The organism is Streptomyces sp. NPDC031365 (genome assembly GCF_055569765.1).
This window is the reverse complement of sequence record NZ_JBVIIM010000040.1, coordinates 1-55096: the sequence shown is the minus strand read 5'-3', so window position 1 is coordinate 55096 and position 55096 is coordinate 1. Positions and strand designations below refer to the sequence as shown.

Genomic DNA, 55096 nt, shown 5'->3' with positions numbered 1-55096 from the left:
TCCTCGTGGACTGGCCCGCCTACCTCGCGCCGTGGATCAACGACCTCGTCCCGGGCAGCGGGCAGGCCGCGATGTACGCGGTCGGGGCGATCGAGATCGTGGCCGGCGTCGTCGTGGGCATCGCGCCGCGCTTCGGGGGCTGGCTGGTCGCCGGCTGGCTCGCGGGCATCATCGTCAGTCTGCTCACGCTGTCCGGCTACTACGACGTCGCACTGCGTGACGTCGGGCTGCTGCTGGGCGCCGTGGCGCTCGCGCGGCTGGCCGAGCGTTACCACCGGCAGGGAACCGGGTCCTGACGGCCGGTCAGTACAGCACGTTCAGCGCTCCGGGCAGGACCCTGACCGTGACGGGGAGAACGGCATCGACTTCCCCGTCGGTGCCGTAGGGAATGTTCCGGCCGGCCTCGATGCGGATCTCGCTGCCGCGCAGGATCCGCACCTGGGGCCGGCGGACGTGTGTGCCGGCCCTGAGTTCGTTCATCAGGGCGAAGAACAGCCGCCGGGGCGCCTGCTCGATCATGACGATGTCCAGCAGTCCGTCGTCCACGCGGGCGTCGGGGGCGATGATGCGGCCTGATCCGTAGAAGCCGGAGTTGGCGGCCACCACCGTGTACCCGGTGTGCGTGTGCTCCTCGCCGTCGACGGTGACCCGGTAGCGGGTGGGCCGCCAGGTCGCGACGGCCCGCAGGCCGCCCGCGTAGTAGGAGGCCGAACCCCGCAGCAGCCGGGACCGGTTGGCGTGGCGGTTGGCGAGCGCGTCCACACCGGCGTACACGCTGCCGAGGGCGACGGTGCGGTCGTGGACGGCCGAGCTGACTTCCATGGTGTCGACCTGCCGCGGTTCTCCGTGGAGCAGTATGCGCGCCAGGGCCTCCGGGTCCCGGGGCAGTGCGAGGGCGCGGGCGAAGTCGTTGCCGCGGCCGGCCGGGACGAGGCCGAGGATCGCGCCGGTTCCGCTGAGGGCGCCGCCGACACCGCCCGCGATGCCGTCACCGCCGACGGCGAGGACGACCCGCCCCTCGTCCCCGGCGGCGCGGCCAAGTTCCCGCGCGTGGGCCAGGCTGCGGCTGTACTCGGTCCGCAGGTCGGCTCCCTCCTCGCGCAGGTGCCGGGCCAGGGCGAGCAGCGCGGCCGCTCCGGTGGCCGCTCCCGCGGTGGGGTTGACGACGGCGGTGAACTGGCGCATCGGGGTGCCTCCGGGCGGGCCGACGGAAAAGGGGGACGGGCTGGTGACCTGAGGGGGCGGTGCGGGTCAGTCGGCGGGCAGGAGGACGCCGGGGTTGAGCAGTCCGGCGGGATCCAGCGTCCGCTTCACCGCGCGCAGCGCGTCGACGCCCAGGGCGCCGGCCTCGCGGACGTACCAGTCGCGGTGGTCGGTGCCGACTCCGTGGTGGTGGCTGATCGTGCCGCCGGCGGCCAGGACCGCCTCATTGGCGGCGTGCTTGGCGCGCTTCCAGTGCTCCACCGGGTCCTCACCCTGGGCCGAGACCACGGTAAAGTAGAGCGATGCGCCGTTCTCGTAGACGTGGGAGATGTGGCACATCACCAGCGGCGGGGTGCCGGCCCCGGTGAGGGTGGCGGTGAGCGCGTCACGGACGGCGGCGTACAGCGCGGGGACGCGGGACCAGAACGTCGCCGTCTCCAGCGTCTCCGCGAACGCCCCGGCGTCCAGGAGCGCGTCGCGCAGATACGGGGCGGAGTAACGGCCGTGGGCCCAGCGCCGGCCGGGTTCCTCGCCCAAGGGGGTGCCGCCGCACGCGCGCAGGACGGCCGCGGCACGCTCCCTGCGGTGCTCCGTGTCCTCGTCGGTGCCCTCGTACCCGGCGACGGCCGTGCAGCCCGTGGCCTGCCGGGTGCCGGAGCCGATCGCCGCCGGGTTGGCCAGCCCGACCAGGGTCTCGGTCTCGTCGGACAGGCGCAGCACGGTGGGGCGCGGTCCGTCCTGGGCGAGCCGGCGCAGCGCGGTGGTCCCCTCCTCGAAGGTGGGGAAGTGCCAGCCCTCGTAAACGCGGACCTGGGGGACGGGGCGGATGCGGACGGTCACGGAGGTGATGACGCCGAACGCGCCCTCCGATCCGAGGACGAGCTGACGCAGGTCGGGTCCGGCGGCCGAGCGGGGGGCGCGGCCGGTGTCGAGGGTGCCCTCGGGGGTGGCGAGGGTGAGGGACAGCACCATCTCGTCGAACCGGCCGTACCCGGCGGACGCCTGACCGCTGGAGCGGGTGGCGGCGAAGCCGCCGATGGTGGCCCACTCGTAGGACTGGGGGAAGTGGCCGAGGGTGTAGCCGTGTTCGGCGAGCAGCGCCTCGGCCCGAGGGGCGCGCAGGCCGGGCTGCAGGGTGGCGGTGCGGGAGACCGGGTCGAGATCGAGCAGACCGTCCATGCGCCGCAGGTCCAGGGCGACGAAGACGCCGTGCGGTTCGGGCGCGAGGCCGCCGACGACGGAGGTGCCGCCGCCGAACGGCACCAGCGGCAGACCGTGTTCGGCGCACACCCGCAGGACGGCGAGCACCTCTTCGTGCCCGGAGGGCAGGAGCACGGCCGCGGGGACGGCGGCGACGTCGCCCTCCCGGATGCGCAGCAGGTCGGGGGTGGACTTGCCGCGCGTGTGCCGGACACGGGTCTCCGCATCGGTGCGTACATGGACCTCGTCGCCCAGGGCGGCGGCCAGGGCACGGTGGGCGGCGGGCGGCAGCGGGCTCGCGGGGACGGCCAGGTCCTCGAGGGTTACGGGCGCGGCCTCGCGGGGCTTGACCCCGAGCAGATCGCGCAACAGCCCGATCACCGTGTCGGGCAGCGGCGTCGCCTCGGCCGGGTCGCCCCAACCGCTCCATAGCATGTCCATGGCTTTCGTCCTCACGGGTCGGAAATGAGCGATGCCGTCGACCAACGGCCTCACGTGGCGTTACACTGTGACACATGACGCCTATTCGTCACAACGCATCCGGCGGTCCGGACAACGACGCGGTACTCGACGCGGTGCGGGACTGCGTCCTGGCCGTCGGGGTCCGCCGCACCACGCTCACGGACGTGGCCCGCCGCGCCGGGGTCTCCCGGATGACGCTCTACCGGCGGTGGCCCGATGTGCGCTCGCTCGTAGGTGACCTGATGACCCGGGAGTGGATCGCGGTGGCCACCGGCGCCATCCCCGAGCACGCACCGGGGGTGCCCGCACGCGACGCGATCACCGAGGGGCTGGTGACGGCGGTGCGCGCCTTCGGCGTCCACCCGCTCTTCCGGAAGATCCTCGACGTGGATCCCGAACTGTTGCTGCCCTATGTGCTGGACCGCCGAGGTGCGAGTCAGGAGGCCCTGCTGGACATGCTGGTCGGCTCCCTGCGTGAGGGACACGCCGACGGCTCGGTGCGCGCCGCCCATCCGGAGCGGCAGGCCCGGTCGGTGCTGCTGATCGTGCAGTCCTTCACCCTGTCCCTGCGGACCATGACCGACGAGGACGACCCCGAGCTCGCCTCCGAGGCGTTCCTCGGCGAACTGCGCGGCATTCTGGAGAGGACCCTCACGCCATGACTCCCAGCAGCGGCCCGGCCTCCGCCTCGTCCCTGTCCGCCGCCCGGCGCGCCCGTGAACTGACCGGCTCGGTCGGCGGTCCCGTCGTCGACGTGCTGGTCGTCGGTCTCGGCGCCACCGGAGCGGGTGCCGCACTGGACGCCGCGGCCCGCGGGCTGAGCGTGGTCGCCGTCGACGCCCACGACCTGGCCTTCGGCACCTCCCGCTTCAGCAGCAAGCTCATTCACGGAGGGCTGCGCTATCTCGCCTCCGGACGGCTCGACGTCGCCCACGAGAGCGCGGTCGAACGCGGGGTGCTGATGGAGCGCACCGCCCCCCACCTCGTACAGGCCCAGCCATTCCTGCTGCCCCTCACGCCTCTGGTCTCGCGCGGTCAGGCCGCCCTGGCACGGACCGGGTTCCGGGCCGGCGACACGCTGCGCCTGGCCGCCCGCACGGCCCGGGCCACCCTGCCCCCGCCGCGCCGGCTCAGCACGGTGGAGACCCGCCACCTCGCCCCCGCCCTGCGGCACGACGGACTGCGCGGCGGACTGCTGTCCTGGGACGGCCGGCTCACCGACGACGCCCGGCTGGTGACCGCTCTCGCCCGGACGGCCGCCGCGCGCGGAGCGCGAATCCTCACCCGGGTCCGGGCCCTGGAACTGACCTCCACGGGAGCCAGGGTGCGTGACGAACTCAGCGGCGGGGAGGGTGAGATCCGCGCCCGCGCGGTGATCAACGCGTCCGGTGTCTGGGCGGGCGGCCTCGTCGACGGCGTGCGGATACGGCCCTCCCGCGGCACCCATCTCGTCCTGCGCCCCGACAGCCTGGGACCCCTGTCCGCGGGCCTCCACATCCCGATCCCCGGGGAGAGCAACCGCTTCGTGCTCGTTCTGCCCCAGGACGACGGCCGGGTCTACGTCGGCCTCACCGACGAACCCGTGGACGGTGACATTCCCGACGTCGCCCAGCCGCCGGAGGCAGACATCGGGTTCCTCCTCGATGTCCTCTGCTCCGTCCTGCACACCCCGGTCCGCCGCGTCGACGTGGTCGGCGCCTTCGCCGGACTGCGCCCTCTGCTGGACACCGCGTCACAGCAGTCGGGCACGGCGCCCAGGACCGCCGACCTCTCCCGCCGGCACGCGGTCCTCACCTCCTCGGAGGGTGTCGTCACCGTCGTGGGCGGCAAGCTCACCACCTACCGGCGGATGGCCGAGGACGCCGTCGACGCCGCCGTCCGCCTCCGCGGGCTGAGGGCAGGCCCGTCCCCCACCGCGTCCCTGCCCCTCGTGGGGGCAGCGCCGCCGCACGTCCTCACCGATCTGCCCGCGCCCCGCCGCCTCGTCCGGCTCTACGGCACCGAGGCCCCGGCCGTCCACGCGCTTGCGGCGGACGAACACCTGCTGGGCGAACCGGTGTTGCCCGGGTATCCGGTCACCGGCGCCGAACTGCTGTGGGCGTTGCGCCACGAGGGAGCGCTCGACGAGGAGGACCTCCTCGACCGCCGCACCCGCATCGGGCTCGTCCCCACCGACCGGGCGACGGCGCTCGGTGCGGTACGCGCACTCCTGGACGGCACCTTGTCACAGGGCGGTTCAGCGCTTCCTCATCGTCCCTGAACACCGACCTCATGGAGCGAGTAGCCCCATTCGGTCCCCCGGTCCAGGAACCGGACGCGGAGGTGGCGGGCCGTCACCGGCGTGAACACGGCCGTGTCCAGGCCGCCGTCACCGGAGTCGGTGGACCAGACCGTGTGCCAGTCCGTACCGTCGGTGGAGAGCTCGATGCGGTACGAAGTGCCGTACGCGCCTTCCCAGTCCAGGGTGACGCGGCCGACCCGATGGAGGGCGCCGAGGTCGAGGCGCAGCCACTGGTCGTCGCTCCAGTCGCTGGCCCAGCGGGTGCCCCGGTCGCCGTCCACGGCCCGGGCGGGTGCGTAGCTGGTGAACGGGTTCCACTCGGCGGAGGAGGCCGTGGCCTGTGCGCCCCGGGCCAGGTTCTCCGCCGGGCGGTGCCGCTCGGAGGCTCCCCAGGTGCCGAGGTAGGACTCGGCGCCCCGGAAGAGGTCGTCCACCACGTCCTGCCCGCCGACGCGCCGGATGTCCTCGATCCAGTCCGGGACGAGGCCGTAGTGCGCGGCTCCGTCGGTGTTCAGGTCCCAGGTGCGCTGCCCCGTGGTCTGCCGGTCGAGGACCGAGCCGCCGTCGACGCTGCGGAAGGGGTAGGTGACCGGGTCGGGGACGTCCGCGCCGCGCGGCGCGGGCCAGCCGCCGACACCGTTCATGTCCGTGCCGTAGCCGTAGCCCACACCGTACGTGTCACGCAGCCGCTCGGTGCGCTTCGCCTCGGCGATGAATCCTTCGGAGCCGTTCATGTACTGGGCGGCGAACCCGCCGAGACCGTAGAGCCGTTCGGTCCAGTTCAGGTCCATCCAGCTGTGCGAGGAGAGGACGCCGGGGTACGACTCGGCCTCGAGGATGTCGAGAGCCCTGCCCGTGGCCTTGACACTCATGTGGTCGATCTCGAGCATCATGTGGCGTTTCATCATCCCTCGCACGGCGTACTCGCCGAGTTCGGTGAGACCGCGGACATTGCACCGGGCATCCTCGGCATAGGCCGGAACCTCCGCGCCCTGCGGCAGTCGCCGCTCTGCGCCCGGCGCGGAGGTCAGACCGATGGGGTTGTCCTGCTGGGGCCCGGTGCACTTCTCGGTCCGCCAGAAGGTACCCGTGGACAGGAACTGTCCGACGTTGATGGCGGTGCCGAGCGCGCCCGAGTCGAAGCGGACCCCGCACAGCGCGTTGTCGAACTTGTGACACAGGAACATGCTGCGCACACCCAGCGCGTACAGCTCGTCGAGTCCGGCGTCGATGTCGGCCCTGTCGCACTGCGCGACGTCCAGGACCTGCTTGCACCCGAAGGGTTCGGAGGTCTCGACACCGAGGACGACCGCGAGTTTTCCCTGTGCGACGACATCACGCGCCTGCGCGCTGTCGGTGACGATCCGGAACCAGCCCTTGCCCGGTCCGCCGTACATCCCGTCGATGTGGGCCTGCATGTCGTACGTCAGTTTTGCCTGGAGCCGGATCGACGTCATCTCGTCGCAGCCGCGGTCCTTGAAAAAGTACACGGAGCAGATCACGCCGTTGGTGACGAGGTCGTTCACCAGCACCCGCTGGCCGCCGCGCCACGCCCGTTCGATCCAGGCGTAGTAGTTCTGCTGGTGGGTCAGCGAGTTGTGCGCGGGCCAGTCCTTGAAGGTCGGCCAGCCGACCGGATCGTGCCTGCCGTCACCGCCGTTGGTGATGAAGTCGAAGACGGCGAGCGAGCCGTCGGGGTAGTGCTCGGGGCAGTCCCTGAGCGCGTCGGCCACACCCTTCTCCGAGAACGCCCTGCCGCAGATGAGCCGGCCACCGAACGCCTCGTTGGACATGATGTGGTTGTGCGCGTCGACGAACCCGCGTACCTCGCCGGCGGCGTTGGTGCCCTTGAACGGTTCACCGGTGACATTGATCCCGGAGTCGGGCGCGGGCCGGGCGGTCGGATCCCACCAGCCGCGGTCGGCCGCGGAGCTGGGCGTGGGGCCGAGGACGGCGGCCAGCACGAGGAGGAGCAGCGGTACGACCCCGAGGTGCCGTGTACGGTACGCAGTCACTACGCACGTCCCTCCGTCGCGGAGTTGGCCGGAATTGTCATGACCGGAGCAAAAGCGTTCGGGGTGAGGATCGCCACCGGCCCGTAGGCCGTCAAGGGTGCGCGCGTGACCGGTCGGTTTCCGTGCCCGGCACGGGTGGCCGCGAGCCGTAGCATCACCCATACCTCCGGACCTCTTCGCCGGCATCCCGGTGAGTGACGACGACTACGCCGGAGCCCTCACGTGGTACGAACGCCTGCTCGGCTTTCCCCCGACGTATGTGACGAGTGACTCCGAGGCCGTGTGGGAGCTCGCGGAACACCGGTCGATCGCCGTGGAGCACCGACCCGAACACGCGGGTCACGCCCTGCACACCGTGGTCGTCGACGACTTCGACGACCGGGTCGCCCGGATCACCGCGCGAGAAGTCGAACCCGTACAGCGGGAGACGTACGCGAACGGCGTCCGCAACGCGGTGTGCCGGGATCCGGACAGGAACGAGCTCGGCTTCGGCGGCGCACCCGCCTGAGCCGCACGGCCGGGAAGGGCACACGGGCCACCGTGCCCTGCGCCGTGAGCCGCGCGTCCACCCAGTCGGCGTGGTCGGAGTCGACTCCGTCGCCGCCGTCCGTGACCCGCAGGGTCAGCCGCCGTGAGAGTTGACGAGCAGCTTCTCCCGCGCGGTGTCCCTGAGGATGTCGTCGTATCAGCGGAAGCGCTCCTGCGAGTCGGAGTCCATGAAGTACCGGGGCTACCGCTCACCACCGGCCTCGTAGTGAAGGGAGATGGAGCGCAGGACGTCGGCGGACGACACGTCCGTGCGTCCCTCGTCATGGATCTCGGCGAGCTGGACGAAGGCGAAGGTGAGCGCGGAGGTGATCTGCACGATGGCGGGGCCCAGCTTCTCGGTGACGATGTCCGCCACCTCGCGCGCGCTCGCGTCGGCCGGCAGTCGCATGTGCGGCAGCATCTCCTCCAGGAGGGTGGCGACCGCCCCGCTCCTGACCACGTCGGCTTCCGGGTTCTCGCGCAGCCGTCGCCGCATTTCCAGGGCTTCGGTGAGGATGCCGACGCTCCGCTGCATGATCTCCCGCTGTTCCATGGGCACAGCCTAGACACCTCCCGTGACGTGCCGGGCGGGAACGGCCGCCGTGGGATCCCCCGGCGGAGCCCCGGTGGGCCCGCGACTGGCCCGGCCCTCACCCTGCCGACTATCATCCTTTCCATATGCGAATGCGTGTTTCGTCCCCGAGGGCCGCCACTGCGCGTCGGTGTCCTCGCCCGAGTGAGTGATCCATGTCCGGTACCGGCTCCACGGACGACGGCGACGAGCTTCTGGTCAGGCTTGAGATGCTGACGGCTCAGGCACGTGCGCAGGCGGAGGTGCAGCGCTCCCGGGTGGAACTGGCCATCGCCCTGCAACGCGGCATGCTGCCACGCGGGCTTCCGGTTGCCGAGGGAGTGCGGCTGGCGGTGCGGTACGCGCCCGCGTACCAGGGTCTCAACGTCGGCGGCGACTGGTACGACGCGTTCACCATGTCCGACGGCCGGATCGGTCTGTCCATCGGCGACGTCCAGGGGCACAACATCGAAGCTGCCGCCTTCATGGGACAGGTCCGGGTCGGGTTGCGGGCACTCGCCTCCGTCGACAGCGATCCGGGTGAGCTCCTCGCCCGGACCAACGAACTGCTGCTGTCGCTGCACTCCGACCTGTTCGCCACCTGCACGTTCATGCGGCTCGACCCGGAGACCCGGCTGCTGGAGAGCGCCCGTGCCGGGCATCTGCCGTGCGTGTGGGCCACCGCGGACGGCCGGTCCGGGGTGACCGCCGACGAGGGTGGCCCTCCGCTGGGAGTCCTGGGCGGGGTGGTCTACCCCGTCACCCGGTACCGGCTCGACACCGGCGGGGTGTTCGTGATGCTCACCGACGGAGTGGTGGAAGGACCGTCCATGCCGCTCGACGAGGGCCTCGACCAAGTGGTGCGGCTCGCGGGCGTGGCGGCGGTCGCGGGCATGAACGCGGACGCGCTCGCCGCCGCCGTGATCAGGGGCGCGGAGCGGGTGGGCCACGACGACGACGCGGCCGTCCTGGTGATCAGGCACGACAAACTGGACGCTCATCCATAGAGCCGACAGGACCCGGTGTCTCACCTCGCCGATACGGCGGCCCCGGTGTCTGATGGCTTGTGTGGTGGCTCGCAAGGATCTTCCTACACCGGCCGTCTTCGTCCTCCAGACGCTGGCAGTCGCCGCCTGCTACTACGCCGGCGGACGCCTGGGGCTGCTGCGCGAACTCACCGTCGCCGGCGCGGTGGTCTCGCCCGTCTGGCCGCCGACCGGCGTGGCCGTCGCCTGCCTGCTGGTCTTCGGGCTGCGCTGCTGGGTGGGCATCGCGCTGGGCGCCCTCTTCATCCTGATGCACCTCACCTCACTGCGACTGGCCTCGGTGGGCGTCATCGCGGGCAACACCGCCGCGCCGGTGTGCGGGTACCTCCTGCTGCGCAGGGTCGGCTTCCGCTCCGATCTCGGCCGATTACGGGACTGTCTCGCCCTGGTGTTCCTGGGTGCCTTCCCTGCCATGTTGATCAGCTCGTCCATCGGCGTCGGACTACTGGACGCCACGGGCGATCTGCCGGGGAAAAACTTCTGGGGGATGTGGCTGGCCTGGTGGGTGGGCGACGCCATGGGCGTGCTGCTCGTCACCCCGGTGCTGCTCATGCTCTTCCGCCTGCGCCTTCCGACGCACTGGGCGAGGTGGAAGGAGGCGGTGGGGCTGGTGGTGGTCGCGGGCTGTCTCGTGCCGCTGGCGACGCGCAGTCCGGCCAGCCTGCTGTTCAGCATCTACCCGCTGCTGATCTGGGCGGCTCTGCGGTTCCAGCTCCCCGGCAGCATGCTGTGCGCCCTGTTTGCCTCCGTCATGGCCACCATCTCGGCGACGGAGGGTATCGGGCCTTTCCGGCACATGACCGAAGTGCAGGCCATGATCAATCTGCACGCCTTCAACGGGGCAGTTGCCCTGACCTCCCTGCTGTTGTCCGCGGTCATCACCGAGCAGCACAACATGAGGCGTTCCGTGGAGCGGGCATGCCAGGAACTGGTGGAGGTGCTGGAGCACCTGACGGCGGGGGAATCCACGGCGGAGCTGCCCCCGCGGAACGCGGGTGGGCGGTCGCGGAACGCGGACTGACGTCGTTCGCCCCCGCCCCCGCCGTCCGTCCCGTCGTGGCCCGGGCAGGCGGGGGTGGTGCCTTGTCCGGTCCGGGTTCCCGGCATCGCGGGCCGTGTGCGGGTTTGGCCGCGCAGGAGAAGGCATGGAGGAGCCCGTGTGAAGGGAGGTGGCATCACGCCCGGACCTCCACCGCCGGCGTCACTTGTCCAGGGACGCGGCGTCTCCCATCACCACCACCGGGTGCCGGTCGGGATCGAGGGCGAGCAGGAGTTCCCTCATATGAGACTTGCCGAGGCTGACGCAGCCCTGGGTCGGCCCTTGGTGATCGACGTGCAGCCAGATGCCGCCGCCCCTGTCGGCACCGCGCGGACGGGTCAGGTCCAGCGGGGTGGTGCCCGGTTCGCGGTTGTAGTCGATGGCGACGACGTAGTCGAAGGACCCCTCCAGCGACTCGCCCTCGAAGCCCGTGCCGCCGACGCTGAATCCGTCCGACCGGTCGTAGGGCATGTCGGTGCCGGGATCGGGCAGCAGTCCTCCGGCATCGGTCAGGGTGAACACGCCGATCGGTGACCGGAGGTCGCCCGCCCAGTGGTCGTCGGTCCAGCCTTTGAGGGCGTTGCGTGCGGGCCACGTCGGTCCCGCCTCCCAGCCGGTCCCGGTGTGTTCGTACAGCACGGCCTCCGAGCGGTTGGCGTCCTTGCCCCGGCCGGTGACCACGAGGACCTGGCGGGCGTTCCCGGGGATCCAGGCCAGCGTCCGGGGGCCGAGGCCGGGCACCTCGGCGGGCGGTCGGGTCTCCGCACCGGCCCCGGCCCGGCCCTGGGCGGTGTTCGCGGTGCCCGGGGGCCCGCCCGCCGGCACGGTGGCCGCCGGAGCGTCCGTCGTCGTACCGGCACGCGCCCCGCATCCGGTCGGAGCCGCCAGCAGGAGGAGGACGACGGCCGTCAACAAGACACGGCCGCGCGCTCGGACGGGGACTGCGGCCCGGCGTCCGCCCCGGAACGGCGCTCGGTGACGCGGACGGTGCGGGCAGTCGATCGATGAAGCCATGCCCTCAGCCTGACTTCGGCTTGCCGGATTCGCCTCAGCTCCCCGCGCGAGTCCGGGGAAGTCCCCCATCTGCGCTGCCCCGGTGCGGGATCACCTGGCGCCGGACAACACCCGTACGGGTGACGGCCCCGCACCCCGGGTGGAGTACGGACCCGTCGGACGGAGTACCGCGCGGGTGCGGCGCTACCGGTTGATCACGAACTGCGAGCCCGGTTCGATCACCACGTCCCCTTCGGCCGAACCGGTGATGGTGACGTCCGTCAGTGTGGCGCTGCCGCGGGCGCCGCCCATGGCGGGGATGCCGGAACGTTGTTGGACCTGTCGATGGTGACTCCGCTGATCCGGACGTCCGGTGTCGTGCCGCCGCCCGTCTTGTTCCCCGGGCCCGGGCCGTCCCGCATGCCACCCGGGAACGTCAACCGGGACCCCTCAGCAGAAACGGTCAACCGCGCCCGCCCGTACCATGGCTGGCCATCAGGAGAACCAACGGGAAGAAAGGGGCACTCTCGTGTCCGAGAACTCGACCGCCGCCACCGACCTCACGTCGCAGTACACCGCTCAGGTCGCCTCCGACCTGGAGCGCAACGTCAAGGAGCAGGAACGGGTCACCGCGGAGATCGCCTCGCTGCAGGAGCAGCTGACGGTGCTTCAGCACGACCACACGATTCTGGTGAACATGCAGCAGGCACTGGGACTCGTCGCGGCGCCCGCCGAGCCCGCGGGCGCGCCCGGAACCAAGGAGACTGCCGGGGCCGAGGGGGCGCCGGGCGGCGCAACCGTCCCCGCTCCGCGCAGGAGGACCGGCGCCGAGCCGGGGGCACGGAAGCCGAAGCGTGCGAAGAAGGCGGCCGCGCGCACCACGCCCGGCAAGGCCCCCCGCAAGCCGTCCTCGGCGAAGGCGGAGCGGCCGGAGTCGCGGGGGGCCAAGGCACAGGGGGCCGGGACGGGCGGGCCCAAGCTGGTCGAACTCGTCCGGCTGCATCTGAGCGAGCAGAGTGAGCCGCGTTCGGCGGCGGAGGTGGCCGGTGCGCTCGGGCAGGCACATCCCGGGCGCACCATCAGGACCACGGTGGTGCGCAGCACCCTGGAGGGCCTCGTCGCCCGCAACCAGGCCCAGCGCACCAAGCAGGGCTCGTCGGTCTTCTACACCACGCCCGACACCACCGGACAGGCCCCGAAGGATGACGAGGAGCGGTCCTGACGTCGCCTCACCCGCTCACCGCTCCGTGTGACGCACCTCCACCGGCCCGAACGCGATCCGGGTGCGGGCCGTCCCGCCGGCCCAGACGACCTCGATCACCCCGTCGTCCACCAGCACGTCTTCGACGGCTGCCGACAGGGGGACGGGGCCGGGGTCCTCGGTGAGCGACGCCAGGGCGACATGCACGGAAGTGCCTTCGCAGCGGCCGGTGAGACGCGGGACCCCGGCCCATGGGGTCCAGGCCGTTCCCTGAGGGGCGGGGACAAGGTCCGGCAACGGGCCGTCCCAGCCGTGCAGTCCGTACAGGGCGGAGGTCAGGGACTCCTCGGGGCCGGTCGCCCAGCCGGTGAGGGTGAGCCGGGAACCCGTCGGCGCCCCCACCACCCGGTGCGCCCGCAGTTCGTAACGGCCGCGTGCCACGGCGATGCTCTCCACGCGCAGGCCCGGCACCATCGGTGGGCCCCCGGTGAAGACGGGCCGGTGCCAGGAGGCCGCCCAGCCCCAGCCGTCACCGTGCCCGGCGCCCAGGGGGTGGATGCGGCGGCGCACACTGTTCCGCCCGCCGGTCCGGACGGAGAGATGATTGTCGGCGGGGTTCCCGGGTGCCGTGGGTCCGGTGCGGGTGGAGTAGGCCTGGCGTCCGTAGTGCGGGTCGTCCTCGGCCGCCGACTCCCCCTCGTGCGGCCGCACATGGTCGCTGCCGTGGTTGTGGAGCCGTACGATCCCGTCGGCCCGGGTCGCCTGGAGAAGCAGTCCGGGCGCGGGCAGCGCCAGCACCCGGTCGGACTCCTCCACGGGCGCGGCCTCCTCTCGCGCCGTCCAGAAGGCGGAGCCGACGGGGGCCAGCAGGGCGACGAACGCCTTCGACGCCCAGTACGGCGACGCCGGACCCGAGTAGCTCTGCAGACCGGCCTCGTGCGGGCCGTACCAGCCGAGGCCCAGCAGGCCGTCGGCCGTCAGCGCTCCCCGATCCAGGAAGTGGCGCAGGCTGCCACTGGCGATGCGGCGTGAGGCGCCCGGTGTCAGCGGCGTGTGACCGGTCACCGCGCCCAGCGAGACGGCTGCCGAGGCGGCGAAGCGGTAGGTCAGCGAGCGGCCGAAGTGCAAGGGCGCCCCATCCGCGCCGAACATCAGGGCAAAGCTCTCCAGGTGGGTGCGCAGGCGGGCACCGTAGTGCGCCAGCGCCGGGCCGTCGCCCGCGAGATGGGCGTCGAGGACCGGATACAGGTGCAGGGCCCAGCCGTTGTAGTGGTCGTAGGCGCGCCCGTCCCCGTCGGCGTACCAGCCGTCGCCCCGGTACCAGCTCTCCAGTAGCCGCAGCCCGCGCTCCCGTGCGGCCGCCGTCTCGGCGTCACCGCGGCCGACGGACTCCAGGAACCCGGCGACCGTGTACGGGAAGAGGTACCAGTTGTTGGGCGCCGGGGTGTGGCGCAGCGCGCCCCGCAGCCACTCCTCCGCGCGGTCCCGCACTCCGGGTCCGAGCCGCTTCCACAGCCAGGGCGCGGTCAGCCGTAGACCGAGCGCGATCGACGCCGACTCGACCATCGGCTGGCCCTGGACGTCGAAGTCCAGGATCAGTGGCCAGGATTCGGTGTCGTCGCGGCCCGGGGTGCGGGTGCCTGCGGCGAGACCGCTCGCGTACCGCTCCAGCATTCCGAGGGGGTCCTGCCCGTTCGCGCCCGCGATTCGGAACGCGGCGGCGAGAAAGGTCCTTGCGTAGCCTTCGAGCCCGTCGGAACGCACGCCTGAACGGGAAGGGCGCCCCGGCAGGTCCAGCAGGGCGCAGCCGGGGGTGCTCCAGCGCCAGGCCGCGGTGAGGAGTCCGTCCGCCACGGCTTCCCAGTGGGCGCGGGTGTATCCGGTGCGAGGGCTCACTGTGCCGTCGGCGACGGGCAGTTCGAACGGGATGCTCATGCCAGGAAGGCCAGCCTTTCGCGTCGTACGGGGTGGAGGAAGCCCTCACCGGAGGCCCAGCGCGCGATCTCGGAGAGGGCCAGATCGGCCAGGCGGCGCCACTCGTTGCCCTGGGAGCCGGCGAGATGGGGGGTGATGAGCACTCCGTCGCACTCCCACAAGGGGTGTTCCGGCGGCAGGACCTCGGGGTCGGTCACATCGAGCACGGCACGGATCCGGCCGGCCAGTGCGGCCTCCGTGAGCGCGTCCTGGTCGACGACCGCGCCCCGTGCCGTGTTGATCAGTACGGCGTCGGGACGCATCGACTCGATCAGCTCGCGGCCGACCAGTTGCCGGGTCTCGGGCAGCAGCGGGGTGTGCACGCTCACGGTGTCACTGCGCCGGAACAGCTCGGCCAGACCGACGCGCTCCACGCCGAGTTCCCCGGCCTCGTGGTCGTCGACGTACGGGTCGTGCAGCAGCACCCCGATGTCGTGCGGGCGCAGCAGGTCGATGACCCGGCGGCCGATGAGGGACGCCGACAGGATGCCGACGGTGCGGTGGTGGTTGCCGACCGTGCGGGGGGTGCGCAACCAGTCCCGCTCGGTGCGCGCGACGCGGTGGTCGCGCGCGGTCTCCAGCACCCGCTTGCCGGTGAGCAGGATCATGGCGAGGGTGTACTCCGCGACCGGAACGGCGTTGGCCGCCGCGGCGGAGGACACCTCGATGCCGCGTTTCCAGCAGGCGTCGGTGGCATGTCCGCGTACGCTGCCCGCGGTGTGCACGACGGCCCGCAGCCGGGGAGCCGCCCTCAGCACGTCCGAGTCCAGGGGCGGGCAGCCCCAGCCGGTGACCAGCAGGTCGACGTCGGCGAGCACGGCACGCGCCCGGGACGTGGTCAGGTCGTCCAGCACCGGGAGCGGTGCGAGATCGCACAGTGCGGCGAGGGCCTCGAGGGAGTCGGTGCCGAGCACCGCCGATGCGGCGTCCGGGGACATGGCCAGTGCGGCACGGGGGCGGGAGCGGGGGCCGGGCGTGGACTCGGTCATGTGGTGGGGGAACTCCTTGCGCGGGCGGGGTGCCTCCCGCGACTCCCGCACCCCCCGGGATGCGGCCGACTCGGGGCCCGGGTGAGGGGACGCGGGCGTTTCGGACGCGGCCGACGCCGCTGCTTCCGACGCGGCTGCTTCGGACACCGAAATCGTCAGCGCCCAAGTGGTAGACGGTCAATGGACCATTCAGAGGAAAACGAAACGCTCACACGCTCACTCCGGTCACCCCGCCCTCTTCTCGCCGGTCCACGCCCGGGCCGATCCGCACAGGCTCAGCGAGGGCAGCAGTGCGCCCTTCGGCGGCACGTGGGGCCCTGCCGGGGCGGTGCGCGGACGGCGAGCGACGCCGTCGGCGGCCCCGGTCCTGGCATGTGCGGCCGGTCGCGGAGGCGGACGGGGATCCCGGGGGTGAGCCGCGTGCCACGGCGACGGAACCCGCCGGGCGGTCCCCGACCTCGCAGATCATGTACGGGAGGCCCTGGTCCGTGCCGAAGGACGGTGGCCGCCGCGCGACCGTTGTCCGGGGGCCGAGGAGCGGGAGTCGCTCCACCCGCCCCGCCCGGCTCCCCCGCGGCGGCGGAGTGGTTCAGTAGCCGCGCACGTCGGGCCAGTGACGCTGTACGCCGGCCCGGTCGAGCAGCGTGGCGAACTCCTCGAACCGCTTGTCCTCCGCCTGTACTTCGTGCGGCTGGACGTTCTCGGTGAGGCAGTGCGCGGCGAGCGCGCCGGCGGCCTCACCGATGTTCCACTCCACCGGGTGCAGCCGGTAACAGCCGTTGGTGATGTGGGTGGTGCCGATGTTCTTGCCGGCCGGCAGCAGATTGCGCGTCCGGCGGGGCAGCAGCGCGCCGAGCGGGATCTCGAAGGGGACCGAGCCGATGTCGACATAGGTGTCGCCGCCGGTGGAGGGGTGCAGGTCGATGCGGTAGGCACCCACTCCGACGGAGTCCCGGTGGCGGGTGCCGCCGTAGGGTCCGGTCAGGTCGATGGCCACGTCGTGCTCGGTGACGGTGGTGACCGCCTTGATGCGCCGGGACTCACGGACGTAGGCCGCCTTGGCGAGCCCGTCGGCGGTGCCGGTCACGTCGGGGCGCGGCCGCAGGCCGGGGAAGCCGGTGCCGCCGTCGGTGCGCGGCGCCTCGGTCTGCAGCCAGTACAGCACCGAGAGGGACAACTGCCGGGCTTCGCGCAGGGCTTCGCTCTCCTGGCCGATGCGGGGCTTCAGCCAGTAGTCGTTGAGGGGCCAGTTGACGAGGGTGATGTCGGAGTCGAAGGCGCCGTCGGTGTGCAGTCCCCGGGCGAGGATGCGGCGGAAGCCCCACAGTTCCTTGTCGCCGGCGTCGGCGCTCTGGTCGGCGCTGACGGCGAGCGGGTCGAGGTCGGGATTGGGGACGAAGGTGCGCGGCACCGGCTCGAGGGTGCGCGGGTCGGGGGCCGTGAAGCCGAGGAGCGGACCGGGCCAGAAGTCAGGGCGGTAGGCGCGCCAGAAGTCGTAGTCGCCGGGACGGTCGATGGTGTGGTCCTCGCCCTCGTGGTGGGAGAGCGCGAAGCAGACGGTGATGCCCTGCTGGTTGTCCGGCTGGGCGTGGTCGGGGGCGTGGGGCTCGTCGAACTCGGACCGGGCTTCGGCTCCGTTCGCGTGCTCGACACCGGCGAGGTGCAGCAGTTCGCCGGTCTCGGTGGCGTCCAGGACGTAGCGGCCGGTGAGGGCGCGGCGAGTGCCGTCGCGCAGGTTTTCCACCGTCACCGCGCGGACGACATCGTTGTCGGTCTCGGCTGCCACCGGCCGGTGTTCGGTGAGGACGGTGAGGCGCCCCGCCGCCCGGTGCGGGGCGAGCATGGCCTCGAGTACCGCCAGGGCGACCCGCGGTTCGTGGCAGAGCTTGCTCACCCGGCCCGCGCCCGGGTTCAGTTCGGTCAGCGCCAGCGCCTCGGTGCGCAGCGGATACCACTGGCGGTAGTGGCGCCGGATGCCCTCACGCAGGTGTCGGTAGCTCGCGGTGGTGCCGAACTGTTCGACCCACGGATGCTCGTCGGGCGGTACGGCCTGGCTGGTGAGCTGGCCGCCGATCCAGTCCGTCTCCTCCGTCAGGACGACGGTGCGTCCGGCCCGGCAGGCGGCGAGCGCGGCGGCGACACCGCCGAGACCGCCGCCCACGATGAGGATGTCGGGTTCCGGTATCACGCTTCTCCTTGCTGCGCGTCGGTGCGTTCCGGCCCGCCGGCGCAGGGGCCGGCCGGGCAGTTCAGGTGTCGGTCCGCCGTGCGGGCGGCGGGCCCGCCGTGCGGCCCGGCCGGAAGACGCAGCTGACGAGCTTCGCCTCGGCGGGTTCGCCCGAGATGAGGGCGGTCAGCAGCCGGACCGCCTCGGCGCCCAGTTCGGGGCGCGGGATGTCGAAGCCCAGGGGGAGCGGCTCCCCCGCCAGGTCCGCGGGCGGACTGCCGAGCAGGGCGAGCGACACCTCGTCGGGGCAGCTCACCCCGGACGTGTCCACGGCGGCGCGCAGGGCGCGCCAGGCGGCACCGGTGTCGGTCTCCTCGGCGACGAAGGCGGTGACGCCCTCGCCGGTCCAGGCCCGTACCCGCTCGGCGGTGATGTCCCGGCCCGGGTCGGCGGACCGGCACACCAGGCCGGACCCGTCGGGCAGTCCCGCCACCCGCAGCCCTTCGTGGAAGCCGCGCTCGCGGTCGGCGGAGGCGGGGGCGTCGTCGTCCTCACGGACCAGCAGCACCCGCCGGTGGCCGAGCCGCGCCAACGCGGCGACGACATCCCGGCCGGCGCTGACGTAGTCGGCACCCACCCAGGCCAGGCCATCGGGTTCCTCCCGGCGGCCCAGGTGGACGACGGGAAAGCCGTCCCCGACCAGGCGGCGCAGTTCCTCCGTGGGGGCGTTGCGGCCCAGGAAGAGACAGCCGTCGGCCAGCCGCACACGGTTCAGTGCGGCGGAGTCTCCGGCGCCCGCTCCTCGGTTACTCGATCCGGTGAACAGCACCAGGTCGCAGCCCTGCGCGGCGGCTTCCCGCTCGACGCCCACCAGAAAGGGGTAGTACGAGTGCCGGACGTCCGTCGGGAAGGTCGCGGTGAAGCTGAACACGCCGAGGAGGTTGTTGCGGACCGCCGCCAGCCGGCTGGCCGCCGGGTCGGGCACGTAGCCGAGGCTCCGCGCCGCGTCCAGCACCTTGCGGCGGGTCTCCTGCGAGATGGCCCGTCCCGTGGCGTCGTCCCGGCCGGACAGGACGAGGGACACCGTCGCCTGGGAGACCCCGGCGAGTTGCGCCACCTCGGCCTGCCTGGGCCGTGACCGGCGTCCCGGCGGGGCCGGGGCCCTCCCCGGTCTGGCACGCCCCGCGGCCGTGTCCTTGGCCACCACGGCTCCCCCTCCATCCGTTAATGCGCATTAGGTAATGCGCATTAACGAGTAATGTGAGGGAACGGGCGCCACGGGTCAAGACGTCTGGCCGAACGGATGCCGCGTCAGTTCGACGGGCTGACGCCGTTCAGTCCAGGGCGGACACCTCGACAGCCAGGTCGTTGTCGACGGTGTAGTAGGGGCGTACGGCGGACCTGCCCACCGTGACCTGCGGATACACGAACACCGCCTTGCGGTCCGCCAGGTCGTCGAGAAGACGGCCGACCTTGATCAGCGGTGCGCCCGCGGCGGGGCGGAGGAAGACGCCCCAGACCCGGGCGCCGCCGTCCTCGGCCACGAGTTCGCCGTAGGGGACGGTGAAGGAGAGGCCGCCGCCCTCGGCCGGCTGCACCGGGAAGCCGCGCAGTGTGTCCTTGTCGCCCCGCAACCGCAGCAGCGCCTCGGCCCCTTCGGCGAGTCCGGCGCCGTGCAGGCGGGCGTGCACGGTCATCGTCCCGTCCGCGATGTCGATACGGCACGCCTCCGGGTGGGCCGTGCGCAGCCAGGCCCGTACCGCGAGGGACCCGTCCGCGGTGGTGTACGGCACCATGACGGTCACCGGCGACGGCCGGTCGCGCAGGCCGCCGCCGACCAGCGCCCGGACGTCCCGCAGACCGGAACGCAGCCGCCGGCGTTCCACGTCGGGGCCGTGCAGCACGAACGCGTCCCAGCGGCCCTCCTCGAGCGGGGGCACCGGTTCCAGCACGGCGCTGAACTCGCCGTCGCGGCCCGTGGGTTCGAGGTCGAGCGCCCGGTCCGGCTGCTCGGGGCGGCCCTTCCTGGGGCGCGGCACCAGCAGCAGCCGGGGGTGTGTGGCCGACGGCAGTCTCAGCCGGAAGGTGATCCTGCCGTCGGCGTCGGCGGAGCAGTCGGCGGAGCAGTCGGTGCTCGGTTCCGTGGCGCGTCCGTCGCTCATCGGCTTCCCTTCCGTACGGTGCGCAGCACGCCGGAGGCGGCGGCGCGGGCGAGGTCACGGGCGGCATGGCCCCCGGTGCGCAGGGTGTGGGGCAGCCCGCCGGGCGCAGCGGCGCCGGGTCCGGCGCCGCGCCTGGCCTCGATCGCCCCCTGGAAGAGCCGTTCGGCCTGCGCGACCACCGGGCCGGGGCCGAACCGGTGTGCGCTTTTCACGGCCGCCCCGCCCATGCGGCGGCGCCGCTCGTCGTCGCGGACCAGGTCGAGAAGGGCGGCGCCGAAGGCCGCGCCGTCCCCGGCCGGCACCAGACGGCCGTCCTCACCGTCCCTGATGATCTCTCCCGGCCCGTAGGGGCAGTCGGTGCTCACCACCGGCAGCCCGCACCGCATCGCCTCGACGATGGTCATGCCGAACGGCTCGTAGTCGGAGGCGGAGGCGCCGATGGACCCTTTGACCCACTCGGCCTCCATGGGGGTCGCTGCGCCCATGAGGAAGACGTTGTTCCACAGTCCGAGCGCCTCGATCCGGCTACGCAGCCGGTCCTTCTCCTCGCCCCTGCCGTAGATGCGCAGCTGCCAGTCGGGATGCTCGGCGACGACGCGGGCGAACGCGTCGATCATCAGGTCGTACCGCTTGACCGGGACCAGCCGGCCGGCCGCGACCACGATCCTGCCGGTACCGTCGGCGGCGGACAGCGTGGGGTCGGGGACGCTGTTCGGGAGTGCTTCCACCCGGACGCCGGGCAACCGCATCTTGCGCCGGTAGGACGCCGCGTCCGCCTCCGTGACGGTGGTGAGCACGTCGAGCCGGCGGTAGGCGCCGCGCATCGCGGTGCGCAGCCCGGCATGATGGTTGTCGAGGGTGAGGTGTTCCTGGCCGACGCGTATGACGCGGTCCGGGGCCTGGAGGGCGAGGTGCACATTGAGCCCCGGCCGGGTCCCGATGACGATGTCGGCGTCGACGGCCTCCAGGTACGCGCCGATCCGCCGGTCCGTCAGTTCGCTGTACTGGCCATACCGGTACTCGGCCGCGGGGAACACTCTGGCCGGCCTGGCGTGCAAGGGGTGGTCCTGCTCGTGCCGCAGATCCACCAGCGCCCGCAGCCGCACCCGCGGATGCGGAGTGAGGCTGGGGCGCTCCCGGTTCCGTAACACCGAGACGACCTCCACGTCGTGCCGCTCGGCCAGCGCGCCGGCCAGGTTGTACGTGGTGGCGACCGTCCCTCCGATCGCATAGGCGTTGTGGAGCAGGAAAGAGATCTTCATGGCGGACTAGACCGCACGAAGCGTGCAGAAGTTGTCCGCTGTTATCACTCTGTGGCCGCGATGGTCACATGTTGTCAACTGCCGGGTTCCGGCTTCGGATCCGCATGCCGGGGCGACGGCGGTGCACGGTGAGGTAGGTCAGGCCCTCGGGGCCGGCGGCGAGGCTTCGGGTGGAGCCGTGCGGGAGCCAGGTCAGGGTGCCGGTGGGCAGGGACCGCGGGCCGTCGGGGGCCGTGAGGGTGCCGTTGCCCGCGAGGACGAGCAGGAGGACGTCGAGTTCGGGCTCGCGGTGGGTGTCGACCCGGTGCCCCGGTGGAAGACGCACGACGTTGGCGTCGAGTTGCCGGCCTGACTCCGCGAGCCGCCACAGGGCGCCGGCGGACGTGTCGTCGACGGCGGCGGCCAGCGCGGCCGTGTCGCACAGGATCCGCGGGAGGGGTGCCCCGGCGCCCGGTGTGCCACTGCCTTCTGACGTCATGAGGTGTCACCGTCCCCCGTGCGTGAACGCGCGGCTGTCCGCGGTCGCTCTCCGAAGGGGAACCTAACATGCGGTTTTGGGCAGCCCGGTGAGCCAGTCCGTCAGGATGCGGTTGGTCTCGTCGGGGCGTTCCTGCTGGAGCCAGTGGCCGCAGCCTTCGAGGATGTGGGAGGACACCAGGCCGGGGAGCGTGACGGGGAAGGCGCTGATCGCGTCGGCCATCCAGGTGGTGGAGGCGTCGAGTCCGCCGCCGATGAACAGGGACGGCTGGGTGACGGGGGCGCCGTCGTGGTCGGCGAGCTCCTCCCAGTCGCGGTCCATGGCGCGGTAGCGGGCCAGCGCTCCGCTCATCCCGGTCCGCTCGAACTCTCCCGCGAACACGTCCAGGTCCGCCTCGCTCAGCCAGGCCGGGAGCGGCCCGGCGGGAAACCGGTCGCGGAGTGTTCCGCCCGGGCTGACGAAGTGGGGCAGGGGTGCGCCGGGTGCGGGCAGGGTGTCCGCGGACAGCGCCGCGTAGAACCCGGCGAGCCAGCCGCGTACGTCGGGCTCGATCTCGGCCTCGGCCCGGCCAGGTTCCTGGAAGTACGAGACGTAGAACTCCTCGTCGCCGCCCATGGAGGCGAAGACCGTGCTCGGCCTCGGGCCGCCGCGCGGGGTGTACGGGACGCTGAGCATGGCCACCGCGCGGAAGACCTCCGGCCGGATGAGTGCGGCGTTCGCGGCGATGGCCGCCCCCCAGTCGTGGCCCACGACGACGGCGGTGCGCTCACCCAGGGCGGACACCACCGCGGCGGTGTCCGCCACGAGTTCGCGCATGCGGTAGGCGTCCGTGGCGGCCGGCCGGGAGGAACGGCCGTAACCGCGCACGTCGACGGCCGCCGCGCGGTAGCCGGCCGCGGCCAGCACGGGGAGCTGGTGGCGCCAGGAGTACCAGGACTCCGGAAAGCCGTGGACGAGCAGAACGAGAGGACCGCTGCCCTGTTCCACGACGTGGGTACGGCCGGCGGGCGAGGGGACGAGGCGGTGCGTGAGACCGTTCGCCGAGTGCGGTGACATGGGTGCTCCAGACGTTGTCCGGGATCTCCGGCCCTTCGGTCCGCGTCGCCGGAGATCGTCCGTCGAGCATGGAGGGAGCGGCACGGACGGGACCAGCGTTGTTGCCGGTCCGGCAAAAGCAGGCGCCCGACCAGCTCACCCGCCGTGCGTGCCGGCCCCGTCCGTGGCCCAGCCGAGCGGGAACGGCTCCGGTTCGCCGGCCGGCGGTTCTCCGCCTGCCTCGTTGAAGGCGGTGAGCGCCCCGACCAGGGCCGCCCGCTGCCGCGGGGCCAGCCGTTCGACGATCGCGCCGATCTCGGCCCGGCGGCGGGCGGTGACGTCCTCGACCGTCCGCCGCCCCTCGTCGGTGAGCCGCAGCAGTGTCTCCCTGCGGTTGGCGGGATTGGTCTGCCGGTCGGCGAGCCCGGCCGCTATCAGCCGGTCGACCATGCGCATCGCGGTGGACGGGGCGACGTGCAGGAGATCGGCGAGGGCGACCAGTTTGGTCGCGCCCCGCGTGGAGAGCACCACCAGCATCCGGAACTGCGGCAGCGTCACCCGGTCCTCGACCGCGGCGAGCGACCGCGCGGAGACCGCCACCAGCAGCCGCGAGGCGGTCAGCACCGCGCGGGTGACGGCCTCGACGTCGTCCATGGCCCCGTCGGGCGTCTCATGCTCCCCCATCCTTCCTTTGTACCTCCCCGGACGGACCGCTCATTCGTCCGAGGGGCGCGGGCCCCTCCTCCCGGTGTCGGTGGTAGCGGAGCAGGAGCATCGCCGCGTCGTCGCCGGGCGGTCCGCCGGCATGCTGTACCAGATCCTCGCGCAGGGCCTCCAGGGCGCGGTGCGCGTCGGGTTCCTTGAGCAGGTGCGTGCGCTCGCCCAGCGGATAGAAGCGCCCGTCCCGGTCACGAGCCTCGGTCACGCCGTCGGTGTAGAGCAGCAGCTGCTCGCCCGGGGCGAACGCCACCCGGTAGGGCTCCGGCCCGTCGGCCCCGAGCGCGGACAGGCCCAGCGGCAGAGCGAACTCCGGCGGTTCGGGGAAGTCGATGCTGCCGTCGCGGCGCAGGAGCATCGGGGTCGGATGGCCGTAGTTGAGGAGGACGACCTCCTCGCCGGCGCCGATCTCCGCGAGGACCGCGGTGACGAACCGCTCGCCCTCCAGCTCACGGCCCACGCTGCGTTCCACCCGCTCGCCCACCCCGAGCAGGTCGGGCTCGTCGTAGGCGGCCTCCCGGAAGGCGCCGAGCACCACGGCCGCCGTCTCCACCGCGGCCAGGCCCTTGCCCTGCACATCGCCGAGGATGACGCGGACTCCGTGCGGCGAGGCCACCACCTCGTAGAGGTCCCCGCCGATGCGTGCCTCCGCGACGGCGGAGGTGTAGGACACGGCCGCCTGCACGGGACCGGCGGTCAGCGGCACCGGCCGCAGCAGCACCCGCTGGGCGACCTCGGCGATCGACCGCACACTGGCCAGTTCCGCCTCCCGGCGCGAACGCGTCACCGCGGCCGCGATACCGACGCCGGTGACGCCGGCGACCGACGCCATGGCGGTGTAGCCGCGGCGCTCCGCGAACAGCCCGTTGTACACGCCCAGGCCGACGCAGAGCAGCAGGGCGAGTGCGCCGATCACCGCGGTACGGCGCCAGCCGCCCACCAGTCCGGCGAAGGCGGGCCCGAGCGACACCAGTGGCAGCAGTCCGATGCCCGGGCCCGCCACGACGTCGACGACGGCGATCACCGCCATCACCGCGAGCGGTGTCCAGGACAGCGCCCACGGGTCCGGTGACGGTTTCTCGTCGGTCATGACCTGCTCCAGCGGTGTCGAGAGCACTCGGGAGCCGCCCGTTTCCACCGCAGACGCCCCTCCCCCACCTTTAGACTATGCAAAGGTCATCAGGGCGTCGTGGCCTCCGCTGCGGACCTTTATCCAATCGAGTCCCGTCGGGGCCGACGGCACGGTCAGCCACCGCGCGGGCAAGCGCGACGCCCCGGACGGGATGCCCGGGGCGCCGGTCCGCGGCAGCCGCTTCCCCGTGTGCCGCGGCGTCTTGCCACCTCATCAGAGTGGCATGTGCGCCCCCTGGGGCGGGGGGACTTGAGGGTGGCGTCAACCGCGCGTAAGGACTTCCGGGCCGGTTTCGGCCGGATCGGCACGATCGGCCGGATCGGGGGGGGTGACGAGTGGCCCAACCCCCTGTCCTTCCGTTTTTGCGCTGTGCGATGATCCTGGCGGGACCCCGGTGCGTCGGCCGAGAGGCCGTCGCGGGCTCCCGCACACGAGAGGAATGAACGCACGTGACCGCGCAGAGCCCGGACGCCGGCGGACCGCCGGACGAGCACGACGGTACGCCGTCCGTGCCCGAGGACGTCTGGCAGCGGTTCCTCACCGACACCGAGCACGCCATCCGGGCCACCGCCCCCAAGGAGCCCTCCGCACACCAGCGGACGGCGCGGCCGCAGCCCCGCCCGCGCGCCGGAGCGCCGGGAGCGGACGCCGGTGCCGCCTCGTCGGTCGGTGATCTGTGGCGTCCTGACGACCCGTGGGAGGGCCCGTCCTGGCGGGACCTGGACCGCCGCGCCAGACTGCGCCGTGTCGGACGCGTGGTGGGCACGGCCGCCGCGATCGCCCTGGCGCTGGGCGCGTGGTCCCAGCTGTCCACCGGAGCGGGCACGCCGGTCGAGGGACCGGGCGGCGACAGCGTGCTGCAGCAGTCGGAGGTGGCGCCGGCGGACCTGCCCACGGCGGCGACGTCCGAATCGCCCGGGTTCACGTCCCCGTCCCCCTCCAGCCCCGCCGTCCAGGCCGGTTGAGGCGCCCCGGGCCCCCGCTGACGGGTGACCGGGACGCGGCCGTACGAGGCCCGGATCAGCCGCTCAGTGCGGCGAGGACCACGGCCTTGGCCTCCTCCTGTACCCGGCTGAGATGGCCGGGTCCCTGGAACGACTCCGCGTAGATCTTGTACACGTCCTCGGTGCCGGAAGGACGGGCGGCGAACCAGGCACTGTCCGTGGTCACCTTGATGCCCCCGATGGACGCGCCGTTGCCCGGGGCCTCGGTGAGCACCGCGGTGACCGGCTCCCCGGCGAGGGCGCCGGCGGTGACCTGGGCCGGGGAGAGCCTCGCCAGCCGGGCCTTCTCCTCGCGGGTGGCCGGGGCGTCGATCCGCTCGTAGGCGGGCTCGCCGAAACGGGCGGTGAGCGCGGCATAGTGCGCGGAGGGCGTCTTCCCGGTGACCGCCGTGATCTCGGAGGCGAGCAGCGCCAGGATGATGCCGTCCTTGTCGGTGGTCCACACCGAGCCGTCCCGGCGCAGGAACGAGGCCCCGGCCGACTCCTCGCCGCCGAAACCGAGGGTGCCGCCGGCCAGCCCGTCCACGAACCACTTGAACCCGACGGGCACCTCGACCAGTTCGCGCTTCAGATCGGCGGCGACCCGGTCGATCATCGCGGAGGACACCAGCGTCTTGCCGACCCCGGCCGTCGACGGCCACTGCTCACGGTGCGCGTAGAGGTAGCCGATCGCCGTGGCGAGGTAGTGGTTGGGGTTCATCAGCCCGGCATCCGGGGTGACGATGCCGTGCCGGTCGGCGTCCGCGTCGTTGCCGGTGGCGATGTCGAAGCGGTCGCGCCGGCCGATGAGGGACGCCATGGCGTGCGGCGACGAGCAGTCCATGCGGATCCTGCCGTCCCAGTCCAGGGTCATGAACCGCCAGGTGGGGTCGGTGAGCGGGTTGACCACCGTGAGGTCGAGGCCGTGCTGGTCGGCGATCCGTCCCCAGTAGGCGACGGACGCCCCGCCCAGCGGATCGGCGCCGATGCGTACGCCGGCCGCGCGGATCGCGTCCAGGTCCAGCACGTTCGGCAGATCCGCGACATAGGTGCCGAGGAAGTCGTACCGGCCGGTTCCGGGTGCCGTCAGGGCACGGGCGTACGGGATGCGGCGGACGTCCTTGAGACCGTCGCGGATGATCTCGTTGGCCCGGTCCTGGATCCAGCCGGTGGCGTCCGAACCGGCCGGGCCGCCGCTGGGCGGGTTGTACTTGAACCCGCCGTCGGCGGGCGGGTTGTGGGACGGGGTGACGACGACGCCGTCCGCGAGGCCCGTGGTGCGGCCCCGGTTGTGGGCGAGGATGGCGTGCGAGACCGCCGGGGTCGGGGTGTAGCCGTCGGCGCTGTCGAGGAGCACCGTGACCCCGCCCGCGGCGAACACCTCCAGGGCGGTGACGCGCGCGGGCTCGGAGAGCGCGTGGGTGTCGGCGCCGAGGAAGAGCGGTCCGTCGGTGCCCTGTCCGGAACGGTACTCGACGATGGCCTGGCTAGTCGCGGCGATGTGGTCCTCGTTGCACGCGGCCGTCAGTGACGAACCGCGGTGTCCCGACGTCCCGAACGCGACGCGCTGTCCCGGATCCTCGAGATCGGGGTGCAGTGCGTAGTACGCCGTGACCAGCCGAGCGACGTCGACGAGATCCTCGGGGCCGGCCGGGCCGCCCGCTCGCTCGTGCTGCATGTGCCCACTCCTCCGCATGGGTTGATTCTCCGCTTGCGGAGACATCTTTCCGCTTCGGGGCCGCACCGCGCGAGTGGGCCGGGCCCTGCCGGGCTCAGCCCCGCCGTCCCGGGGTGGAACCCGGCGCCCCGGGGCGGATCCGCCGTCCTCGGACCGGTTCCGCCCGCGAGGTCAGATCCGTCCGCCGGTCATCCGGGTGAAGGGGCCGTGGGTGTGGCGTTCCGCGCGGCGGCCCACCGCGTAGGAGGCGGCGGTCAGTGCGGTCAGGCCGGCCGCCGCACCGGCGGCGACGAGCCTGCGGTTGGCGATGACCGTCCAGGCCGTCTTGGCGCCGGCGGCGACCTGTCCCGAGGTGGCGACGACCGCGCGGCGGCCCACCTCGACGCCCTTGGCCGCCGTCTGTGCGGCGCCGCTCGCCGCCTGGGCCGCGCGCTCGGCACCCGACGCGGTCGCTGACGCCGCCTCACTCGCCTTGCCGGCGGCCTTGTTCGCCGCCTGTCCGGCGGGAGCGGTCGCCTTGTCCGTGGCGTCCTGGGTCTTGGACGCCACGGAGCGGGCGGTCGTGGTCTTCCGGTTCGCGTTCCTGCTCTGTTCACTCATGGAGACCGACTTGCCGCTGTCCCCCGCGGCAAACACCCCCCGGCGCCCCGCGCCGGACGGCAGGTGCCGGGATCCGTTCCAGCACCCCGTCGGCGAACACTCGTACAGCGGCAGCGTTTCGAGGTGGACGCAGCCGAAGTGGTGGTCGCAGGTGGTGAACTGACAGGGCCCCGGGCGCACATCCCTCAGGTGGCCGCCGTCCGGGTTCGCGCTGTCGCCCGGCGCGGCATGCCGGTGACGCGCGCCTTCGGGGAGAAGCCCGGTGTGCTCACCGGAGCGGATGCGGGGGGAGAACGCCGAACCGCGGCGGGTGCCGCTCGAAGACTACGGCCACGACCGCCACGCGGCCGACTCCGGTGCGCGGCCCCCGCACCGGGACGCACAGGCCCCGGCTGCTCGAGCCCGCCGACGACGAACCCGCCGTCCTGATCGAGGTCCTCGCCCCCTCACCCGAACCGGACGGCGCCCACCGCACCCACCGGTTCCGCGTGCCACCGGGGATCCGGACGGCCCGGGAAGGCGTGGCGTGGACGTTCGGGCCCGGGAACCGAGGTGAACGAGCCGCTGAGGGAGGCGTGAGTCCGTGGGGCCTTCCGCAGGGCTGACTCCGCCCGCAGGGGGTAGCCGGAGTACGGCAGGCATCAGTGCGGACATCCACGGAAAGGAGCACCCATGCCGAGCATGATGGAGCGCATCAAGCAGTTCACGAGGAGTCCTCAGGGGCGGCGTACGACCGAGCACGCGCGGCGGGCGGCGGCCGACCCCCGGCGCCGGGCCCAGGCCCAGCGTCTGCTGGGCAAGTTCCGCGGTGGTGGTCACCGCTGAGTCTTCCCACTCCCCCGCGCACGGCCCGGCCCATGACCGGGCCGTGCGACCGTGACCAGGAAGGACCACCATGACCGGATCGTCGGTCCGCGCAGTGGGCTGGGCGCGCTCACTGCCGCTGGACAGCGAGGTGAAGGCGGCCCGGGACTGGGCACACGGGCATCTCGGCGCGCTGGGCTGGACCACCTCCGCCCCCGAGACGGTGGATGCCGTGCTGCTGACCGTGTCGGAGCTGGTCACCAACGCCCACCGGCACGCCCGGAGCACCGCTCAGCTGATCATGACCTGGGACCAGCGGTGCCTGCACATCTCGGTGCACGACACCTCGGCCTTGCTGCCGGCGCCCCGGGGGCCGAGCACCGAACGGGTCGGCGGACGCGGCAGGTTCCTCGTCGACGCCCTGGCCGACGCGTGGGAGACACATCCCTGTCCCCACGGCAAGACCATCACCGCCTGCTTCCGCGGGCCCGGGCCGCAGGAAGCACGACCGCACTGAGACACCCCCGCGCGGGCGGGCCGGCCGCCCGGCCGTACGATCGGCCGGTCCGATCCCGCAAGGAGCCCCGCCCGGTGACCGCCGTTCTCCCGCCGCCCCGTACCACTCCCACTCTTGCGCACCCCCGCCGTCTGACCCGTGAGGAGGGCGGTGAGCGGCTGCACGCACTGCTCTGGGTCACAGGTCCCGGGCATCGGGTGATCAGCAGCGCGGTGCTCGGCGGGGGCTTGGGCGAGCGGGCCTGGGTCCTGAACGCTCAGGTCTCCCACGGCTACCGGCGCACCGACCCCGACCGGCACCTCGCCGGCCTCGCCGGCGACGCGGTCGCGGAGGGTCCGGGGGTGGGGCTGATGACGGCGGCCGACGTCTCGGCGTATGCCCACGGACACGACGACGGCGCGGACGCCTTCGTCACGGCCGGCATCGACGTGCGCGGCTGGGCCGCCGCGGCCGCCGGGGATACGAACGGGCCGCACGCGCCGGGCACGATCAACATCGTCGCCGCCGTACCGGTCCCACTGAGCGACGCCGCCCTGGTCAACGCGGTGGCCACGGTCACGGAGGCGAAGGTGCAGGCCCTCGTCGAGTCCGGGCACGACTGTTCCGGGACCCCGACCGACGCGGTGTGCGTGATCTCCCGGACCCCGGGCCCCGGTGAGGAGGAGCACGCCTTCGCCGGGCCCCGCTCCCTGTGGGGAGCGCGGCTGGCCCGCGCCGTCCACCGCGCCGTGCGGGCGGCCGCGCCGCCGGCCTGAAGGGCGCGGCCACCGGCACGACCCGCGTGGAGTCCGGCGAGAGGGCGGGCGGCGACGCGGGCGCGTGAGGTGCGGGACCGGCGCCCCGGGGTACCCGGTCGCCCGGCGGGCACGTCGCCGCCCGGGCAGGGTGCCGCCAGGTCAGGTTGCCTTCGCGGACACGGATGAGGGACGGTGGCTGTGACCGCAGTTCCCTGGCAGAGAGGTGGTGGGGTGCGCACGACGCGTACCCGCGCCTGTGATTCCATCCTCCGGCCCACCCGCCCACCCGCACGACGCGGACGCCCGTGTCGGTCCGACGTGGAGGGACGCCCCGTACCCGGTACTGGTCCTCGACGCGCACGGAACGGTCGCGGACCTGAACGCGCCCGCCCGGATGGTGCTGACGGACCGCCGAGACGGCGGTGCCGCACGGGACGTGGTGCCCTCCTGGCTGGCGGACGCGCACCGGAACCTCACCGACCGGAGGGACCGTCCGAAGGGCCCGCCGGCCGCCGGGGAGATCGGTGACCGGTTCTACGAGGCGCGTCCCACCCCGCTCGCGGACGGGGGCGTGGTGTGGTGGCTGGTGGACGGAACCGACCGCCGCCGGGCGGAAACGTCCCTGCGAGACGCCTGCGCACAGGCACAGACCCACGCCATGGTCTTCAGCGCCCTGCTGTCGTCGCTGAATGTGCCGCGCTGTGTGGAGGTGACGGTGCAGATGGCGGCGGAGCACCTGGCCGATGCCGCGCTGCTCGTCCTGCCGCCCGTCGGGCGTCGCCACACCGTGGCCCGTGCCCTGCGCGGCGAGTCCGTGGTGCAGGCCTCTCGTCAGCTCGATCCTCGCAGCGTCCCGGGGCTGGCCGAGGCACTCCAGGGGTTCCCGCCGGTGCCGGCGCGCTGGATCGACCCCGGTGCACTTCCCGAGTGGGTCGTGCCGACCGGCTTCGGCGGGCCGGTCGGTTCCGCCATCGTCACGCCGCTTCCCGGCCACGGGGTGTCCGCCGGTGCGCTGATCCTGCTCCGCTCCAGCACCGCGCAGACGTTCTCCCCGGACGAGGAGGCGTTCGCCCGGCTCTTCGCCGCACGCGCGGGTGCCGCGCTGTCGGCCGCGCGCCTCTACGGCGAGCAGAGTGCGATCATCACCACGCTCATGCGGGAACTGCTGCCGCCGACGCTGGAGAACCTGCACGGGGTGGACTACGCGGGACGCTACCGGGCCGCCAGCGACCACGAGCGGATCGGTGGTGACTTCTACGAGGTCCACCCCGGGCCCGGTGGCTCGCGGGAGACGTTCGTCGTGCTGGGTGACGTGGCCGGCAAGGGGCTCGACGCGGCGGTCCTCACCGGGAAGATCCGCAACACCCTGCACGCGCTGCTGCCACTGGCGTCCGACCACGAGCGGGTCCTCACCCTGCTCAACGGAGCTTTGCTCGCCTCGCACCACACCCGGTTCGCCACCATGGTGCTGGCCGGTGTGAAGCGCGAGGACGACGGGCGGGTGCGACTGCGGCTGACCAGCGCCGGACACATGCCGCCGCTCATCGTCCGCACCGACGGCCGCGTCGAAGAGGCGGACACCCACGGCACCCTAGTCGGAGCGCTTTCCTCCGTCACGGTGCACACGGCGGAGGAGGTACTCGCGCCCGGGGAGACCTGCCTGCTCTACACCGACGGCATCACCGAGGCCCGCGGAGGGCCGCTGGGTGACGAACTGTTCGGTGAACACCGTCTGCGCCAGGCGCTGGTGGAGTGCGCCGGTATGCCGGGGGAAGCGATCGTGGAGCGGGTGCAGATGCTGGCCGCACAGTGGCTGGGCAGCGGCGGCCACGACGACATGGCCGCCCTCGCCATCAGCGCGCCGCGCACAACCCGGCCGGTGGGGGCGGACAGCACCGGGAACGGTCATCCGAGGAGGACGGTGTGAGCGGGACGCCTCCGGCCGCGGTTCTGCGCGACAGGCTCTGGCAGGCGGTGCTCGAGGGGAGCGAGTACGACGCCGTAGACGTGGTGCGCGCCGGTCTCGACGCGGGGTGGGAGGAGGAGGCCCTGCTGCTCGACGTGGTCGCGGCGGTGCAGGCGAAGATCGGTACCGAATGGGCCGCCGACCGCATCAGCGTCGCCCAGGAGCACGCGGCCACGGCCATCAACGAGCGAGTGATCGCCGTTCTCGCCCACCGTCCGCCGACGGGCGGGCCCGTCCCCGCGCACCGTGGCCGGGTGACGGTCAGCTGTGTAGACGGCGAGTGGCACGCCTTCCCGGCCCGGCTCGTCACCGAGGTCCTGCGGCTGCGGGGCTGGCAGGTGGACTACCTGGGCGCCCAGACGCCCACCCCCCACCTCGTCGCCCATCAGCACCACACCAACTCCGACGCGGTGCTGCTCTCCGGGTCGATCCCCACCCATCTGCCGGCGGCGCATGCGGCCATCACCGCCTGCCAGGCCGTCGGGGTGCCCGTGCTCGCCGGTGGCAGGGCCTTCGGGGAGGACGGACGGTTCGCCCGGGCCCTGGGCGCCGACGGGTGGGCGCCCGACGCCCGCGGCGCGGCCACCGCGCTGGAGGCCGGTCTGCCGCGCCCCACCGCGGTCCGGCAGGCGGTCGACGACCTGCCTCACCTGGCGGACCAGGAGTACACGATGGTGGTCCAGTACCGCAGCCGCCTGGTCGGACAGGTGCTGGCGGACCTGGAGCGCCGTTTCCCGGCGATGCACGGATACAGCGACGCGCAGCGGGATCGGACCGCGGAGGACCTGGTCCACATCCTCGACTTCCTGGCCACCGCCCTGTACGTGGACGACCCCGGAGTGTTCACCGACTTCCTGGAATGGACCTCCGAGGTCCTCGCGGCACGGGGCGTTCCGGTGGAATCCCTGGTGACGGGACTGGACAGCCTCGCGGAGCGACTGCACGACTTCCCCCGGAGTCTGCGCTTCGTCCGCGAGGGCGTGGCCGCTCTGGGCCGGCCCGCCGGCTCCGTCGTGCGCGGCTCCGTCGTATGAACGCACCGCACCCGTACGGCCTGGGCCCCGCGGCGGGCCGGGTTCCGCGTCGCTGACCGCGCGTCAGCGGTGAGCTCGACGACGACGGCGGTCCGGAGCCGACCGCCGGTGGTTTGCGCTTCCCGGCCGGGGCCGGCGCTGCCGGGTGCCGTGCGGCCGGATCTCCGCTACCCGATGGGTATCGATCCGCCGGGCCCGGCCGACCGCTCGTGATCCACCGTCACAGCGGCGCCGCCGACACGTGCCCGCACCTGGGCTCCCGCCCTCCCGTCCTCGGGCGGCTCCTTCGGCGGACCGGCGTCCTCGAACACCTCACCGCGGCGGGCTCGGCGGGAGCGGCGTCCGAGCAGTCCGGGTCCGGTGGCCGGCCCGGCCGCCGGACCCGGACCGGTCCGCCGTCAGCCCGTCAGCCCGTTCGGCTGCCGTCCGAGTCCGGCCAGGCCCCGCAGCAGGGCGCCGCGCCCCCGGTCGGGCACCGTCCACAGGGTCTGTCCGCGTACTCCCCAGCGCCGCAGCAGGGCGTTGGCGGCGAGGAAGCCGCTCGTGGCGGCGCGTTCCATGAGGGCGACGGGCAGGCCGGTGCGCACCAGGTCGCCGGCCACCACCAGTGCCGGGTCCGGGGTGCGCACCGTCGGCCGGTCGGCGTATCCCCCGACGGGGAACAGGGGGCAGTCGGACCGCCACAGGTGGCGGGCGTCGACGATCGCGGCGCCGGCCGTCTCCGGGTAGACGCGGTGCAGCTGGCCGATCAGCCGCTTCTGCTCGGTCTCGCGGGACGCCCCGGGACGCCGGGCGTAGGCGTGGAGTTCGACCACGGAGCCTTGGGTGCGGGACGCCCAGCGGGCCGCCTCGTCCTCGTAGCGGTCCAGGACACTGATGTTGTCCATGCCCTCGTAACCGCTCGTGCCCAGGAACGCCGGCCGGTCGGGCGCGACGGGCCGGTCCAGCCACAGGCGGCTGACGAGGAACGGCGGAGCGTTGCGCAGGCGTGCGATCCGTTCCCGCCACGGGCCGTCGCCCAGCCGGTCGCAGCGGGCGACCAGGGACCGCAGGCCCGCGGCGTCCAGGGCGAGGACGACGGTGTCGTGACGGCTCTCCGTTCCCGTGGTGGCGACCTCGTAGCCGCCGTCCCCGATGGGTGTGATGTGCTCGACGGCCGTGGCGGTGCGGATCTCGGCGCCCTGCCGGCGCAGGTATCCGGCCAGTGGTTCCCACAGGGCGGTGGGAAAGGGCCCGTCGGGCACGTCGAACAGCAGCCCCTCGGAGGAACCGAGGAAGTAGATGTGGAACATCAGGATCATCTCGGCCGCCGACAACTGCCGGGGATCGGCGAAGAAGCTGCGGGAGAACACCTCGAAGGCCAGATGGCGGGCGGTGTGCGGGAAGCGGACCGCGTCGAGGAATTCGTGGGCGCTGATGCCGTCGAAACGTTCGTACACCTCCGGCACGCGGACGTCGAGCAGCGCGAGGGCGGTGCGCGGTTTCATGCGGCGCAGGTCGCCCGGGCGGAAGGACGGGCTGAGGGCGGCGAAGCCGAGCGCGCTCCACGGCGGCGTGCGCGGGACGTGGCGGAAGCTGTCCCGCGGTCCGTCGCTGTGGCGCAGCGGATAGTCCGGCAGTCCGGTGAGCCGCTCCAGTCCGGGGTCGGTGCGACGCAGCAGACCGCGCAGGTTGTAGTACTGACGGAAGAAGGCGTGGAAGCCGCGGCTCATGGTCGCCGGGGTACCGTCGGCCAGATCGGCCGGCCAGCCGCCGACCCGTCCGCCCAGGAAGGATGCGCGCTCGTAGAGTGTCACGGCCACGCCGCGCTCGGCCAGCGCCGTCGCCGCGGCGAGTCCGGCGATGCCGCCGCCGACCACGGCGGTCGTCGGGCGGGTGCCCTGGATCCGGCGGGCCCCGGGCGGCGGTGCGAGCACACGGGCGCGGCGGTCCCGGCCGTGCCGGGCGGCGTGCGGGCGGCGCAAGGGGGTCATGCCTGCTCCCCGCCTTCCGTGCGGGGCCGTCGTCCGACGAAGGTGTGGGTGATGCCCGTCTGCCACCCCGGCAGGGGCAATGCGCGCACCGCCTCGAAACCGGTCGCGCGCAGCCGGTCGGCGAAACGGCCCGCGGTGTCGAACTCCACGACGCTGCGCCGGAGATGGCGGTACAGCTCACCGTCGCCGAGTGCGGCGGCGGCCGGCTGGACGATGCCGCGGCACACCAGGGTCCATACCGCGCGGTCCGAGCGCCGTCCGGTGAGGGTGTACTCGTGCACACCGAGTCTGCCGCCCGGGGCGAGCAGGTCGCGCACGGCGGTGAGTACGGCGTCGGGATCGGAGACGTTGCGGAAGAGGTAGGCGGCGAACACCGCGTCGAACGGCCCTTCCACCCCGGCCGAGGCGAGTCCTTCCGCCGGTGCCCGCACGAAGGTCACCCCGTCCGGCCAGGTTTTGGCGGCGGCCCGTTCGAGCATCCCGGTGGAGGCGTCCACGCCGGTGATGCGGGCGCCCGGCAGCACGGTGGCGAGTGCGGCGGTCGACGCGCCGGTACCGCAGCCGAGGTCCAGGACCCGCAGTCCCTCGCCCCGCCGTGGCAGTCCCAGGCGGCGTGCCGAGCGGCGCAGGTGGGCGTGGTAGCCGGGATTGGCGGCCACCAGGGCGTCGTAGCCACGGGCGGCGTGGTCGAACGCGGCGGCTAGGTTCTCGTCGCGCAGCAGGGTCATACGGTCTCCCGGTACAGAAGGGGCGGGTGCGGACGGCCCGGTCAGGGTCCGTCGTACGGGCGGCGGGGCAGGGTGGGCAGTTCCAGCGCCGAGCGGAGCATGGGGCCGACGGGGGCGTGCAGGCCGACGGCGAGGTCCTCGTGGAGCCGGGTACGGCCGTCGAGGAAGCGCAGCAGACGCGGCATGGGGACGCGGGCGAAGAGGCGGGCGAACAGGTCGGGGCCGTCCGCCCTGCCGCTGGCCAGGGCCCGCAGCAGCACGGCGTCCATGGCCCGGGAGCGGGCGGAGTGGGCGGGGGGCGGCACCGGGGTGCGGCCCCGGCACAGGGCGGCGGCGACGGCGCTCGTCTGGCGCTGGATCCCGGCGAAGGTGTAACCGGTCGAGGGACGGGTGGCGCCGCCCGCGGCACCGATGCGGAAGACGGATGCGCCGGACCGGCGGGCCATCGGGGCGTCCGTCATCGGGATGACGCCCGTCTCGGTGGACAGGACCCGCAGCTCCCCCAGTCGGAGTACGTCCTCGGTGTAGTGCCGTACCGCTGACTCGTAGCCGTCGGCGGTGAGGGGGCGCGGCGAGAACTCGGTGTACTCCACCAGCGCCTCATGGCGGCCGACCGGCAGCACGTAGCCGAAGGACAGGCCGTCCGCGGGCTGGGGGGTGCGGAAGTCCATCAGGTCGGCGGTCGGGGGGTCGAAGAGCGGGCGGGCGGTGCGGACGAACCAGCCGTGGAAGTGCTGCAGCAGCGTGGTGCGGGCGGCCGGCAGGCTGCCCGGGGGGCGTGAGTCGAACACCCAGCGGGTCCGCAGGATCTGTGCCCTGCCGCCGGTGTCCCGTACGTGGACCAGTGCTCCCCCGGGCACGTCCTCCACGGTCTCGACGGTCGCCTCCAGTCGGCGCGTGGCCTGGTCGGCGGCCAGGTCCCGGGCGACCAGGTGCTCGAAGTCGTCGGACCGGATCATCTTGTAGGACAGCGGTGCGATGTCCGCCTCGATCGCCGGACCCGAACGGGGACGCACCCGCAGGTGCCGCCAGGTCGCCGTGACGGCGGCGTCGAAGCGGCCGGCGCCCGCTTCCCAGAAGCACCACGTGCGGCGCGGGGGCCGCAGCGGGCCGGGCGGGGCGTCCACCAGGACGACCGACGGTGCCCGGGCTCCGGGCGGGGTCCGGGACAGACGGTGGGCCAGGGACAGCCCGGCGGCGCCCGCCCCGACGATCGCCACCTCGGCGTCCAGCACGACGGCACGCTCCTCCCGTTGTCGGTACTCGCACCTCGCCAGCATTCCTGCCTGCGTGCCCGATCAGATCAAAGTCACTCGGACGAGTGACTCACTGCTACTGGTGAGACAGGGCGCGGATGGGGAACGCATGTGGCGGCAGTTCGTCGGACCGTTCCGGCTCGTCCGCATCGGCGTGCGGTGCGTGACCGGAGGAGTGTGGGTGACGGGACGATCGGCGTCCGGAACGAGAGGAACTTGGATGGGCCGCACGCAGGCGGAAGTTCACGGCACGGCGGGGCCACGGCTCGTCGGGCACCGGGAGACCGTGTCGGCGCCCGCCGCGCCCGACAGTGCCGTGCCCGGTGTGCCGTACGACGCGCACCACGCCCTGCTCCCGCCGGGAGTCGCGGACGCCTCCGCCGTGGACCGGGACGTGTCCGGCGCGGTCGGACGCGTACTCGACCACGTGCTGGCCGACCGGGTGGCCCGCGCCCGCGACGTGGACCCGCGGTTCGGGGACGACGTGGCCCGGCGTGTCGCGCACTTCACCCGTGCGGGTGGCAAGCGCACCCGCTCACGTTTCGTGTGGTGGGCACTGCGCGCCTGTGGTGGCGGTGGCACCGTCCCGGTCACGGCGGCCCTGCGGATCGGTGCGGCACTGGAGTTGCTGCAGACCTGCGCGCTGGTCCACGACGACGTGATGGACGGTTCCGCGCTGCGTCGTGCGCGGCCCGCGCTCCATGTCGACATCGCCGCCCAGTACGCGGACGCGGCGCCGGGCGGGCGGGCCGAACACCTCGGCGGCGGGGCCGCGATCCTCACCGGTGATCTGGCGCTCGCCTGGGCGGACGACCTGGTGGCCGAGACACCGCTGGAACAGGGCGGCACGCGGACGGTGCGCCGGCTGTGGAGCGACATGCGCACGGAGATGGTGGCCGGCCAGTACCTGGAACTGCACGGCCAGGCGACCGGTTCGCGGTCGCTGCCGCACGCGCTGCGCGTCGCCCGGCTCAAGAGCGCCCTGTACTCGGTCGAACGGCCGATCGCCCTCGGGGCCGCGCTCGCGGGCGCGGACGACGCCACCACGGCCGCCCTGTGCGCGGCCGGGCGTTGTGTGGGCACCGCGTTCCAGCTCCGCGACGATCTCAACGACGTGTTCGGCGACCCCCGGGACACCGGCAAACCGGCCGGTGGGGACATCAGGGAGGCGAAGCCGACCTGTCTGGTCGCCCTCGCCCACACGCGGGCCGGGGCAGCCGGCGACCACCGCGCCCTGGAGGTGCTGGAGCGGTCCCTCGGCGACGGCGCGCTCACCGGGGAGGGTCTGGAGGGGGTGCGGGAGGTCCTGACGAGCACGGGGGCGCGGAGCACGGTCGAAGCGATGATCGCCCGGCTGGTGGATCAGGGACTGCGTCACGTCGACAGCGCTCTCCTCGATCCGCACGGCGGGGAGCGGCTGCGGCAGTTGCTGGCCTCCGCGGCGGGTGTGGAACCGCCCAGGGACGCACACTCCTGCGGCAGCCGGCCCGGGACCACCCGGGCCGCCGGTGGCGGCAAGGGGGCCGGCCGGTGATGCGCGCCGTGACGGGCCGTACGGATCATGTCGTCGTCGTGGGAGCCGGACTGGCCGGGCTGTCGGCGGCCCTCCACCTGCTGGGCGCCGGCCGGCGCGTCACCGTCGTCGAGCGGGACGCATCGCCCGGCGGACGCGCCGGGCGCCTGGACCTCGACGGCTACCGGATCGACACCGGTCCCACCGTGCTGACCATGCCCGACCTGGCCGACGAGCCGTTCGCCGCCGTCGGCGACAGTCTGCGCGAACGCGTGGAACTGGTTGCGCTGCACCCGGCGTACCGGGCCCGCTTCGCCGACGGGAGCTGTCTCGACGTGCACACGGGGGCCGAGGCGATGGCAGCCGAGGTCGAGCGTTTCGCCGGCGGCGGTGAGGCCGCGGGCTATCTGCGGCTGCGTCATTGGCTGGAACGGCTGCACCGGGCGCAGATGCGGCGCTTCATCGACGCCAACTTCGACTCCCCGCTGGGCCTGCTGAACGCCGATCTCGCCCGGCTGGCGGCGCTGGGCGGTTTCGGGCGGCTGGACGCGCGCATCGGGAGGTTCCTGAAGGACGAGCGGCTGCGCCGGGTCTTCACCTTCCAGGCCCTGTACGCAGGCGTCCCGCCCGCCAGGGCCCTGGCCGCGTACGCCGTCATCGCCTACATGGACACCGTCGCCGGCGTGTACTTTCCGCGCGGCGGGATGCACGCGCTGCCGCGCGCCATGGCGGACGCCGCCGCCGGCGCGGGCGCCGATCTGCGGTTCGGCCACGAGGTGAGCCGGCTGGAGCGCTCCGGCGGCCGGATCACCGCCGTCGTCACGGAGCAGGGCCGGATTCCCTGCGACGCGGTCGTCCTGACCCCCGACCTCCCCGTCGCCTACCGGCTGCTGGGCCGTACACCACGGCGCCCGGTGCGGCTGCGGCACTCCCCCTCCGCGGTCGTGCTGCACCTCGGCACCGACCGGACCTGGCCCGAGCTGGCCCATCACACCCTCTCCTTCGGTGCCGCCTGGCACGGCACGTTCGACGAGCTCACCCGCACCGGCAGGCTGATGAGCGACCCGTCGCTGCTCATCACGCGCCCCACCGCCACCGATCCGGGCCTCGCCCCGCCGGGGCGCCATCTGCACTACGTCCTCGCTCCCTGTCCCAACACCGACATCGGTCCGGACGCCGCCGCGTGGGAGGACCTGGCCCCGCGCTACCGGGACGAACTGCTACGGGAGCTGGAACGGCGCGGTCTGGCCGGCCTGGGGTCCGCCGTCGAGGCCGAGTGCCTGGTCACCCCCGCGGCCTGGCACGCGCAGGGCCACGCCGCCGGTACTCCGTTCGCCACGGCCCACACCTTCGCCCAGACGGGGCCGTTCCGGCCCCGCAACCTGGTCCGCGGCACCGAGAACGCCGTACTGGCCGGCTGTGGCACCACCCCCGGCGTCGGCGTGCCGACCGTGCTGCTGTCCGGGAAGCTGGCCGCAGCACGGATCACCGGTGGCCCGGGACGCCGGCGCGTCCCCCTCACCGCGACCCAGGAGGCATCCGCATGACCGACCGCGAACTCGACACGGCGGGCGTCACCGAACCGGCGCTGCGCGAGGCCTACCGCCGCTGTCGGGAACTCAACGCCCGGCACGGCAGGACGTACTTCCTCGCCACCCGGCTGCTGCCCGTCGAGCGGCGCCCCGCCGTGCACGCCCTGTACGGCTTCGCCCGCTGGGCCGACGACATCGTCGACGCACTCGGCACCGGGGCGGACACCGCGCGCCGTGACGCGCAGCTGTGCGCGCTCCAGCACGAACTGGACAAGGGACTGCGGGACGGCGACAGCGGCGAACCGGTGGTGCGGGCGCTCGCCGACACGGCACGCCGGTACGGCATCGACCACGGTCACTTCACCGACTTCATGGCCGCCATGCGTGCCGACCTGGTGGTGACCGACTACGCCGACTACGCCGAACTGCGCCGGTACATGCACGGTTCGGCGGCGGTCATCGGGCTGCAGATGCTGCCGGTCCTCGGCACGGTCGTCCCGCGCGCGACGGCCGCGCCGCACGCCGCCGCCCTCGGGGTGGCCTTCCAGCTGACCAACTTCCTGCGTGACGTGGGCGAGGACCTCGACCGCGGCCGGGTGTACCTGCCCGCGGACCTGCTCGCCGCGCACGGCGCCGACCGGGGGCTGCTGCGGTGGAGCCGGGACACCGGGCGCCGCGACCCGCGTGTCACCTCGGTGCTGAGGGAGTTCGAGGCGCTGACCCGGGGGGTGTACCGGGAGGCGGCACCGGGGCTGGGGATGCTGGAGGCGGTGTCCCGGCCGTGCATCCGTACGGCGTTCGTGCTGTACGGCGGCATCCTGGACGCCGTGGCCCGGGACGGCTGGTCGGTACTGCACCGCCGGGCGGTGGTGCCCCGCCGGCGGCGCGCCGTGGTCGCCGCCGACGGGCTCGCCCGGGTGACCGCCGCCCGGCTGCGCGCCCGTGGGGCCGGCCGACGCCCGGACGTCCGTCCGCTCGCCCCGTATCCGGCGGTTTCCGAGGGGGTCGCATGAGCACCGGATCCGAGCGCGGGAGGCACCGTCTGCCGTTGTCCCTGCGCCGGCGCGCGGTGCCGTGGGAACGGCAGCGTCCCACCTGGCGCGAGGCGCGGCCCGCTGTCATCGCCGGGGCGCTGAAGCGGGCCCTGGCGCGGCGTTCCGGCAACTGGTACGTGGTCGCTTCCTCCCTGGACCTGCGCGGCGACAGTCCGCTCGCGCGAACCGTGGCGGGTCAGGAACTGGTGCTCTGGCGGGACCCCGGGGGCCGTCCGGTCGCCGGTCCCGGGATCTGCCCCCATCTGGGCGCGCCGCTGCGGGACAGTCCCGTCCGCTGCGGGACCCTGGTGTGCCATTGGCACGGACTCGCCCTGGACGGCGGCTCCTTCGCGGGATGGGAGCCGTTCCCCGTGCACGACGACGGCGTACTGCTGTGGGTCCGGCTGGACGTGGTCGGCGGCGAGCCGCCGCTCGACGCCCCGGTGGTGCCGGAGCGTCCGGACCGGGGGCGGGCCCTGGCGGCCGTGTACACCGGGGTGGGGACCTGTGAGCCCGAGGACATCGTGGCCAACCGTCTGGACCCCTGGCACGGGGCCTGGTTCCACCCCTACTCGTTCGTCGATCTCACCGTGGCGGGCACGCCGGACGGCTCGGACGGTGGCGAGGACGCCTTCATCGTGGATGTGTCGTTCAAGGTGGCGGGGCGGCTGGTGGTGCCGGTGCGGGCCGAATTCACCGCGCCCGAGCCGCGCACGGTCGTCATGCGCATCACCGAGGGTGAGGGCGCGGGCTCCGTGGTCGAGTCGCACGCCACTCCCCTGGGAGTGGACGGCCGGGGGCGGCCCCGTACGGCGGTCGTCGAGGCGGTGGTGGCGGCGTCCGACCGCCCGGGCTTCGCCCTGGCCCGGGGTGCGGCGCCGCTGCTGCGTCCGCTCGTACGGGCCGCCGCCGGACGCCTGTGGCGTGACGACCTGGCCTACGCCGAACGGCGTTGGTCGCTGCGCTCCACGGGACGCTTCCCCGGCTGACGGGCCGGGTCACCCGCCCGGCCCGGCCCGGCGGGCGGGCCGCGCTCCGTCCGGACGGACACCCGCCGGCCCCCGCCGGGCGCCCACACCGCCACTCCGCCCCGGCGCGGCTCGTCCCACCACCCGGCGGGGTCACCGGCGGGCCCCGGCCCCGGTGCGCGTGGGGACCGCTGCCGGGCCCGCCCGTACGGGCCGCCGCCGGACGGCTGCCGCGGCGCTCCGGCTGCATCACGCCGAGCGGCGTCGTCCGCCCGGCTCCGCGGGCTGTCCGCAGGAGCGGCCGGCTCCCGCCCGGCCTCACCGGTGGGGTGTGCGTCAACCGGACGGCCGCTTTCCCGGACCTCCACGGCTCCTGCGGCAACCCGCGGCCGACTTCGCGCCGTGCGCCGGCGCCTTCGTGGCCCGCCGGTTCCGGATGGCCGGGGTCCGCCGGACGAGGTGGACGCCGCTCCCCCACCCGCGGGGCTCCGGTGGTCCGCCATCCGCGTCCCCGGCCGGGCGGTCACCGGCCGGACAAGTCACCGGCGGGCCCGGCCGCCGTTTCGTCGGCCGTGCCGCCGGCGCCCAGGAGGCCGGTGTGCCGCAAGGGGGCCTCGGCCTCGAGACGGGCCAGTTCCCTGCGGGCCACCCGCAGCACCACCGGGGGCAGTGCGGCTCGCGCCGCCTGCGCCAGGCGCAGCCAACGGGGCACGTAGACGGCCCTGCTGCGGTGTTCCACGGCCGCTCCGAGCCGGGCGGCGACCTCGTCGACCGGGTACAGGCGCCGGGCGGGCGGCGGCATGTGGCCGCGCAGCTCCCGCAGTACGGGGTGCTGGTCCGCGTCACGGATCATGTCGGTGTCGGTCCAGTTGAGATAACCGATGCCGACGGCGACACCGTGGTGCGCCACTTCGGCGCGCAGGGAGTGGGCGAAGGCCTCCACGCCCGCCTTGGAGGCGCAGTAGGCACTCATCATCGGGGCGGCGCCGATGGAGGCCAGCGAGGCGACCTGGAGGTAGTAGCCCTCCGTCGTCAGCAGATCCGGCAGGAAGGCACGGGCCGTGGCCGCGCTGCCCGTCAGGTTGACGTCGATCACGCGCCGCCACAGCGCCGGGTCGGAGGTGACGAACGGGCCGCCCTCCGCGACACCGGCGTTGGCCACGACGGCGGAGGGGGTGCCCAGACGGGCCCTGACCAGTCGGGCGGCCTCGTCCAGTGCGGCCTCGTCGGTGACGTCGGCCTCGCACACCAGTGTGCGCGTGGGCAGGCTGTCCGCCACCGCTTCCAGTCCGGTCTTCTCGTGACCGAGCAGCGCGATCCGGGCACCGCGCCGGGCGAGGTCGCGGGCCAGGGCGGCGCCGACGCCCCGCGCAGCGCCCGTCACCACGACGGTGCGGCCGCGCAGCGGGGTGCGGTTCACCGGTCCTCTCCCTCGTGCGGCTCCGGGGCGGTGCCGGGGCGGGCCGTGTGGTCGGGGTGGCCGGCGGTGCGGCGGGCCTCCTTCATCTCAGCTTCGTACAGGTGGTCCCGGCCCTCGGCCAGCTCCTCGACGGCGCCTCGCTCGATCTCCCTGAACGGCTGGTAGTACGTGCTGTCATAGGCCTCGACGATCTGGAACGTCCAGTGGCCCGGGATCACGTTGCGGCCCAGCACCTGGGTGCGCACCGTCTCGGCCCAGTCCGGATGCCCGGCCTTGTGCAGCAGTTCGACCGTCCGGTCCAGTTCGAGGTCGGCGGTGCCCGTGAGCTGGTGGAAGCTGTAGAGGTGGCCCCGGGCACGCTCGATGGTCTCCAGGGCCTTCGACAGCGACCCGAGCGCTTCCACCGTCTCGTCGCCGACGCCGTCGGGACGCCGGTGAGCGCGGTCGGGGCCGTCTTCGTGTCCGGTCATCGTCTCGCCTCCGCCTGTCGTCGATGGTGTACCCGGGCCGGTGGGGCCAGGAGGGCGCACCCGGTCCGGTGCGCCGGTCATCCGCCGTCGGCCCGCCCGCCCCTGCCCGGTTGCGTGCGGCCTGTGCGGTCACGGTGGGCCAGCAGCCGCTGTGCCCCGGTCAGCGCGGGTGCCAGACGCCGGCGCAGGGCGGAGCGGGCGGCGTTGGCGCCTGGCGCACCGTGTACGCCACCGCCCGGATGGGCACCGGCGGAGGCCAGGTACAGACCCTTGACCGGGGTCTCGGGGCGCCCGGTGCCGGGGGCCGGGCGGAAGACGATCTGCTGGTGCATCGCCGCGGTTCCGCCGTTGATGGCGCCGCCGTGCAGGTTCCGGTCGAGGGACTGGAGGGTGGGCGGTGCGAGGATGCGCCGCGCCCGGATCCTGGCCCGGAAGCCGGGCGCGAAGCGTTCCACCTGGCGCTCGACGCGGTCGGCCATGATCTCCTGCTCCCTGGCGTCCCAGGCACCCGTGAGGGACTCCTCGCCCGCGTCGTCCACGATGTCGTGGGGCACGTGGGTGTACGCCCACGCGGACTCGGTGCCCCGGGGGGAGCGGGAGGCGTCGGAGGTCGTCATCTGGCCGAACAGGCTGAAGGGCCGGTCCGGGACGCTGCCGGTGGCGAGCTGGGCGGCGAAGCGGGTGAGTTCGTCGAGTCCGTTCGCGAGATGGACGGTTCCGGCGCCCGCGGCCTGCTCACAGCTCCAGGGGACCGGGCCGTCGAGCGCCCAGTCGACCTTGAAGGTGGCGAAGTCCCACTGGAAGCGCCGCAGGTCGGACAGCAACTGGGCGGGAAGGTGCTCGGGGGCGACGAGTTCGCCGTACAGGGCGGGCACCGACACGTCGGCGAGGACGGCGCGGTCCGCGGCGACCGTCTCACCGCCGGCCGTGCGCACCCCGGTGGCACGGCCGTCGCGTACGACCACGCGGTCGACGCGCTGCCCGCAGCGCAGTACTCCGCCGCGCGTCTCCAGTCGCCGTACCAGGGCCTCCGTGAGGGCTCCGGAGCCGCCTGCCGGCACGGGGAACCCGTACGTCTGTCCGAGCATCGACATCAGCCAGCCGAAACCGCCGCTGCCCGCGGCCTCCGGTGCCAGGTCGGCGTGGAGCGCGTTGCCGGCCAGCAGCAGCCCTCCACCCTCGCCCCGGAATTCCTCCTGTGCCAGACGGCGTACCGGCAGGACCAGGGTGCGTGCCATGCGCAGTCCTCCCGTGCCGCGCAGCCGCACGGCCAGCCGGGCCCCGGAACGGATGGGCGGGAAGGGAGTGAACAGGGCGTCCAGGAGGTCGGGCCGCAGGTTCTCCCACACATCGTGCAGCCGTCGCCAGGCCGCGCCGTCGCCCGGCGCGAAGGAGTCCAGCGAGCCGGCGGTGACGTCGACACGGCGGTCGAGCACCGCGCACCGGCCGTCGCTCAGCGGGTGCGCCACCACGTGCGGGGCATGACTCCAGCGCAGTCCGTGACGCTCCAGGTGCAGCCCGGAGACGACCGGGGAGGCGGCGGCGAGCGGGTAGAAGGAGCTGCAGAGGTCGCTGACGAAGTCGGGGTCGGCGCCGCGGTCGTGGCGTACGGCGCCGCCTGCCTCCGGCTGTTCCTCCAGGACCTCCACGCTCCAGCCGGCGTCGGCGAGCAGGTTCGCCGCGACCAGTCCGTTGGGCCCGGCCCCGATCACCACGGCGTCAGGCACGGGCGCCTCCCGCGTCGGTTTCGGGTGGGACGACCTGGCCCATGGGACGGCGCCGTTCCTCCTCGGCGGCCTCGGCCTCGCAGAGTCTGCCCAGCCGGTGGAGCATGGCGCGGTGGCGGATCTGGATCAGTGCCTCCACGGCCACGTTGTGCACCAGGCCTCCCGCTCCGCGCAGCGGATGCTCGTCCACGACCACCAGGCAGTGGTCGCCCCAGGGCCGCAGCTCGATGGCGATCCGCGCGGTGCCGAGCGGCCCCGCCTTGGCCTCCAGTTCCAGGGCCCGGCCCGGCTCGCAGGTCCGGACCACGGTCTCGTTGCACAGGCTGAACGGCCCGATGCGTACTTCGTACCTGATCTCGGAGCCGAGCTGCGGCCAGTGCCCGTGCGCGGGCTCGGACGACGCGGTGCCGACGACCCAGTCCCCGTAGCGCGTGCCGTCCTCGAGCACGGCCCAGACGGACCGCGGGCTCGCTTTGATCAGACGATGACGAACCGCCACTGCGACCTCCCGTGTTCGCGAGCTCCTCCGGTCAGCACTGAGTGCCCCCTCTGGCACGGGTCAACCGGGCGCGGTCGCACGACGGCATCTGCGCCGGTCAGGCGGTGTCGCGGGTGGGAGCCAGGGCCCAGCGAATGCCGGCGGTGACGGCGGTCCCGAGCGGGCGGACGCACACGCTCTCGGCGGGGGGCACACGGGGCAGCCACAGGGCCCGGGAGGCCCAGCCCGGCAGGAGGGACACGGCGTTGGCCGCGAGGACGCCGTAGGGCAGCCGGGCCAGCAGCGGGACGGGCGGGTCGAGCAGCAGGAAGCGGGCCGTGGCGCGTGCCTCGGGGGTGGCGCGCAGCTCGGGGCGGTAGGCGGCGAGGCGCTCGTCGAGGCCGGCGCGGTCGACCGGCGGGTCGGGTATGCCAAGGGCGGTGGCGATGCGCGCCATGTCGGCGACGTACGCGTCGCAGCCCTCCTCGTCCAGGGGGCGGGCGCCGTAGCGCTGGTGGGCGCGCAGGAAACTGTCGACCTCCGCGATGTGCACCCAGCAGAGCAGGCGGGGGTCGGCGGCCCGGTACTCCGCTCCGTCCGCGGTGGTGCCGCGCACCGTCTCGTGGACGGCCCGTACCCGGTCGACGGCCAGCTGGGCGCTGTCGGCGGTGCCGTAGGTGGTGACGGCGAGGAAGGTACTGGTCCGCTGGAGACGTCCCCAGGGATCCCCGCGGAACCCGGAGTGTCCGGCGACGGCGGCCATGGCCAGCGGGTGGAGCGACTGGAGCAGCAGGGCCGACAGGCCGCCGATGAACATCGAGGCGTCCCCGTGCACCCTTCTGACCGGCCGCTCGGGGCCGAACCAGCGCGGGCCGGGAGTGCCGTGAATACGCGTGCGGTTGTCCGGACCGTCCGGTCCGGCCACCCTGGAGAAGATCGCGTGACCGATCCGGTCGCGCACTGCGGTGCCGCCCGCCGTCAGCAGTCCCATGGCTCGCTCCGCCCTCTTCGCGCCCACGACGACCGCGGACGCCCCAAGACATACCGCCTGCGCCCGTCCCCCTCGGGAGCCCGCACCGGCCCGCGCCGGCCCGCACCGCTCAGGGTACGTCGCCCCACCAGTCGTACACCCTGCCGCCGGAACCCCGGGGCACGTACACCGAGCGTCCGCCCGCGCCGTAGCGGCCCATCTCGGTCGGCAGGCGGACACCGTCCCTCAGTTCTGTCCCGCTGCGGCCGGTGACGTCCAGCAGCAGACCGTCCAGCGGCCCGCCGGCCAGCTCCGCGTACGTCCGCCCGGCGCGCGGTCCCGGGTCGTCGTGGTCCGCGCCGTAGACCCTGCCGCGCATGAACTCCAGCTCGTCCATACCGGCAGGGTGGCATCCCCCACTGACAATCGGTCCTAGTAGGCCCCGGGACCGCAGACCTCCGGGCCGCCGGTGACCGTCGTCCACGGCGCCGGTGCCCGGCCGTCGCTCCAGGCGAGCAGGTCGTCGCGCGGGACGCAGACTATGCCGCACTGCACGGCGTACTCCTCGGCCGGTGCGGTGAAGTCGCCGGTCGTGACGACGAGGGCCACGTCCGCCTCGTGAACGGTGAAGCAGGTGCCGCCGAAGCGTTGCAGGTCCTGGGAGCCGACCTTGTTGTCGTCGCCGTAGCGCTTGCACTGGATGACGAGACGGCGGCCCTCGGGGGTGAACGCCACCACGTCGGCCCCGAGGTCGCCGGCGCCGCCGACGACCCGCACCTGTGAGCAGCCGTCGCGTACGCACAGGTCCGCCGTCACCTCCTCGAACTCTTCCGGGCTCAGCGCGTCGAAGTCGTAGCCGACGTCCCGGTCGTGGCCGGCCCCGGGGCCTCCCGCGCGGGGCTCCGGCACGGCCGGAGCGTGCGCCGGTGCCGGTGTGCCGAGGGCGTCGAGCGCCGTCGTCGTCGCCTCCTGGAGAGCTTCGCCCGTCCGGCGGGCGACGCGCGCCGCGGACAGGCGCCGTCTGCGCCTGTGGGCCAGTACGGCCGCGACGGTCAGGCACAGCAGTACCACGGCCCACACCGGGCGCCGCTGCACGACCCCGGCCAGCGCGCGCACCGCGAAGCCGGCCGTGACCAGGGCGGTGGCGAGGAGCCCGAAGAACATGGCGGTCGCGCGCAGGTCGAAGCGCCCGGACATCGAACGCGTACGGCGCTGGGGCATGGTCACCGTGATGGTTCCCTTCTCTGGCAGCCGGCACGACGCGCCCCCACGGGAGGCCGGGGGCCGCCGAAGATCACGTACGCCTACTGCCCGCGATCGTCCCGTTCACCGGCGTGCCGCATATGCGGGCGGGGTAGATGCGGTGTGTTCTGTTGAGGGCACTCAGGGAGGCGGACGGTGGACTGGCGGGGATTCGCTCAGCAAATGGCTTCCATGGCTCGTGATCTTCTGGCCGAACACACCCTCGACGCCACCCTGGAACAGATCACGCGTTCGGCGGTGGACCTCGTGGAAGGCTGTGACGCGTCCGGGATCCTCGTCCTGCGGGGCGACCGGGTGAGTTCGCTGGCGCCCACCGAACAGCTCGTGACCGAGAGCGACCGTCTCCAGGGGCGCCTGCGGGAAGGGCCGTGTTTCGACGCGGCCCGGCCCGACCGCGACGAACGGGTCTTCCGGATCACCGACTTCACGAAGGACCCGGAACGCTGGCCGGCGTTCGTGCCCCGCTGCCGTGAGCTCGGGGTGGGCAGCATGATGGGGTTCCTGCTGTACACCCGGGAGGAGGAGCTGGGGGCCCTCAACATGTACTCCCGCAAGCCGGGGATGTTCACCGAGGACAGCGAGACGGCGGGCTGGCTGCTGGCCTCCCACGCGGCGGTCGCCTTCTCCACGGCCGTGACCGACGCCCAGATGCAGGAGGCCATCGCCACCCGGCATCTCATCGGCGAGGCGATGGGCATCCTGATGGGCCGGCATCACATCACCGAGGACCAGGCCTTCGCCATACTGCGCACGCAGTCCCAGCGCACCAACACCAAGCTGCGCGAGGTGGCGCGCCGGGTCTGCGAGACCGGTACCGCGGAGCGGTGAACGCGCGGTGACCGGCCCTCGGCGGGCAGCTCAGCGGCTGCCCGTCCAGGTGTGGGCCACATCGATCACGAGACGGCCGGGGAGTTCCAGGACACGGAACGGCAGCCGTGCGCGCACGCCGAGGCCGATCTGGGTCTCGCCCTCGAAGCTGCCCGCGAACCGTGTGTCCCTGAAGGTTCGGTATCCGGTGAGGTCCACGCCGGGCAGGGAGCGTCCGGCCCGCGCGGGGTAGGTGGGCTCGCCGGTCTCGGGTGCGTAGGAGGGGGCGGCCACCCGCACCTCGAGGACGGCGCCGCCGGCGACAGGCAGGTGCTGGCCCGATCCGTCCTGGTACAGACGGTCGACGTACCGGACGGAGTAGCCGAGACCGGCGCGCGCGGCGCCCGGCAGGTCGACGACCATCCGGTCGAAGCAGTCGTGCCGGCCGGTCCTGACGTCGCGTACCGGCGTGGTGGTGCTGTCGGTGGCGGTCCTGGCGAGGCTGCCCCAGCCGGTGGGGCAGGCGGCGCCCACCTGGGCGGGCGCCGCCTGGGCGGCTGCGGCCGGGACCGCCGCCGTCGCGAGCATCGTGCCCACGAGTGCGAAGGTCGCACAGATTGTTCTCGTTTGAAGCATTTTGGCCCCCTGGGCTCTGATCCTTCTGGTATCAGGTGAGACGAGCGGGATGACCCGAAGGTTGCGGCTTCCGCCCGGCCGGTCGCCGGACCGCCGGGCATGGCACATCCTGGTGGGAAGCAACCGAATGGATGTCCCGTGCGTCCGCACCGGGAGGGCGCGACATGAGTGATGCAGCCGCCGTACCGCACGGGAAGCGGCCGGCAGGCGTGCACGGCCGGGGCACGGAGGAGAACCGGACCGCGCGTCCGGAGCCCCGCATCGAGGACGCGCTCGCCGGTCCGGTGGTGGCGGCGGTCCAGGACATCGGCGGATACGGCGGCCTGGTGTACCTGCGCTCGCCCGACCGGCGTTCGCTGGTGCTCTGTGTGGTGTCCGGCGTACCGCGGTCGCTGCTGAGGCCGTGGTGGCGGATACCGGTGGGCGGCTCGCTGCCCATGTCCGAGGCATACCGCAGGGGTGAGGACCTGTGGCTGCCGGACGAACGGGCGACGATGCTGCGCTTCCCGCAGTTCACCGCCGCCCTCCCGTACTCGTTCGCCCACGCCTACCACCCCGTGCGGGTCAACGGCGAAACCGTGGGCGTCCTGGCCGTGCTGCGTTCCGCCACCCGGGAGCCGACGGACGAGCGGACGGTACGGGCGGCACTGCGCGGGGCCGGACGCGACATGGAGGTCCGCCTCACCGAGTTCGCCCGCCGGATGCCCGGCCGGGAGGGTCCGGACGCCGTGGCCTACGGCATCGACTACGACGACCAGCCGGTGAACGTACGGCTGCCCACTCCTCCGGCCCGGGCCGTGGAGGTCGGCATCCTCGAGTGGGACCTGGACAGCGACCGGTGGTCCGGGGACGACGACGCGCTGTCCCTCCTGGGCGTCACCCGGGCGGAGTTCGGCGGCACCTTGGCGGAGGTGGAGGGCCGGGTCAGTCCCGAGGACCTGTACGAGCTGAGGGCCAGCCGGCAGGAGGCGGAGGACACCGGGCAGGTCAGGGCCCGGCACTTCAGGGTGCTGGACGAGCCCGGCGACGACGGCCGGATCCGGTACCGGCCGGTGGAGCTGTGGGGTCATGTCGTTCGGGTGGAGGGCGCCGCCCGGATCCTGGTCGGCGCCCTGGTCGACGCGGCCGGCGGGGTGAACGCGGCGGAGGCCGCGGAGCGGCTGCCCGACGGGCTGTTCTCCCTCGACCAGGACGGCCGCGTCATCTACGCCAACCGGCGCTGCCAGGAACTGCTGGGGCGCGAGCTGGAACTCCTGCTCGGCCACTACCCGTGGGAGGTGCTCCCCTGGTTGCACGATCCGGCCTACGAGGACCGCTACCGCGCGGCGATGCTGTCGCAGGAGCCGGTGTCGTACCTGGTGCACGCCCCGGACGGCGTCTGGCTGGGATTCGTGCTCTATCCCGGTGTCCACGGGCTGACCGGCCGTGTCTTTCGCACCGACGCTCCCGCCGGGGCGGAGCCGGGCCGGGCCCTGGCACCGGTCAGCGGGGGCACCGGGACCGGGGCGCCGTCGGAGCTGGTCGCGCCGGCCCGCGCGGGTGCGCTGTACCACGTGGTGCAGATGGCCAGCGTGCTGACCGAGGCCGTCACGGTCAGGGACGTGTGCCGCGCCGTCTCCGAGCAGTTGCTGCCCGGGTTCGGCGCGCAGGAGATCGCCCTGTACACGATCCGTGACGGGCGGATGCACCTGCTGTGGGAGTCCGGTTACCCGGAGCACTTCCTCGACCCGTTCGAAGGGGTCCCGCTCGACGCGAACCTTCCCGGCGTGCACGCCCTGACCACCCGGCTCCCCCTCTTCTTCGAATCACCCGAAGCGCTGGTCAACGCTTACCCCGGGCTCATCCTGGACACGATGGGTGCCTGGTCGTTCCTGCCGCTGATCGCCTCCGGTCACCCGGTCGGCTCCTGCATCCTCGGCTGGGACTCGCCCCACCGGTTCACCCCCGAGGAGCGCAGTGCGCTGACCGCGCTGGGCGGACTGACCGCGCAGGCGATGGAGCGGGCGCGACTCTACGACGCGGAGTCCGCCGTGGCGCGCGGGCTGCAGGAGGGGCTGCTGCCGCACCGGCTGCCCGCCATCGACCGGCTTCGCACCACCGGCCGCTATCTGCCCGGCACCCAGGGCATGGCCATCGGCGGGGACTGGTACGACGTGATCATGACGGGGCGCGGGGTGGCCCTGGTCATCGGCGATGTCGAAGGGCACAGCGTGGGAGCCGCGGCCGTCATGGGGCAGTTGCGCAGCGCGGTGCACGCCTTCGCGGCCAGCGGGCGGCCGCCGCAGGAGGTCATCACCCACACCAACCGGCTGCTGGCAGAGCTCGAGACGGACGTCTTCGCCACCTGCTGCTACATCGAGCTCGAACCGGCCACCGGCCGGGCTCTGGCCGTCCGGGCGGGACATCCCCAGCCCCTGCTGCGCCATCCCGATGGGCGCACCGAGAGCCTCGATCTGGCCGGCGGTGTGATGCTCGGCGTGCAGCCGGACGCCGTCTACCCGGTCACGACGCTGACCCTGGTCCCCGGCAGTGTGCTCGCCCTGTACACGGACGGACTCGTCGAGACGCCCGGCGGTGACATCGAGACGGGCATCGAGACGGTCCGGCTCTGCCTGGCCGACAGCCGCACCGACTCCGTCGAGGAGCTCGCCGACCGGCTGATCCGCACGGCCCGCCGGACCGAGGACCGCCCGGACGACGTGGCCCTGCTGCTGACGGCGTACGACCGGGAGACCGGCGGCTGAGACGGTCAGGACGCCGGTGGACGCCCGTCGTCGTACGGGAGCGGCCTCACAGGCAGTAGCGCACCAGCCACTCGTCCGAGTCATAGGCGTAGCGGGCCGGGTCGAGCGCCGTGGCCAGCCGTTCCTCCACCATGTCCTCCACCCGGACCGGCTCCGGGAGACGTCCGAAGCGGGCGTGCCGCGCGGTGGCCTCCGCCCCGTCAGCGTCCTCGGGTGTGCGCACCGTCCCCTGGTTCACCGCGACTCCCCTCTTGGGCCGTCCGGTGCACTCCCTCGGACAACACCGCGGCCTCCGCGTCAAGTGTCACACACCGGTGGCCGTCGGAGACCCCGTGGTCGCGGCGTTCGTCGTCAGCGAGGGCCCTGCCCGGCCGGCACGCGTGGCGGGCACCGCGGTGGCTGGACAGGGTCAATGCCCCGCGCGAAAGGGGAGGGTGGGCGCACCGGCGTCCTTGGGCCGCACTCCGCCGTGGCGGACGGGGGACCGGGGGAAACGCGAAACGGCAGGACCCGCGAGGGGCCCTGCCGCCGTGCGTGTGCCGCCGGGATCAGACGCCTCGCCGCACGCTCCGCAGGACGAAGAATCCGAAGATCACCAGCACGCCTCCGAGCGCGGCCGGCCAGAGCTGCGCCCCGGTCTCGGCCAGGCTGCCGGTCTGGGCCTGTGCCTCGGTCCCGTCCTCGGTCCCGAGCTCCGGGAGACTGCCGGGGACCTCGGCGGCCTGGGCCGCCTGTCCCCCGTCGTCCTTGCCACCCGTGTCGCCGTCCTGGTTCCCGGCGCCGGCGTCGTCGCCGTCCTGCGCCGGGAGCGAGGCCTTGACATCGGGCTGTGCGGTGGCGCCGCCGTCCGCGGGCTCCTCGGTGGCCTGGTCGTCGGCCGGGGTCTGCGAAGGCTCCTCCTGGCCGCCGTCTCCCTTGTCGCCGCCGTTGTCCTGGTTGTTGCCGTCGTCGCCGGGCTTGGCGCCGCCGCCGTCCTGGTTGTTGCCGTCGTCGCCCTGGCCCGCGTCGCCGCCCTGGTTGCCGTCACCGCCCTGGCCCGGGTCGTCGGGAGTGGCCGTGGGCTCCTCCGGCTGCTGGGGCTCCTCGCCCTGATCGCCGCCGTCACCGTTGCCGCCGTCACCGTTGCCGTCGCCGCCGCCGTCACCACCGGCGCCGGAACCGCAGGTGCGGCCCTCGTTGATGCAGTCGACCATCTCGTTCATCAGGCCCTCGTCGAAGACGTTGATGAAGTCGCCGTGGTCCGTGATCGGCTTGTGCAGCTGCTCGGGGAAGGAGTCCACGGCGAACAGCGGCGTGGTCTTCCCGCCGTCGTTCAGGCTCGGCGCGTCGACGTCGTAGACGATGCGCTGCACCAGCTGCGGCACGGGCTTGAAGCCGGACGGGCAGGTGCCCTCGGCGTCCGCGAACGCCATGTGCGTACGGTGGTTGGCGCTGTCGATGTTGCGGCCGTCCCAGCAGCTTTGGAAGTCGAACGTGCGCACGACGTCACTGCCCTGCGGGCACAGCGGGTACTTGTCCTGCAACTGCCGGTCCTCGAAGCCGGTGCAGCTCCAGGACGCGTTGGCGTTGGCGGGGCCGTTCACGAACGACTTCGCGTCGCCGGTGATGATGCGCAGCAGCCGCGGCATGGCGGTGACCTCGCCCTGCGGGTTGCCCTCGAAGGTCAGCGTGACCTCCTTGGGCGTGACGATCTCACCGACGTTGCCCTCGATGCCGCCGCCCGGGGATTCGGCGTCCTGCTCCTCGGTTCCGTTCTGCAGGCGCAGCACCGGCCAGTAATACGACGACTTGTCGCCCTGGTCCGCACAGCTGGTGTCCGCCTGCGCCAGTTCGTCGTCGCTGGAGAAGGCGTTGGTGGCCTGGTTGCCGATGTAGTCGTGGAAGTGGTGGGCTCCGTTGCCGACACCCGGGGCGGCGATCACGTTGTCCGAGTTGAACAGGCCGTTCTCGTTGACGCCGCACTCGCTGGTGAAGGTGCCGCGGGAGGCGTTCTCCGCCTGCTTCGGTTCGGAGACGTTGGGCTGGACGCTCTTGATGTCGACGTAGTCACCGGCGACGGGTCCGTTGCCGGCCTGGCCACCGTTTCCACCCTGGTCCTGGCCCTGGTCGCCCTGGTCGCCCTGGCCCTGCGGGTCCTGGTTCCGCTGGTCCTGGCCGTCGCCTGCACCGCCCTCCTGCTCACCCTGGCCGCCGTCGCCTTCCCCCTGCCCGGCGTCCGGCTGCGCGGGGGCGTTGCCGGACTCGCGCACGGCGCAGGCGGCCAGTTCCTCGAGGCCCTCGGGCCGGTCGCCCACCCGGTCGATGGCAGTCGCGATGCGGGCGAGGGCCGCGGCACGCTTCTCCTCGAGCGGCTTGGCTATCGCGTTGTCCGCGAAGCCCGGGTCCTGTCGGAGAGCGTCGGCGGACTCCCCGAGCCGCTTGTATGCCTCGGCGATCTGCGCGTCCAGGGAGGCGAGTTCCTTGTCCACCTCCGGCCGCGCCTCCTCGGGCACCGAGGTCAGCTGGGTGGCCACGTCCGGGCAGTCGATCGTGGCGCCCGAGAGGACCTGCGCGTCGCCCTGCCCGCCCTCTTCCGTCGCGGAAGCGTAGACGTTGGCCGCCATCATCCCGCCTCCGCCCAGAATCAGGGCGAAGGCGGCGAGCGTCGCGCGCTGTTTGGGCCGTCTGCGTGTGTTGCGTGCCACGGTAGTACTCCTACGCTTCTGTCGCGGGGGGTGCCTCTATGTCTTTCGTCAAGGCGCCCAGGTTTGGTTTGGGGTGGTTTGACTGGCTGGGTCATGCGGCGAGTTCGACGTCCTTGGGG

50 protein-coding genes and 3 pseudogenes (1 of these 53 cut by a window edge) are annotated in these 55096 nt (G+C 73.4%); 21 read left to right on the top strand and 32 right to left on the bottom strand.

All coding sequences use genetic code 11. The features are described 5' to 3' along the window. Positions 1–296: the 3' portion of a hypothetical protein gene (locus ACZ5C2_RS35540; RefSeq protein ID WP_468800609.1), read on the top strand. 142 nt of this gene lie to the left of the window's left edge; 296 of the gene's 438 nt are visible here — the last part of the coding sequence; its start codon lies off the left edge, out of view; it ends in the stop codon at positions 294–296. 7 nt (positions 297–303) lie between these two features. Here ACZ5C2_RS35540 and ACZ5C2_RS35535 read toward each other — a convergent pair whose 3' ends face one another. Beyond that, positions 304–1185, bottom strand: a complete 882-nt coding sequence (locus tag ACZ5C2_RS35535) for a YegS/Rv2252/BmrU family lipid kinase (protein ID WP_468800606.1) — start codon at positions 1183–1185, stop codon at positions 304–306. A gap of 66 nt (positions 1186–1251) precedes the next feature. Further along, positions 1252–2844 carry an FAD-binding oxidoreductase gene (locus ACZ5C2_RS35530; RefSeq protein WP_468800603.1) on the bottom strand — a complete coding sequence of 531 codons (1593 nt, stop codon included), beginning with the start codon at positions 2842–2844 and terminating at the stop codon, positions 1252–1254. Between the two features lie 74 nt (positions 2845–2918). On the opposite strand from ACZ5C2_RS35530, the gene ACZ5C2_RS35525 reads away from it, so the two are divergent. Beyond that, a complete protein-coding gene (locus ACZ5C2_RS35525) occupies positions 2919–3527 on the top strand; it encodes a TetR/AcrR family transcriptional regulator (protein ID WP_468800601.1) in 609 nt (202 codons plus the stop codon). Continuing rightward, positions 3524–5125, top strand: coding sequence for a glycerol-3-phosphate dehydrogenase/oxidase (locus tag ACZ5C2_RS35520; RefSeq protein ID WP_468800598.1), 1602 nt, complete (start codon positions 3524–3526; stop codon positions 5123–5125). Before ACZ5C2_RS35525 ends, ACZ5C2_RS35520 begins: the two co-directional genes overlap by 4 nt. Here the strand turns inward: ACZ5C2_RS35520 and ACZ5C2_RS35515 are convergent. Continuing rightward, positions 5113–7161, bottom strand: a complete 2049-nt coding sequence (locus tag ACZ5C2_RS35515) for a discoidin domain-containing protein (protein ID WP_468800595.1) — start codon at positions 7159–7161, stop codon at positions 5113–5115. The genes ACZ5C2_RS35520 and ACZ5C2_RS35515 overlap by 13 nt on opposite strands. A gap of 190 nt (positions 7162–7351) precedes the next feature. Between ACZ5C2_RS35515 and ACZ5C2_RS35510 the strand changes: the two genes are divergently transcribed. After that, complete coding sequence (locus ACZ5C2_RS35510) at positions 7352–7669, top strand: VOC family protein (protein WP_468800592.1); 318 nt, start codon at positions 7352–7354, stop codon at positions 7667–7669. 46 nt (positions 7670–7715) lie between these two features. Here the strand turns inward: ACZ5C2_RS35510 and ACZ5C2_RS35505 are convergent. After that, a pseudogene (locus tag ACZ5C2_RS35505) lies at positions 7716–7793 on the bottom strand (NPCBM/NEW2 domain-containing protein); the annotation flags it as partial. Positions 7794–7891: 98 nt separating this feature from the next. Next, on the bottom strand, positions 7892–8242 hold the full coding sequence (locus ACZ5C2_RS35500; RefSeq protein WP_468800589.1) for a hypothetical protein: 351 nt from the start codon (positions 8240–8242) through the stop codon (positions 7892–7894). A gap of 194 nt (positions 8243–8436) precedes the next feature. Between ACZ5C2_RS35500 and ACZ5C2_RS35495 the strand changes: the two genes are divergently transcribed. Both ACZ5C2_RS35495 and ACZ5C2_RS35490 read left to right on the top strand, forming a co-directional pair. Continuing rightward, a complete protein-coding gene (locus ACZ5C2_RS35495; protein ID WP_468800586.1) occupies positions 8437–9267 on the top strand; it encodes a PP2C family protein-serine/threonine phosphatase in 831 nt (276 codons plus the stop codon). A 52-nt stretch (positions 9268–9319) separates the two neighbouring features. Further along, a complete protein-coding gene (locus ACZ5C2_RS35490) occupies positions 9320–10327 on the top strand; it encodes an MASE1 domain-containing protein (protein ID WP_468800584.1) in 1008 nt (335 codons plus the stop codon). A gap of 180 nt (positions 10328–10507) precedes the next feature. On the opposite strand, the gene ACZ5C2_RS35485 is transcribed toward ACZ5C2_RS35490, so the two are convergent. Together ACZ5C2_RS35485 and ACZ5C2_RS35480 are read right to left on the bottom strand one after the other, a co-directional pair. Further along, positions 10508–11359 carry a hypothetical protein gene (locus tag ACZ5C2_RS35485; RefSeq protein WP_468800581.1) on the bottom strand — a complete coding sequence of 284 codons (852 nt, stop codon included), beginning with the start codon at positions 11357–11359 and terminating at the stop codon, positions 10508–10510. 183 nt (positions 11360–11542) lie between these two features. Beyond that, positions 11543–11733 (bottom strand): annotated as a pseudogene (locus ACZ5C2_RS35480) (hypothetical protein); the annotation flags it as partial. A gap of 134 nt (positions 11734–11867) precedes the next feature. On the opposite strand from ACZ5C2_RS35480, the gene ACZ5C2_RS35475 reads away from it, so the two are divergent. After that, the gene (locus ACZ5C2_RS35475; protein ID WP_468800579.1) at positions 11868–12560 is read left to right on the top strand and encodes a hypothetical protein; all 693 of its coding nucleotides are present in this window, start codon (positions 11868–11870) and stop codon (positions 12558–12560) included. Positions 12561–12575: 15 nt separating this feature from the next. Here the strand turns inward: ACZ5C2_RS35475 and ACZ5C2_RS35470 are convergent, their stop codons facing one another. The 10 genes from ACZ5C2_RS35470 to ACZ5C2_RS35425 all read right to left on the bottom strand — a co-directional run bounded on the left by ACZ5C2_RS35470 (position 12576) and on the right by ACZ5C2_RS35425 (position 24413). After that, positions 12576–14474, bottom strand: a complete 1899-nt coding sequence (locus tag ACZ5C2_RS35470; protein WP_468800577.1) for a DUF2264 domain-containing protein — start codon at positions 14472–14474, stop codon at positions 12576–12578. Then, complete coding sequence (locus ACZ5C2_RS35465) at positions 14471–15502, bottom strand: hydroxyacid dehydrogenase (protein ID WP_468800574.1); 1032 nt, start codon at positions 15500–15502, stop codon at positions 14471–14473. Before ACZ5C2_RS35465 ends, ACZ5C2_RS35470 begins: the two co-directional genes overlap by 4 nt. A gap of 589 nt (positions 15503–16091) precedes the next feature. Further along, positions 16092–17690 (bottom strand): FAD-dependent oxidoreductase, encoded by a 1599-nt coding sequence (locus ACZ5C2_RS35460; protein ID WP_468800572.1) that lies wholly within the window; start codon positions 17688–17690, stop codon positions 16092–16094. A gap of 61 nt (positions 17691–17751) precedes the next feature. After that, on the bottom strand, positions 17752–18876 hold the full coding sequence (locus ACZ5C2_RS35455) for a LacI family DNA-binding transcriptional regulator (protein WP_468800569.1): 1125 nt from the start codon (positions 18874–18876) through the stop codon (positions 17752–17754). Positions 18877–19003: 127 nt separating this feature from the next. Then, positions 19004–19831 (bottom strand): transferase, encoded by an 828-nt coding sequence (locus ACZ5C2_RS35450; protein WP_468800567.1) that lies wholly within the window; start codon positions 19829–19831, stop codon positions 19004–19006. After that, the gene (locus ACZ5C2_RS35445; protein WP_468800565.1) at positions 19828–21093 is read right to left on the bottom strand and encodes a glycosyltransferase family 4 protein; all 1266 of its coding nucleotides are present in this window, start codon (positions 21091–21093) and stop codon (positions 19828–19830) included. The genes ACZ5C2_RS35450 and ACZ5C2_RS35445 overlap by 4 nt, the downstream gene beginning before the upstream one ends. A 64-nt stretch (positions 21094–21157) precedes the next feature. After that, the gene (locus tag ACZ5C2_RS35440) at positions 21158–21571 is read right to left on the bottom strand and encodes a cupin domain-containing protein (protein ID WP_468800563.1); all 414 of its coding nucleotides are present in this window, start codon (positions 21569–21571) and stop codon (positions 21158–21160) included. Positions 21572–21634: 63 nt separating this feature from the next. Further along, positions 21635–22627 (bottom strand): alpha/beta fold hydrolase, encoded by a 993-nt coding sequence (locus ACZ5C2_RS35435; RefSeq protein WP_468800560.1) that lies wholly within the window; start codon positions 22625–22627, stop codon positions 21635–21637. Positions 22628–22762: 135 nt separating this feature from the next. Then, entirely contained in the window at positions 22763–23290 is a 528-nt protein-coding gene (locus tag ACZ5C2_RS35430; protein ID WP_468800557.1) for a MarR family winged helix-turn-helix transcriptional regulator, read from the bottom strand. Then, positions 23277–24413: a PP2C family protein-serine/threonine phosphatase gene (locus ACZ5C2_RS35425; RefSeq protein WP_468800555.1), complete on the bottom strand. Its 1137-nt coding sequence runs from the start codon at positions 24411–24413 to the stop codon at positions 23277–23279. Before ACZ5C2_RS35425 ends, ACZ5C2_RS35430 begins: the two co-directional genes overlap by 14 nt. Before the next feature lie 491 nt (positions 24414–24904). Between ACZ5C2_RS35425 and ACZ5C2_RS35420 the strand changes: the two genes are divergently transcribed. Next, positions 24905–25420, top strand: a complete 516-nt coding sequence (locus tag ACZ5C2_RS35420; RefSeq protein ID WP_468800553.1) for a hypothetical protein — start codon at positions 24905–24907, stop codon at positions 25418–25420. 55 nt (positions 25421–25475) lie between these two features. On the opposite strand, the gene pgm is transcribed toward ACZ5C2_RS35420, so the two are convergent. Further along, a complete protein-coding gene (pgm, locus tag ACZ5C2_RS35415) occupies positions 25476–27116 on the bottom strand; it encodes a phosphoglucomutase (alpha-D-glucose-1,6-bisphosphate-dependent) (protein ID WP_468800550.1) in 1641 nt (546 codons plus the stop codon). A 171-nt stretch (positions 27117–27287) separates the two neighbouring features. Further along, a complete protein-coding gene (locus ACZ5C2_RS35410) occupies positions 27288–27716 on the bottom strand; it encodes a hypothetical protein (protein WP_468800548.1) in 429 nt (142 codons plus the stop codon). Positions 27717–27996: 280 nt separating this feature from the next. Between ACZ5C2_RS35410 and ACZ5C2_RS35405 the strand changes: the two are divergent. From ACZ5C2_RS35405 to ACZ5C2_RS35375, 7 genes and pseudogenes are all read left to right on the top strand, one after another. Further along, a pseudogene (locus ACZ5C2_RS35405) lies at positions 27997–28047 on the top strand (hypothetical protein); the annotation flags it as partial. A gap of 25 nt (positions 28048–28072) precedes the next feature. Then, entirely contained in the window at positions 28073–28321 is a 249-nt protein-coding gene (locus ACZ5C2_RS35400) for a DUF6745 domain-containing protein (protein ID WP_468800545.1), read from the top strand. A gap of 67 nt (positions 28322–28388) precedes the next feature. Further along, complete coding sequence (locus ACZ5C2_RS35395; protein WP_468800542.1) at positions 28389–28541, top strand: hypothetical protein; 153 nt, start codon at positions 28389–28391, stop codon at positions 28539–28541. Between the two features lie 70 nt (positions 28542–28611). Further along, the gene (locus ACZ5C2_RS35390; RefSeq protein WP_468800539.1) at positions 28612–29037 is read left to right on the top strand and encodes an ATP-binding protein; all 426 of its coding nucleotides are present in this window, start codon (positions 28612–28614) and stop codon (positions 29035–29037) included. A 74-nt stretch (positions 29038–29111) separates the two neighbouring features. Continuing rightward, entirely contained in the window at positions 29112–29792 is a 681-nt protein-coding gene (locus tag ACZ5C2_RS35385) for an adenosylcobinamide amidohydrolase (RefSeq protein ID WP_468800537.1), read from the top strand. Positions 29793–30030: 238 nt separating this feature from the next. After that, the gene (locus tag ACZ5C2_RS35380; protein ID WP_468800534.1) at positions 30031–31701 is read left to right on the top strand and encodes a PP2C family protein-serine/threonine phosphatase; all 1671 of its coding nucleotides are present in this window, start codon (positions 30031–30033) and stop codon (positions 31699–31701) included. Continuing rightward, on the top strand, positions 31698–32774 hold the full coding sequence (locus tag ACZ5C2_RS35375) for a cobalamin B12-binding domain-containing protein (protein WP_468800532.1): 1077 nt from the start codon (positions 31698–31700) through the stop codon (positions 32772–32774). Before ACZ5C2_RS35380 ends, ACZ5C2_RS35375 begins: the two co-directional genes overlap by 4 nt. A 398-nt stretch (positions 32775–33172) precedes the next feature. Here the strand turns inward: ACZ5C2_RS35375 and ACZ5C2_RS35370 are convergent, their stop codons facing one another. The 3 genes from ACZ5C2_RS35370 to ACZ5C2_RS35360 are packed head-to-tail and all read right to left on the bottom strand — an operon-like array spanning position 33173 to position 36710. Beyond that, on the bottom strand, positions 33173–34747 hold the full coding sequence (locus ACZ5C2_RS35370; protein WP_468800530.1) for an FAD-dependent oxidoreductase: 1575 nt from the start codon (positions 34745–34747) through the stop codon (positions 33173–33175). Continuing rightward, positions 34744–35475 carry a methyltransferase domain-containing protein gene (locus ACZ5C2_RS35365; protein ID WP_468800528.1) on the bottom strand — a complete coding sequence of 244 codons (732 nt, stop codon included), beginning with the start codon at positions 35473–35475 and terminating at the stop codon, positions 34744–34746. The genes ACZ5C2_RS35370 and ACZ5C2_RS35365 overlap by 4 nt, the downstream gene beginning before the upstream one ends. A gap of 41 nt (positions 35476–35516) precedes the next feature. Further along, complete coding sequence (locus ACZ5C2_RS35360) at positions 35517–36710, bottom strand: lycopene cyclase family protein (RefSeq protein WP_468800526.1); 1194 nt, start codon at positions 36708–36710, stop codon at positions 35517–35519. Between the two features lie 241 nt (positions 36711–36951). On the opposite strand from ACZ5C2_RS35360, the gene ACZ5C2_RS35355 reads away from it, so the two are divergent. From ACZ5C2_RS35355 to ACZ5C2_RS35340, 4 genes are read left to right on the top strand one after another with little or no spacing between them, the layout of a single operon-like run. Beyond that, on the top strand, positions 36952–38265 hold the full coding sequence (locus ACZ5C2_RS35355; protein WP_468800523.1) for a polyprenyl synthetase family protein: 1314 nt from the start codon (positions 36952–36954) through the stop codon (positions 38263–38265). Continuing rightward, positions 38262–39791 carry a phytoene desaturase gene (locus tag ACZ5C2_RS35350; protein WP_468800520.1) on the top strand — a complete coding sequence of 510 codons (1530 nt, stop codon included), beginning with the start codon at positions 38262–38264 and terminating at the stop codon, positions 39789–39791. The genes ACZ5C2_RS35355 and ACZ5C2_RS35350 overlap by 4 nt, the downstream gene beginning before the upstream one ends. Further along, positions 39788–40789 carry a phytoene/squalene synthase family protein gene (locus ACZ5C2_RS35345; RefSeq protein WP_468800518.1) on the top strand — a complete coding sequence of 334 codons (1002 nt, stop codon included), beginning with the start codon at positions 39788–39790 and terminating at the stop codon, positions 40787–40789. Before ACZ5C2_RS35350 ends, ACZ5C2_RS35345 begins: the two co-directional genes overlap by 4 nt. After that, positions 40786–41799 carry a DUF5914 domain-containing protein gene (locus ACZ5C2_RS35340; RefSeq protein WP_468800515.1) on the top strand — a complete coding sequence of 338 codons (1014 nt, stop codon included), beginning with the start codon at positions 40786–40788 and terminating at the stop codon, positions 41797–41799. The genes ACZ5C2_RS35345 and ACZ5C2_RS35340 overlap by 4 nt, the downstream gene beginning before the upstream one ends. A gap of 502 nt (positions 41800–42301) precedes the next feature. Here the strand turns inward: ACZ5C2_RS35340 and ACZ5C2_RS35335 are convergent. The 7 genes from ACZ5C2_RS35335 to ACZ5C2_RS35305 all read right to left on the bottom strand — a co-directional run bounded on the left by ACZ5C2_RS35335 (position 42302) and on the right by ACZ5C2_RS35305 (position 48070). Next, on the bottom strand, positions 42302–43198 hold the full coding sequence (locus tag ACZ5C2_RS35335; RefSeq protein WP_468800512.1) for an SDR family oxidoreductase: 897 nt from the start codon (positions 43196–43198) through the stop codon (positions 42302–42304). After that, positions 43195–43668, bottom strand: coding sequence for a hypothetical protein (locus tag ACZ5C2_RS35330; protein ID WP_468800510.1), 474 nt, complete (start codon positions 43666–43668; stop codon positions 43195–43197). The genes ACZ5C2_RS35335 and ACZ5C2_RS35330 overlap by 4 nt, the downstream gene beginning before the upstream one ends. Positions 43669–43745: 77 nt before the next feature. Further along, positions 43746–45395 (bottom strand): phytoene desaturase family protein, encoded by a 1650-nt coding sequence (locus ACZ5C2_RS35325; RefSeq protein ID WP_468800507.1) that lies wholly within the window; start codon positions 45393–45395, stop codon positions 43746–43748. Further along, positions 45388–45894, bottom strand: a complete 507-nt coding sequence (locus ACZ5C2_RS35320; protein WP_468800505.1) for an SRPBCC family protein — start codon at positions 45892–45894, stop codon at positions 45388–45390. Before ACZ5C2_RS35320 ends, ACZ5C2_RS35325 begins: the two co-directional genes overlap by 8 nt. A 97-nt stretch (positions 45895–45991) precedes the next feature. Beyond that, positions 45992–46864: an oxygenase MpaB family protein gene (locus ACZ5C2_RS35315; protein WP_468800503.1), complete on the bottom strand. Its 873-nt coding sequence runs from the start codon at positions 46862–46864 to the stop codon at positions 45992–45994. Positions 46865–46973: 109 nt separating this feature from the next. Continuing rightward, a complete protein-coding gene (locus tag ACZ5C2_RS35310; protein ID WP_468800500.1) occupies positions 46974–47240 on the bottom strand; it encodes a hypothetical protein in 267 nt (88 codons plus the stop codon). A gap of 35 nt (positions 47241–47275) precedes the next feature. Next, complete coding sequence (locus ACZ5C2_RS35305; protein ID WP_468800497.1) at positions 47276–48070, bottom strand: restriction endonuclease; 795 nt, start codon at positions 48068–48070, stop codon at positions 47276–47278. A gap of 198 nt (positions 48071–48268) precedes the next feature. Between ACZ5C2_RS35305 and ACZ5C2_RS35300 the strand changes: the two genes are divergently transcribed. Beyond that, positions 48269–48934 (top strand): GAF and ANTAR domain-containing protein, encoded by a 666-nt coding sequence (locus ACZ5C2_RS35300; RefSeq protein ID WP_468800494.1) that lies wholly within the window; start codon positions 48269–48271, stop codon positions 48932–48934. A gap of 30 nt (positions 48935–48964) precedes the next feature. Here the strand turns inward: ACZ5C2_RS35300 and ACZ5C2_RS35295 are convergent, their stop codons facing one another. Next, positions 48965–49549 (bottom strand): AMIN-like domain-containing (lipo)protein, encoded by a 585-nt coding sequence (locus tag ACZ5C2_RS35295; protein WP_468800491.1) that lies wholly within the window; start codon positions 49547–49549, stop codon positions 48965–48967. Positions 49550–49713: 164 nt separating this feature from the next. On the opposite strand from ACZ5C2_RS35295, the gene ACZ5C2_RS35290 reads away from it, so the two are divergent. Beyond that, a complete protein-coding gene (locus ACZ5C2_RS35290; protein WP_468800488.1) occupies positions 49714–52293 on the top strand; it encodes a SpoIIE family protein phosphatase in 2580 nt (859 codons plus the stop codon). A 46-nt stretch (positions 52294–52339) separates the two neighbouring features. Here ACZ5C2_RS35290 and ACZ5C2_RS35285 read toward each other — a convergent pair whose 3' ends face one another. After that, positions 52340–52531, bottom strand: coding sequence for a hypothetical protein (locus tag ACZ5C2_RS35285; protein WP_468800485.1), 192 nt, complete (start codon positions 52529–52531; stop codon positions 52340–52342). A gap of 310 nt (positions 52532–52841) precedes the next feature. Then, complete coding sequence (locus tag ACZ5C2_RS35280; RefSeq protein WP_468800622.1) at positions 52842–54899, bottom strand: DUF1996 domain-containing protein; 2058 nt, start codon at positions 54897–54899, stop codon at positions 52842–52844. Positions 54900–55096 lie beyond the last annotated feature (197 nt).

Excerpts from the sequence above, each read along its gene's own strand:
- ACZ5C2_RS35535 (WP_468800606.1), bottom strand. The coding sequence starts at position 1,185 with ATGCGCCAGTTCACCGCCGTCGTCAACCCCACCGCGGGAGCGGCCACC.
- ACZ5C2_RS35530 (WP_468800603.1), bottom strand. The coding sequence starts at position 2,844 with ATGGACATGCTATGGAGCGGTTGGGGCGACCCGGCCGAGGCGACGCCG.
- ACZ5C2_RS35525 (WP_468800601.1), top strand. The coding sequence starts at position 2,919 with ATGACGCCTATTCGTCACAACGCATCCGGCGGTCCGGACAACGACGCG.
- ACZ5C2_RS35520 (WP_468800598.1), top strand. The coding sequence starts at position 3,524 with ATGACTCCCAGCAGCGGCCCGGCCTCCGCCTCGTCCCTGTCCGCCGCC.
- ACZ5C2_RS35500 (WP_468800589.1), bottom strand. The coding sequence starts at position 8,242 with ATGGAACAGCGGGAGATCATGCAGCGGAGCGTCGGCATCCTCACCGAA.
- ACZ5C2_RS35495 (WP_468800586.1), top strand. The coding sequence starts at position 8,437 with ATGTCCGGTACCGGCTCCACGGACGACGGCGACGAGCTTCTGGTCAGG.
- ACZ5C2_RS35490 (WP_468800584.1), top strand. The coding sequence starts at position 9,320 with ATGGCTTGTGTGGTGGCTCGCAAGGATCTTCCTACACCGGCCGTCTTC.
- ACZ5C2_RS35485 (WP_468800581.1), bottom strand. The coding sequence starts at position 11,359 with ATGGCTTCATCGATCGACTGCCCGCACCGTCCGCGTCACCGAGCGCCG.
- ACZ5C2_RS35470 (WP_468800577.1), bottom strand. The coding sequence starts at position 14,474 with ATGAGCATCCCGTTCGAACTGCCCGTCGCCGACGGCACAGTGAGCCCT.
- ACZ5C2_RS35465 (WP_468800574.1), bottom strand. The coding sequence starts at position 15,502 with ATGACCGAGTCCACGCCCGGCCCCCGCTCCCGCCCCCGTGCCGCACTG.
- ACZ5C2_RS35450 (WP_468800567.1), bottom strand. The coding sequence starts at position 19,831 with ATGAGCGACGGACGCGCCACGGAACCGAGCACCGACTGCTCCGCCGAC.
- ACZ5C2_RS35445 (WP_468800565.1), bottom strand. The coding sequence starts at position 21,093 with ATGAAGATCTCTTTCCTGCTCCACAACGCCTATGCGATCGGAGGGACG.
- ACZ5C2_RS35440 (WP_468800563.1), bottom strand. The coding sequence starts at position 21,571 with ATGACGTCAGAAGGCAGTGGCACACCGGGCGCCGGGGCACCCCTCCCG.
- ACZ5C2_RS35435 (WP_468800560.1), bottom strand. The coding sequence starts at position 22,627 with ATGTCACCGCACTCGGCGAACGGTCTCACGCACCGCCTCGTCCCCTCG.
- ACZ5C2_RS35430 (WP_468800557.1), bottom strand. The coding sequence starts at position 23,290 with ATGGGGGAGCATGAGACGCCCGACGGGGCCATGGACGACGTCGAGGCC.
- ACZ5C2_RS35425 (WP_468800555.1), bottom strand. The coding sequence starts at position 24,413 with ATGACCGACGAGAAACCGTCACCGGACCCGTGGGCGCTGTCCTGGACA.
- pgm (WP_468800550.1), bottom strand. The coding sequence starts at position 27,116 with ATGCAGCACGAGCGAGCGGGCGGCCCGGCCGGCCCCGAGGATCTCGTC.
- ACZ5C2_RS35410 (WP_468800548.1), bottom strand. The coding sequence starts at position 27,716 with ATGAGTGAACAGAGCAGGAACGCGAACCGGAAGACCACGACCGCCCGC.
- ACZ5C2_RS35395 (WP_468800542.1), top strand. The coding sequence starts at position 28,389 with ATGCCGAGCATGATGGAGCGCATCAAGCAGTTCACGAGGAGTCCTCAG.
- ACZ5C2_RS35390 (WP_468800539.1), top strand. The coding sequence starts at position 28,612 with ATGACCGGATCGTCGGTCCGCGCAGTGGGCTGGGCGCGCTCACTGCCG.
- ACZ5C2_RS35370 (WP_468800530.1), bottom strand. The coding sequence starts at position 34,747 with ATGACCCCCTTGCGCCGCCCGCACGCCGCCCGGCACGGCCGGGACCGC.
- ACZ5C2_RS35365 (WP_468800528.1), bottom strand. The coding sequence starts at position 35,475 with ATGACCCTGCTGCGCGACGAGAACCTAGCCGCCGCGTTCGACCACGCC.
- ACZ5C2_RS35355 (WP_468800523.1), top strand. The coding sequence starts at position 36,952 with ATGGGCCGCACGCAGGCGGAAGTTCACGGCACGGCGGGGCCACGGCTC.
- ACZ5C2_RS35345 (WP_468800518.1), top strand. The coding sequence starts at position 39,788 with ATGACCGACCGCGAACTCGACACGGCGGGCGTCACCGAACCGGCGCTG.
- ACZ5C2_RS35340 (WP_468800515.1), top strand. The coding sequence starts at position 40,786 with ATGAGCACCGGATCCGAGCGCGGGAGGCACCGTCTGCCGTTGTCCCTG.
- ACZ5C2_RS35330 (WP_468800510.1), bottom strand. The coding sequence starts at position 43,668 with ATGACCGGACACGAAGACGGCCCCGACCGCGCTCACCGGCGTCCCGAC.
- ACZ5C2_RS35315 (WP_468800503.1), bottom strand. The coding sequence starts at position 46,864 with ATGGGACTGCTGACGGCGGGCGGCACCGCAGTGCGCGACCGGATCGGT.
- ACZ5C2_RS35310 (WP_468800500.1), bottom strand. The coding sequence starts at position 47,240 with ATGGACGAGCTGGAGTTCATGCGCGGCAGGGTCTACGGCGCGGACCAC.
- ACZ5C2_RS35300 (WP_468800494.1), top strand. The coding sequence starts at position 48,269 with ATGGCTTCCATGGCTCGTGATCTTCTGGCCGAACACACCCTCGACGCC.
- ACZ5C2_RS35295 (WP_468800491.1), bottom strand. The coding sequence starts at position 49,549 with ATGCTTCAAACGAGAACAATCTGTGCGACCTTCGCACTCGTGGGCACG.
- ACZ5C2_RS35290 (WP_468800488.1), top strand. The coding sequence starts at position 49,714 with ATGAGTGATGCAGCCGCCGTACCGCACGGGAAGCGGCCGGCAGGCGTG.
- ACZ5C2_RS35280 (WP_468800622.1), bottom strand. The coding sequence starts at position 54,899 with ATGATGGCGGCCAACGTCTACGCTTCCGCGACGGAAGAGGGCGGGCAG.